Annotated in this window: 50 protein-coding genes (2 of these 50 running past the window's edge); 27 read left to right on the forward strand and 23 right to left on the reverse strand. The window is 70.9% G+C overall.

Annotation, left to right across the window (positions count from 1 at the left end; translation table 11 throughout):
- Positions 1 to 33, reverse strand: the beginning of a protein-coding gene (locus L3Q67_RS43435; protein WP_499187208.1) for an ABC transporter permease. It extends 750 nt beyond the left edge of the window; 33 of the gene's 783 nt are visible here — the first part of the coding sequence; it begins with the start codon at positions 31 to 33; the stop codon falls past the left edge of the window.
- Complete coding sequence (locus L3Q67_RS43440; protein WP_499187209.1) at positions 33 to 986, reverse strand: ABC transporter ATP-binding protein; 954 nt, start codon at positions 984 to 986, stop codon at positions 33 to 35. Before L3Q67_RS43440 ends, L3Q67_RS43435 begins: the two co-directional genes overlap by 1 nt.
- Positions 987 to 1115: 129 nt before the next feature.
- On the opposite strand from L3Q67_RS43440, the gene L3Q67_RS43445 reads away from it, so the two are divergent.
- Together L3Q67_RS43445 and L3Q67_RS43450 are read left to right on the forward strand one after the other, a co-directional pair.
- Entirely contained in the window at positions 1116 to 2357 is a 1242-nt protein-coding gene (locus L3Q67_RS43445) for a sensor histidine kinase (RefSeq protein ID WP_499187210.1), read from the forward strand.
- On the forward strand, positions 2332 to 2979 hold the full coding sequence (locus L3Q67_RS43450) for a transcriptional regulator (protein ID WP_499187211.1): 648 nt from the start codon (positions 2332 to 2334) through the stop codon (positions 2977 to 2979). Before L3Q67_RS43445 ends, L3Q67_RS43450 begins: the two co-directional genes overlap by 26 nt.
- A gap of 18 nt (positions 2980 to 2997) precedes the next feature.
- Here the strand turns inward: L3Q67_RS43450 and L3Q67_RS43455 are convergent, their stop codons facing one another.
- A complete protein-coding gene (locus tag L3Q67_RS43455) occupies positions 2998 to 3363 on the reverse strand; it encodes a winged helix-turn-helix transcriptional regulator (protein WP_499187212.1) in 366 nt (121 codons plus the stop codon).
- A gap of 120 nt (positions 3364 to 3483) precedes the next feature.
- Here L3Q67_RS43455 and L3Q67_RS43460 point away from each other — a divergent pair, with 120 nt between their 5' ends.
- Positions 3484 to 4332 (forward strand): SDR family oxidoreductase, encoded by an 849-nt coding sequence (locus tag L3Q67_RS43460; RefSeq protein ID WP_499187213.1) that lies wholly within the window; start codon positions 3484 to 3486, stop codon positions 4330 to 4332.
- On the opposite strand, the gene L3Q67_RS43465 is transcribed toward L3Q67_RS43460, so the two are convergent.
- Positions 4329 to 4760, reverse strand: a complete 432-nt coding sequence (locus tag L3Q67_RS43465) for an SRPBCC family protein (RefSeq protein WP_499187214.1) — start codon at positions 4758 to 4760, stop codon at positions 4329 to 4331. The two genes, L3Q67_RS43460 and L3Q67_RS43465, sit on opposite strands and share 4 nt — an antisense overlap.
- Before the next feature lie 5 nt (positions 4761 to 4765).
- Complete coding sequence (locus tag L3Q67_RS43470; RefSeq protein ID WP_499187215.1) at positions 4766 to 7531, reverse strand: helix-turn-helix transcriptional regulator; 2766 nt, start codon at positions 7529 to 7531, stop codon at positions 4766 to 4768.
- 122 nt (positions 7532 to 7653) lie between these two features.
- Between L3Q67_RS43470 and L3Q67_RS43475 the strand changes: the two genes are divergently transcribed.
- Both L3Q67_RS43475 and mgrA read left to right on the forward strand, forming a co-directional pair.
- Positions 7654 to 9375: an AfsR/SARP family transcriptional regulator gene (locus tag L3Q67_RS43475; protein ID WP_499187216.1), complete on the forward strand. Its 1722-nt coding sequence runs from the start codon at positions 7654 to 7656 to the stop codon at positions 9373 to 9375.
- Between the two features lie 88 nt (positions 9376 to 9463).
- Positions 9464 to 10456, forward strand: coding sequence for an L-glyceraldehyde 3-phosphate reductase (gene mgrA, locus L3Q67_RS43480; protein ID WP_499191789.1), 993 nt, complete (start codon positions 9464 to 9466; stop codon positions 10454 to 10456).
- Here the strand turns inward: mgrA and L3Q67_RS43485 are convergent.
- On the reverse strand, positions 10425 to 11165 hold the full coding sequence (locus L3Q67_RS43485) for a TetR/AcrR family transcriptional regulator (protein ID WP_499187217.1): 741 nt from the start codon (positions 11163 to 11165) through the stop codon (positions 10425 to 10427). The genes mgrA and L3Q67_RS43485 overlap by 32 nt on opposite strands.
- A gap of 100 nt (positions 11166 to 11265) precedes the next feature.
- Here L3Q67_RS43485 and L3Q67_RS43490 point away from each other — a divergent pair, with 100 nt between their 5' ends.
- Both L3Q67_RS43490 and L3Q67_RS43495 read left to right on the forward strand, forming a co-directional pair.
- Positions 11266 to 12183 (forward strand): DrrA family ABC transporter ATP-binding protein, encoded by a 918-nt coding sequence (locus tag L3Q67_RS43490; protein WP_499187218.1) that lies wholly within the window; start codon positions 11266 to 11268, stop codon positions 12181 to 12183.
- Positions 12180 to 12956, forward strand: a complete 777-nt coding sequence (locus tag L3Q67_RS43495) for an ABC transporter permease (protein WP_499187219.1) — start codon at positions 12180 to 12182, stop codon at positions 12954 to 12956. Before L3Q67_RS43490 ends, L3Q67_RS43495 begins: the two co-directional genes overlap by 4 nt.
- 528 nt (positions 12957 to 13484) lie before the next feature.
- On the opposite strand, the gene L3Q67_RS43500 is transcribed toward L3Q67_RS43495, so the two are convergent.
- Both L3Q67_RS43500 and L3Q67_RS43505 read right to left on the reverse strand, forming a co-directional pair.
- Positions 13485 to 14198 carry a beta/alpha barrel domain-containing protein gene (locus L3Q67_RS43500; protein ID WP_499187220.1) on the reverse strand — a complete coding sequence of 238 codons (714 nt, stop codon included), beginning with the start codon at positions 14196 to 14198 and terminating at the stop codon, positions 13485 to 13487.
- Between the two features lie 102 nt (positions 14199 to 14300).
- Positions 14301 to 16109, reverse strand: a complete 1809-nt coding sequence (locus tag L3Q67_RS43505) for a hypothetical protein (protein ID WP_499187221.1) — start codon at positions 16107 to 16109, stop codon at positions 14301 to 14303.
- Positions 16110 to 16311: 202 nt separating this feature from the next.
- On the opposite strand from L3Q67_RS43505, the gene L3Q67_RS43510 reads away from it, so the two are divergent.
- From L3Q67_RS43510 to L3Q67_RS43535, 6 genes are all read left to right on the forward strand, one after another.
- Positions 16312 to 17277 carry a carbohydrate kinase family protein gene (locus L3Q67_RS43510; protein ID WP_499187222.1) on the forward strand — a complete coding sequence of 322 codons (966 nt, stop codon included), beginning with the start codon at positions 16312 to 16314 and terminating at the stop codon, positions 17275 to 17277.
- Complete coding sequence (gene metH / locus L3Q67_RS43515) at positions 17274 to 20762, forward strand: homocysteine S-methyltransferase family protein (RefSeq protein ID WP_499187223.1); 3489 nt, start codon at positions 17274 to 17276, stop codon at positions 20760 to 20762. The genes L3Q67_RS43510 and metH overlap by 4 nt, the downstream gene beginning before the upstream one ends.
- On the forward strand, positions 20759 to 21643 hold the full coding sequence (metF, locus tag L3Q67_RS43520) for a methylenetetrahydrofolate reductase (protein WP_499187224.1): 885 nt from the start codon (positions 20759 to 20761) through the stop codon (positions 21641 to 21643). Before metH ends, metF begins: the two co-directional genes overlap by 4 nt.
- 61 nt (positions 21644 to 21704) lie before the next feature.
- Positions 21705 to 22031, forward strand: a complete 327-nt coding sequence (locus L3Q67_RS43525) for an ArsR/SmtB family transcription factor (protein WP_499187225.1) — start codon at positions 21705 to 21707, stop codon at positions 22029 to 22031.
- Positions 22028 to 22276 (forward strand): hypothetical protein, encoded by a 249-nt coding sequence (locus L3Q67_RS43530; RefSeq protein WP_499187226.1) that lies wholly within the window; start codon positions 22028 to 22030, stop codon positions 22274 to 22276. Before L3Q67_RS43525 ends, L3Q67_RS43530 begins: the two co-directional genes overlap by 4 nt.
- Before the next feature lie 146 nt (positions 22277 to 22422).
- The gene (locus L3Q67_RS43535) at positions 22423 to 24498 is read left to right on the forward strand and encodes an MMPL family transporter (RefSeq protein ID WP_499187227.1); all 2076 of its coding nucleotides are present in this window, start codon (positions 22423 to 22425) and stop codon (positions 24496 to 24498) included.
- 446 nt (positions 24499 to 24944) lie between these two features.
- Here L3Q67_RS43535 and L3Q67_RS43540 read toward each other — a convergent pair whose 3' ends face one another.
- The gene (locus tag L3Q67_RS43540) at positions 24945 to 27767 is read right to left on the reverse strand and encodes an AfsR/SARP family transcriptional regulator (RefSeq protein WP_499187228.1); all 2823 of its coding nucleotides are present in this window, start codon (positions 27765 to 27767) and stop codon (positions 24945 to 24947) included.
- 293 nt (positions 27768 to 28060) lie between these two features.
- On the opposite strand from L3Q67_RS43540, the gene L3Q67_RS43545 reads away from it, so the two are divergent.
- Both L3Q67_RS43545 and L3Q67_RS43550 read left to right on the forward strand, forming a co-directional pair.
- Complete coding sequence (locus L3Q67_RS43545) at positions 28061 to 29275, forward strand: hypothetical protein (protein ID WP_499187229.1); 1215 nt, start codon at positions 28061 to 28063, stop codon at positions 29273 to 29275.
- 19 nt (positions 29276 to 29294) lie between these two features.
- Positions 29295 to 29684 (forward strand): hypothetical protein, encoded by a 390-nt coding sequence (locus L3Q67_RS43550; RefSeq protein WP_499187230.1) that lies wholly within the window; start codon positions 29295 to 29297, stop codon positions 29682 to 29684.
- A gap of 58 nt (positions 29685 to 29742) precedes the next feature.
- Here L3Q67_RS43550 and L3Q67_RS43555 read toward each other — a convergent pair whose 3' ends face one another.
- From L3Q67_RS43555 to L3Q67_RS43570, 4 genes are all read right to left on the reverse strand, one after another.
- Positions 29743 to 31716, reverse strand: coding sequence for a tetratricopeptide repeat protein (locus L3Q67_RS43555; protein ID WP_499187231.1), 1974 nt, complete (start codon positions 31714 to 31716; stop codon positions 29743 to 29745).
- Between the two features lie 228 nt (positions 31717 to 31944).
- Positions 31945 to 32478 carry a GNAT family N-acetyltransferase gene (locus L3Q67_RS43560; protein WP_499187232.1) on the reverse strand — a complete coding sequence of 178 codons (534 nt, stop codon included), beginning with the start codon at positions 32476 to 32478 and terminating at the stop codon, positions 31945 to 31947.
- A 90-nt stretch (positions 32479 to 32568) separates the two neighbouring features.
- Entirely contained in the window at positions 32569 to 32985 is a 417-nt protein-coding gene (locus tag L3Q67_RS43565) for a histone-like nucleoid-structuring protein Lsr2 (RefSeq protein WP_499187233.1), read from the reverse strand.
- A 467-nt stretch (positions 32986 to 33452) separates the two neighbouring features.
- Complete coding sequence (locus tag L3Q67_RS43570; protein WP_209665248.1) at positions 33453 to 33953, reverse strand: Lrp/AsnC family transcriptional regulator; 501 nt, start codon at positions 33951 to 33953, stop codon at positions 33453 to 33455.
- A 59-nt stretch (positions 33954 to 34012) separates the two neighbouring features.
- On the opposite strand from L3Q67_RS43570, the gene L3Q67_RS43575 reads away from it, so the two are divergent.
- From L3Q67_RS43575 to L3Q67_RS43585, 3 genes are all read left to right on the forward strand, one after another.
- Positions 34013 to 35176: a trans-sulfuration enzyme family protein gene (locus L3Q67_RS43575; protein ID WP_499187234.1), complete on the forward strand. Its 1164-nt coding sequence runs from the start codon at positions 34013 to 34015 to the stop codon at positions 35174 to 35176.
- Between the two features lie 159 nt (positions 35177 to 35335).
- Positions 35336 to 35728 carry a PGPGW domain-containing protein gene (locus L3Q67_RS43580; protein ID WP_499187235.1) on the forward strand — a complete coding sequence of 131 codons (393 nt, stop codon included), beginning with the start codon at positions 35336 to 35338 and terminating at the stop codon, positions 35726 to 35728.
- Positions 35729 to 35737: 9 nt separating this feature from the next.
- Positions 35738 to 36700, forward strand: coding sequence for an MBL fold metallo-hydrolase (locus L3Q67_RS43585; protein ID WP_499187236.1), 963 nt, complete (start codon positions 35738 to 35740; stop codon positions 36698 to 36700).
- A 168-nt stretch (positions 36701 to 36868) separates the two neighbouring features.
- On the opposite strand, the gene L3Q67_RS43590 is transcribed toward L3Q67_RS43585, so the two are convergent.
- Genes L3Q67_RS43590 through L3Q67_RS43605 form a run of 4 tightly spaced genes read right to left on the reverse strand, consistent with a single transcriptional unit; the run spans position 36869 to position 41905 of the window.
- On the reverse strand, positions 36869 to 38443 hold the full coding sequence (locus tag L3Q67_RS43590) for a hypothetical protein (RefSeq protein WP_499187237.1): 1575 nt from the start codon (positions 38441 to 38443) through the stop codon (positions 36869 to 36871).
- Positions 38419 to 39189: an ABC transporter ATP-binding protein gene (locus L3Q67_RS43595; protein WP_499187238.1), complete on the reverse strand. Its 771-nt coding sequence runs from the start codon at positions 39187 to 39189 to the stop codon at positions 38419 to 38421. The genes L3Q67_RS43590 and L3Q67_RS43595 overlap by 25 nt, the downstream gene beginning before the upstream one ends.
- The gene (gene pcaB / locus L3Q67_RS43600; protein WP_499187239.1) at positions 39190 to 40527 is read right to left on the reverse strand and encodes a class-II fumarase/aspartase family protein; all 1338 of its coding nucleotides are present in this window, start codon (positions 40525 to 40527) and stop codon (positions 39190 to 39192) included.
- 22 nt (positions 40528 to 40549) lie between these two features.
- Positions 40550 to 41905 (reverse strand): PQQ-dependent sugar dehydrogenase, encoded by a 1356-nt coding sequence (locus L3Q67_RS43605; protein ID WP_499187240.1) that lies wholly within the window; start codon positions 41903 to 41905, stop codon positions 40550 to 40552.
- A 132-nt stretch (positions 41906 to 42037) separates the two neighbouring features.
- Between L3Q67_RS43605 and L3Q67_RS43610 the strand changes: the two genes are divergently transcribed.
- The 4 genes from L3Q67_RS43610 to L3Q67_RS43625 all read left to right on the forward strand — a co-directional run bounded on the left by L3Q67_RS43610 (position 42038) and on the right by L3Q67_RS43625 (position 45292).
- Positions 42038 to 42922, forward strand: coding sequence for an ADP-ribosylglycohydrolase family protein (locus L3Q67_RS43610; protein ID WP_499187241.1), 885 nt, complete (start codon positions 42038 to 42040; stop codon positions 42920 to 42922).
- 222 nt (positions 42923 to 43144) lie between these two features.
- Positions 43145 to 43444 carry a hypothetical protein gene (locus L3Q67_RS43615; protein WP_499187242.1) on the forward strand — a complete coding sequence of 100 codons (300 nt, stop codon included), beginning with the start codon at positions 43145 to 43147 and terminating at the stop codon, positions 43442 to 43444.
- The gene (locus L3Q67_RS43620) at positions 43441 to 44694 is read left to right on the forward strand and encodes a nucleotide sugar dehydrogenase (protein ID WP_499187243.1); all 1254 of its coding nucleotides are present in this window, start codon (positions 43441 to 43443) and stop codon (positions 44692 to 44694) included. The genes L3Q67_RS43615 and L3Q67_RS43620 overlap by 4 nt, the downstream gene beginning before the upstream one ends.
- Before the next feature lie 64 nt (positions 44695 to 44758).
- Positions 44759 to 45292, forward strand: a complete 534-nt coding sequence (locus L3Q67_RS43625) for an EF-hand domain-containing protein (RefSeq protein ID WP_499187244.1) — start codon at positions 44759 to 44761, stop codon at positions 45290 to 45292.
- Between the two features lie 58 nt (positions 45293 to 45350).
- On the opposite strand, the gene L3Q67_RS43630 is transcribed toward L3Q67_RS43625, so the two are convergent.
- The 6 genes from L3Q67_RS43630 to L3Q67_RS43655 are packed head-to-tail and all read right to left on the reverse strand — an operon-like array spanning position 45351 to position 50774.
- On the reverse strand, positions 45351 to 45713 hold the full coding sequence (locus L3Q67_RS43630) for a DUF6917 domain-containing protein (protein WP_499187245.1): 363 nt from the start codon (positions 45711 to 45713) through the stop codon (positions 45351 to 45353).
- Positions 45714 to 45745: 32 nt separating this feature from the next.
- Complete coding sequence (locus L3Q67_RS43635; protein WP_499187246.1) at positions 45746 to 46609, reverse strand: Gfo/Idh/MocA family protein; 864 nt, start codon at positions 46607 to 46609, stop codon at positions 45746 to 45748.
- Between the two features lie 11 nt (positions 46610 to 46620).
- Positions 46621 to 47673 carry an Ldh family oxidoreductase gene (locus L3Q67_RS43640; RefSeq protein ID WP_499187247.1) on the reverse strand — a complete coding sequence of 351 codons (1053 nt, stop codon included), beginning with the start codon at positions 47671 to 47673 and terminating at the stop codon, positions 46621 to 46623.
- Positions 47670 to 48947: a zinc-binding metallopeptidase family protein gene (locus L3Q67_RS43645; RefSeq protein ID WP_499187248.1), complete on the reverse strand. Its 1278-nt coding sequence runs from the start codon at positions 48945 to 48947 to the stop codon at positions 47670 to 47672. The genes L3Q67_RS43640 and L3Q67_RS43645 overlap by 4 nt, the downstream gene beginning before the upstream one ends.
- Positions 48944 to 49780: a sugar phosphate isomerase/epimerase family protein gene (locus tag L3Q67_RS43650; RefSeq protein WP_499187249.1), complete on the reverse strand. Its 837-nt coding sequence runs from the start codon at positions 49778 to 49780 to the stop codon at positions 48944 to 48946. The genes L3Q67_RS43645 and L3Q67_RS43650 overlap by 4 nt, the downstream gene beginning before the upstream one ends.
- The gene (locus L3Q67_RS43655) at positions 49770 to 50774 is read right to left on the reverse strand and encodes a Gfo/Idh/MocA family oxidoreductase (protein ID WP_499187250.1); all 1005 of its coding nucleotides are present in this window, start codon (positions 50772 to 50774) and stop codon (positions 49770 to 49772) included. Before L3Q67_RS43655 ends, L3Q67_RS43650 begins: the two co-directional genes overlap by 11 nt.
- Positions 50775 to 50929: 155 nt before the next feature.
- Here L3Q67_RS43655 and L3Q67_RS43660 point away from each other — a divergent pair, with 155 nt between their 5' ends.
- The 5 genes in view from L3Q67_RS43660 to L3Q67_RS43680 are tightly spaced (at most 11 nt apart) and all read left to right on the forward strand, a layout consistent with a single transcriptional unit that may run on beyond the window.
- Positions 50930 to 52114, forward strand: a complete 1185-nt coding sequence (locus L3Q67_RS43660; protein ID WP_499187251.1) for a DegT/DnrJ/EryC1/StrS family aminotransferase — start codon at positions 50930 to 50932, stop codon at positions 52112 to 52114.
- A complete protein-coding gene (locus L3Q67_RS43665) occupies positions 52111 to 53256 on the forward strand; it encodes a DegT/DnrJ/EryC1/StrS family aminotransferase (protein ID WP_499187252.1) in 1146 nt (381 codons plus the stop codon). The genes L3Q67_RS43660 and L3Q67_RS43665 overlap by 4 nt, the downstream gene beginning before the upstream one ends.
- The gene (locus L3Q67_RS43670) at positions 53253 to 54227 is read left to right on the forward strand and encodes a UbiA family prenyltransferase (RefSeq protein ID WP_499187253.1); all 975 of its coding nucleotides are present in this window, start codon (positions 53253 to 53255) and stop codon (positions 54225 to 54227) included. The genes L3Q67_RS43665 and L3Q67_RS43670 overlap by 4 nt, the downstream gene beginning before the upstream one ends.
- Complete coding sequence (locus L3Q67_RS43675) at positions 54224 to 55558, forward strand: flavin monoamine oxidase family protein (protein WP_499187254.1); 1335 nt, start codon at positions 54224 to 54226, stop codon at positions 55556 to 55558. The genes L3Q67_RS43670 and L3Q67_RS43675 overlap by 4 nt, the downstream gene beginning before the upstream one ends.
- 11 nt (positions 55559 to 55569) lie before the next feature.
- Positions 55570 to 56882 carry the 5' portion of a class I adenylate-forming enzyme family protein gene (locus tag L3Q67_RS43680; RefSeq protein ID WP_499191790.1) on the forward strand. It continues 247 nt past the right edge of the window, so the window shows 1313 of its 1560 coding nt (coding positions 1-1313); its start codon is at positions 55570 to 55572; its stop codon lies off the right edge, out of view.

Here is a 56882-nt window from a genome sequence, read left to right on the forward strand (position 1 = left end):
GGCGATCGTCGAGCGGAGGTCCGGCACCCGCATCATCGGCTCCCTTCTTCGGCCAGTGCCCGCGCGGTTTCGGCGACTTCCTCGCGCCGGGTGGAGTACTGCGCGGCACCGGCGGTGAGTTCGAGGAACGCGGCCTCGAGGCTGGCGCGGACGGTGGTCAGCTCGTGCACGGCGATCCGTTGTGCCAGCGCGAAATCCCCGATCCACGCCGCGTCCAGCCCGGTCACCAGCAGCTCGCCATCGGCCTCCCGCCGGACCTGGCCGCCGTGCTCGGTCAGCAGTCCGCCGAGCCGCGCGGCCTCCGGTGCGCGCACCCGGACGTGGGCGTGCGCGCTGCGCGAGGTCAGTTCGGTGATCGGCAGGTCGGCGATGAGCCGTCCGCGGCCGATGACCAGCACGTGGTCGGCGGTCTCCTCCATCTCGTTCATCAGGTGGCTGGAGACGAACACCGTGCGCCCCTGCGCCGCGAGGTCCCGCATCAGCGTGCGGATCCACTGGATGCCCTCGGGGTCGAGGCCGTTGACCGGTTCGTCGAACAGCAGCGTGGCCGGATCGCCGAGCAGCGCGCCCGCGATGCCGAGGCGCTGGGACATACCGAGTGAGAAGTTCCCGGCCCGCTTGCCCGCCACCGGGGTCAGGCCGACCTGGTCGAGCACCTCGTCCACCCGGCGCACCGGGATCCCGCCCGCCTGCGCCATCCACTTCAGGTGCGCGTGCGCATTGCGTCCACTGTGGACCGCCTTCGCGTCGAGCACCGCGCCGACCTCCTGCGGCGGTGCTGGAAGATCCACATAGGACTTCCCGTTGACGGTCACCGCTCCGCGGGTGGGCCGGTCCAGGCCCAGCGCCATCCGCATGGTGGTGGACTTCCCGGCGCCGTTCGGGCCGAGGAAGCCGGTGACCACCCCGGGTCCGACTTCGAACGACAGCCCGTCCACCGCGACCGTGCCACCGAACTTCTTGACGAGTTCCCTTGCTTCGATCACCCGTCAAGGACACCGCGCGCCCCGGTCGCGGCGATACGGGACTTGGTGGGCAAGGCAATCAACTTTGGTTGATCCCGGACTGGCCGAAGGTGGGCAGCGGAGCCCGCCGCAACTGGTTACCGTGAGCTGGTGAGACCGGTGCCGCCCCTGACCAAAGCCGACGTGGTGTCGCTGACCATCACCTCGTTCCTGTTCGTGTGCCTGGACCTCACGCTGTACCTGGCCGGGCCGAAGACCACCGGCTGGGCGGGGCCGCACGCCGGGCTGGTGCTCCAACTGGTGCTCGACTTGTCGCTGCTGGTGGTGTGGCGGATCCCGCGCACGGTGGTGGGCCTCGGCGTGGCCGGGGCGCTGGCGATGCTGGCCGGTGACCTGTTCGCACCCGGCCTGCTGGCACCGACCGAACCGCTCACCCTGGCCACCGTGCCCACGATCACGCCGATCCTGGTGGGCGCGATGATCCGCGTGCTGGACCGGCGGGTGGCGCTGGCGCTGGTCGCGGTGCTCACGCTGATCGCCACGCGGGCCTGGACACCGAGGTGGGACACCGCCCCGTTCGGCCTGGTCAGCACGGTGCTGCCGGCCATGATCGTGTTGTACGCGGAGGCGCGCAAGCAACTGCTCCAGTCGTTGCGCGACCGCGCCGAGCGCGCCGAACGGGAACAGCACCTGCTGGCCGAGCAGGCGCGGGCGCAGGAACGGCGGCGGCTGGCCTCGGAGATGCACGACGTGGTCACCCACCAGCTGAGCCTGATGGTGCTGCACGCCGGCGCGCTCGGGGTCAGCTCCGCCGACGATTCGGTGCGCTCGGCCGCCGAGGACATCCGCGCCGCGGGCACCCGGGCGCTCGACGAACTGCGGGACCTGGTGGGCGTGCTGCGCACCCCGCAGTCCGAAGTGGACCGTCCGGCGGCCGAGCTGGCCGACGCGGCGGCCGATGTCGCCGCGCTGGAGGCACTGGCCGCCGAATCCGAGTCGGTCGGCATCGCGGTCCGGCTCGATCTCGACGGCGACCCGGCGCAGCTGTCCCCGACGATTTCCCGGACCGCGCACCGGATCGTGCAGGAAGCGCTGACGAACGTGCGCAAGCACGCGCCGGGGTCCACCGTCGACGCCCGCATCCGGTACCGCGCCGACGGGATCCGGATCGCCGTGGCCAGCGGCCCGGCCGGGGAGGCGCCGGATCCGGTGCTCGCGGGCAGCGGATCCGGGACCGGGCTGGCCGGGTTGCGTCAGCGGGTCGAACTGCTCGGCGGCTCGTTCCGGGCGGGTCCGGTCCCGGGCGGCGGCTTCGAGGTCGGTGCGATACTGCCCGCCTACGTCCCCACGGCAGAGAGATCACGGGATGATCCGGGTAGTCGTCGTCGATGACGAGCCGATGGTGTGCGCGCACCTGACCACCATCCTGTCCTCGGCCGCGGACATCGAGGTCGCCGGTTCGGCGGGTGACGGCGCGGAGGCGGTCGAAGCGGTGATCCGCCACCGGCCGCGCGTGGTGCTGATGGACCTGCGCATGCCCGGCGTCGACGGCCTCACCGCGATCGGGCGCATCGCCGAACTGTCGGACCCGCCCGCCGTGGTCGCGCTGACCACCTTCGACGCCGACAGCTACGTGATCCGTGCCCTGCGCGCGGGCGCGGCGGGTTTCCTCGTCAAGTCGACCCCGCCGGAGGACCTGATCAGCCTGGTCCGGGTCGCCGCCGACGGCCACACCGTGCTCTCGCCGGAAGCCGCCCGGCGCCTGGTCGCCGCCTCCGCCGACGACCACCAGCGCACCGAGCGCGCCCGCGAGCGGCTGACGGCCCTGTCGGAACGGGAGGTGCAGGTGCTGACCTGCCTGGGTTCCGGGCTGTCCAACGCGGACATCGCCAGGCGGCTCCACCTCTCGGAGGCGACGGTGAAGAGCTACGTCTCTCGCATGCTGGTGAAACTGGACTGCGGCAACCGCACCCAGGCCGGGCTGCTGGCCCACGAAGCCGGTCTGCTGCCCTGAGCCCTCCGGCCCCGCCGGTCAGGAAGCCCGGTCGTAGGCCTCCCTGGCCTCCTGCACCCGTCCCATGTGCGCCTTCGCCCACTCGGCCAGCATCGACAGCGGTTCGGCCAGGTCACGTCCCAGGTCGGTCAGCTCGTACTCGACCCGCGGCGGGATCTCCGCGTACATGCGCCGCCGCAGGATTCCGTCCCGGACCAGGGCCCGCAGGGTCTGGGTGAGCATCTTCTGCGAGATCCCCTGCACCCGCCGCCCGATCTCGGTGAACCGCAGCGGGCCCCCGCCGAGCGTCCCGACGATCAGCACCGTCCACTGGTCGCCGATGCGGTCGAGCAGCTGCCGGGTCGGGCAGTCGCGGTCGTACGGATCGGGCAGGAAGGAGGTCATGCCAATACTCTCCCACAGAGAGTCACTGACTTCAAAGTCATTACTCTCCGAACGGAATCATTGGCCGCACGCTGCGGTTGACCCCGGCGAACAGGACGATCCAGGACTAGGGAGCACAACATGACGATCGTGGTGACCGGGGCCAACGGCCAGCTCGGACGACTGGTGGTCGAGCACCTGCTCAAGCGGGTCGACAAGAGCGAGGTCGCGGTGAGCGTCCGCGAACCGGCCAAGGCGCAGGACCTGGGCGTGGACGTGCGCCACGGTGACTTCGACCGGCCCGAAACGCTCGACGCGGCGTTCGCGGGCGCGGACAAGCTGCTGCTCATCTCCACCGGCGACGCCTCCGACCACCGCGTCACCCAGCACCGCAACGCCATCGACGCGGCCAAGCGCGCCGGGGTCCGCCACCTCGTCTACACCTCGCTGACCAAGGCGGACACCAGCGGCATGCTGCTCGCCCGCACCCACGCGCCGACCGAGGAGCTCGTCAAGGCCAGCGGCCTGACCTACACGATCCTGCGCAACAACTGGTACCTCGAGAACGACCTCGGCACCATCGCCGCGGCGCTGGCCACGGGCACCGTCGCCAGCTCGGCTGGCGACGGCCGGACCGCGCCGGTGACGCGCTCCGAGTACGCTGAAGCCGCCGCCGCGGTACTGGCAGGCGACGGGCACGAGAACGCGGTCTACGAGTTGGGCGCGCCGGTTTCCTACTCCGCCGCGGACTGGGCGGCGGCGCTGAGCGAGGCCACCGGCCGCGAGATCACCTTCACCGCGATCACCGCCGAGCAGGCCGTCGAGCAGTTCACCGCGGCCGGTCTTCCGGAGCCGCTGATCGAGGTGCTGGTCGACTCCGGCCGCGCGATCGCCGGCGGCGACCTCGACCTGCCGTCGCCGGAGCTGACCAAGCTGATCGGCCGTGAGCCGGTGACCCTGCGCGAGTGGATCGCGACCCAGGTCGCCTAGACGGTCGCGCCGCGGCCCAGCCCGGCGACCACCTTGGCGTGGACGGAGCCGAAGAACCACCGGAAGAACCAGCCGGTACCGGGGATCTTCGGCGTGAACTCGCAGTGCCAGTGCACTTCCGTGCCACCGCCGACCGGCGTCAGGTCCACGTCGACGCGGTAGTCCCGCAGCGGGAAACCCCGCAGCAGGGTGTAGCCGAACCGGCGATCGGGCACCAGCTCGACGATCCGCTCGTAGCTGGCGAACGGCGGTGTCCGGAACAGGCGGACCGCGCCGACGCCTTCGGGCTCGTCTTCACCCGGCCGGTGCAGTTCGAACGAGCCGAGCGGGGTCAGCTCCGGCCACCGGGCCCCGTCACGCAACACCGCGTAGAGCTGCGCGGGCGTGGCGGGGAACTCGGAGCGGATGTCGATCACCTTGCGCGCCATGGCGGTCATAATGCCCGGCCGACGGCGGCGCGGGAGGGGACCCGCAGTTTCCGCAGGATCCGCGACACGTGCGTCTCCACGGTTTTCTCGCTGATCACCAGTTGCGCGGCGATCTCGCGGTTGGTGCGCCCGGCCGCCACCAGGTGCGCGATCTCGTGTTCGCGGTGGCTCAGCGTGGCGCCCGAGCCGGCCGCCGGGCGGGGCACCCGGCGGCCGAACCGGCGCAGCTCACGCACGGCGTGGTCGCGCAGGCGCTGGGCGCCCAGCGCCGCCATGTCGCCCTCGGCCCGCAGCAGTTCGGCCAGGCCGCGATCCCGGTCGCCGTTGGCGGCCAGTGCCCGTCCCGCGGCGATGCGCGCCTGCCCCGCCTGCACCTGGCTGTCCACCGACTCGGCGAAGTCGAGCGCTTCGAAGGCGGCGTCGGCGGCCGCGGGGAACTTCCCCGAATCCAGCAGCACCAACGCCTCCGCGTAACGCACGATCGCCTGGCGCGACGCCAGCGGAATCCCGTCCATGGCCTCGCGGGCGCGCCCGAGCAGGTCTTCGGCCTTCTCCCGGTCGCCCAGCGACAACGCCGCGCGGATCAGCACCAGGTACAGCCGCGACCACCACGGCCGGTCCACCAGCTCGAAGTTCCCGGTCGTCTCCAGCAGCACCGACTCCACGTCGGCGAAACGCCCGGCGGCGTGCAGTGCCTCCGCGTAGCAGACACCCGCGCTCGCCAGCAGTACCGCCGCGCCCGCCTCCCGGCCCATCGCCAGCGCCTCTTCGGCGGACGCGACCGCGGTGCTCACCTGGCCACGCCAGATCTGCACCTGCCCGCTCACGCACAACGCCATGGCCGCGCCGTACCGGCTCCCGTTGGCGCGGCACAGTTCGTAGGCCTCGGTCGCGTCGTCGAGCGCTTCGACGGGACGGCCGCGCAGGGCGTGCGCGGCCGCGCGCGTGGTCGTCAACAGGGGCGTGACCAGCACCTGACCGGACGCACGCGCCAGTTCGATGCCCCGGCCCGCGTGCCGGACCGCGTCCTGCGGCCGGTCCAGTTCGCCTTCGGTGAGCGCCAGCGGCAGGCACACGCCGAGCCGGGACGACAGCACCTCGTCGGTCATGGCGTCGACCCCCGCCGCCGCGCGGTCCAGCGTCGCCGCCGCCTCCGCGATCCGGCCCTGCGCGTACTGACCACGAGCGAGCAACGCGGCCGCGCCGGCGTGCACCGGATCGGTGGCGGCCGTGGTGGCCAAGGCGGCACCCGCGTGCCGTTCCAGTTCCGCGTGGTCGGCGCGGATGAACGCCGTGGCGGCCAGTTCGACCCGCAGCGCGGCCCGGCAGGCGGACAACTCCCGTGGCAGCGCGCGGAGTTCGCGGTCCACCAGCACCCGCGCGCGTTCGTGCCCGCCCGAAGCGCATTCGACGAACGACCGGAAGGCGACGAGTCCGGTTCGCGCGGGTGAGTGCGGCAGCGACGTGAGCAGTTCGTCCGCCGCTTGCCTGCTCTCGTCGAGCCTGCCCGCCATGCCCGCGCAAACGGTCAAGCGGGACAGCAACTCCTGTCGCCGGTGCCGGTGCGCGTCCCCGGTCGGCACGAGTTCGAGCGCGGCACCGAACCAGCGCACCGCTTCGGCGGGCGACGCCGCGTCCCCCACCTCCGCCAGCAGGTCGACCGCCGCGAAATCACCGGCCACGGCACTGCGTTCGACGTGTTCGGCCCTGGCGAGCAGCCCGGCACCCCGGGCGGCGAGGACCTCCGCCGCCCGGGCGTGTGCCGCGCGACGCCAGCCCGGCCCCGCCACCTGGTAGACCGCCCGGCGGACGATCGGGTGCCGGAAGCGGAATCGCGTTTCAGCCGGGCGCACCAGGTCGGCGGCGACCAGTTCGTCGAGCGCGGCCAGGAACTTCCCGGACGGCAACTCGGCGATCTCCCCCGCCAGGCCGGGGTCGAACGGCTCCCCGGCCACCGACGCCGCCCACGCGGCGAGTCGCGCCCGCGACGGCAGGCTCCGCAGTTCCGCCGCCACCGCCGTGCGGATCACCGGCGGCACGTCCGTCCCGTTCCCCTCGGCCAGGGCGCGGAGGTAGAACGGGTTCCCGCCGGATTCCTGGTGCAGCGCGGCCACCGTCGCCGGATCCGCGCCCGGCAGCAGCTCGGCGGCCTCCTCGACGGTCAACGGCGCCAGCGGCAGTTCCTCGAAGGCGCTGTCCGGGCGCGCCAGGTCGAGCAGCAGCCGCAGCCGCTCCGGGCCGCGGGCCGGGTGCATCGCCCCGGCGAGCAGCACCGGCCCGTCCGGCAACCGGCGCACGAGGTGGCCGAACAGATCGATGGACGCGCCGTCGGCCCACTGGAGGTCGTCGAGGACCAGCACCACCGGCCGTTGCCCGGCGAGCCGGGTCAGCAACGCGGATACTGCCCGGTGGGTGCGCGCCCGCCCGGGCGCGCGGCCGGGTGGCGGGCCGAAGGCGGGGAACACCGGCCACAGCTCCGCGGCGGAACCGAGGGCCGAGCGCTCCGCGTCGCCCAGTGAACGGAGGAACGGATCGACGGCGTGCACGAAGACCGCGAACGGCTCGCGCTTCTCGAACTCGGTGGCGGCACCGCGGAGCACCAGCGCCGGACCCGCCCGCACGGCCCGTGCGGCCAGTTCGGTGAGCAGGCCGCTCTTGCCGATCCCGGGTTCGCCGGTGACCACCAGCGCCGCCGGTCTTCGGCTGGCCAGCACCCGGTCCAGTACCGCCAGCTCGGCCGCGCGGCCGGCCGGCGGTGTTCGATCACCCACGGCCTCATGGTCACCCACCGCCCGGTGCCGCGGAAGCCGGATGGGGGAATCCCCCGATACCGGACGAGCCCGCTGATGCAGAAGGTGGAGATCACCCAGCGATCCCGCACGAGGTGCTTCCGATGACGGTAACCGGGCAACCCGTGGCCACCGGTGGTGATCGCCACCGGGTGACCGGGGTGCGTGGCGTGCTCACCGCCGCCGTGGTCCGCCTGAGCCCCGCCGACCGGCAACTCCTGAGCAGGCTGACCGTGTTCCCCGGGCTGTTCACCATCCGCGCGGTGCGGGAGCTGGCCGGTGCCGGGTGCCCGGACCCCACCGCCGCGATGGCCCGGCTGACCGGCGCGGCGCTGGTGGTCCGCTGCCGGACGCGGTTCCGGCTGCTGCGGGTGGTGCGCGAGTACTTCGCCAACGAGACCGTCGCCGCCGGTCTCCCGGTTCCCGGCCCGGATCGCGCCCGCTTGGACCACCTGCTGACGCTCGGGGACACCGCGCGCTTGTCGGGTGCCCACGAGCAGGCAGCCGACGTGCTGACCGAGGCGCTGGCGCTCTGCGCGCGGCACGGTGACGCCCGCAACGCCGGGATCGTGCTCGAAGCGCTCGGCGACGCCGCTCTCGAACTCGGTGACTACGCGGCCGCGTACGCCCGGCACACGCAGAGCAGGCGGCTCGCGATGCGCCTGGCCGACCCGCTCTGGACCGCGGAATCGCTGAACCAGCTCGGCTTGATCTCCTGGTTGCGTGGTGACTTCGGTGCCGCGCGCATGGTGTGCGCCGGCGCGGAAGCCCTGGCGAAGGCGCAGCCCGAGCCGCGGGCGAAGCGCGCGCGGTCGCGGGCCCTGCTCGGCCTGGGCGCGGTCGCGCTCCACCGCGGTAAGCATGGATCGGCCCACGAACTGCTCTCGCGCAGCTTCGCCGAAGCCGATCAAACGGCGTGGCGGGACGGCAAGGCGTGGGCGCTCAGCCAGCTCGGCCTGCTCGCGCTGCACGAGGGCGACGCCACGGCGGCACGCCGGATGCTGCGCACGAGCTTGCGCAACCACCACGCGCTCAACGCCCGTTGGCGGGTCGCCAGCGTGCTGGAGGCGCTCGCCGCTGTCGCTCTGGCGTCGCGAGAGCCCGAGCACGCGATCCGGCTGCTCGGGGCGGCCGCCGAGCTGCGGATGCTGACCGGCGCCCGGGTGCCGCCCGTCGAACGCCCGGCCCGCGAGCGGGCCCTGGCGTCCGCGCGCGCGACCGTGCCACGACCGCGGTTCGCGCAACTGTGGTCCGGTGGCACGGCCGAAGAGGTGATCCGCGCGGAGCTGGACGAGCACGCCGCGCACGCCGTCACGCGGGTGGTCGACCCGCCGCTGCGGGTTTTCGCGCTCGGGCAGGCCGCGGTGTTCCTCGGCACCGAACCGTTGCTGGCCGCCGACTGGACCTTCGCCAAACCCCGTGAGCTGCTGTACTTCCTGCTCACCGAGACCGACTGCACCAAGGAGCGGATCACCCGCGCGCTGTGGCCGTGGTCAACCGCCGCCCAGGTCCGCAACAACTTCCACACCACGCTGCACCACCTGCGCCGGGCGCTGCGGCAGCCGGGCTGGGTGACCTACGCGGACGGGCGGTACCGCTTCAACCGGGAACTCGGCTGCGACTTCGACGTCGACCGGTTCCGGGCCGCCCTGCGCGACGCCGACCTGGCCCCGGCGAAGTGGCTGAGCACCGCGGTCGAGGCCTACGGCGGCGACTTCCTCGACGGCATGCCCGGTGAGGACTGGATCACCGAGCGCCGCACGGCGCTGCGCCAGGAGTACGAACGCGCGGTGAGGACGCTGGAGGTGCTGCGACGGCGGCCGTGAAGTCCATCGTGGACGGTCCACGGGATCGGGGGCGAGGCCGTAGGCTCGGGCGGTGACTTACATCGCGGCTGCCGACAGGTACGACTCCATGGTTTACCGGCGGAGCGGGCGCAGCGGGCTCCACCTGCCCGCGGTCTCGCTCGGCCTGTGGCACAACTTCGGCCACGACCGGCCGTTCGAGACCCAGCGCGCCATCTGCCGCCGGGCCTTCGACCTCGGCATCACCCATTTCGACCTGGCCAACAACTACGGCCCGCCCTACGGCTCCGCGGAGCGCAACTTCGGCAGGCTGCTGGCCGAGGACTTCCGCCCGTACCGGGACGAACTGGTCATCTCCACCAAGGCCGGGTACGACATGTGGCCGGGGCCGTACGGCAACCTCGGCTCGCGCAAGTACCTGCTGGCCTCGCTGGACCAGTCCCTGGAGCGGATGGGGCTGGACTACGTGGACATCTTCTACTCGCACCGGTTCGACCCGGACACCCCGCTGGAGGAAACGGTCGGCGCGCTCGACACCGCCGTGCGCTCCGGGCGCGCGCTGTACGTCGGCATCTCGTCGTACTCCTCGGCCAAGACCGTCGAGGCCGCCCGCATCCTGCGTGACCTCGGCACCCCGCTGCTGATCCACCAGCCGTCCTACTCGATGCTCAACCGGTGGATCGAGGAGCAGGACCTGCTGTCCACTCTGGACTCGGTCGGCGCCGGCTGCATCGCGTTCTCCCCGCTGGCGCAAGGGTTGCTGACCGATCGCTACCTCAACGGCATCCCCGAGGACTCACGCGCGGCCACCGGCGGCGCGCTCAACGAGGGCATGCTCACCGACGAGAACCTCACCCGGGTCCGCGCGCTGAACGAGGTCGCCCAGCGGCGCGGCCAGAGCCTGGCCCAGCTCGCGCTGGCGTGGGCGCTGCGTGACCCGCGCGTCACCTCGGTGCTGATCGGCGCCAGCAGCGTGGCCCAGCTGGAGGCGAACGTCGGCTCGCTGGACAACCTCGTGTTCACCGACGACGAGCTCGCCGAGATCGAGCGCTACGCGGTGGAGGGCGACATCAACCTGTGGGCGCGGTCTTCCGCGCACTGACGTACTGGTCGATGCCTTCGAGCACGCGCCGCAGGCCGAACTCCAGATCGGGCAGGATCTCCTGCGCGAACTCGGTCTGCGGCGCGCCGACGGACTCGAAGGTGCCGTCGGCGAGCATGCCGGCCAGGATCGGGTAACGCCCGGTCCGCGCGCCGAGCGTCAGCGCGGTGGCGAAGTCCTCCATCGGCTTGAGGTCGATCGACAACCGCGCGAGGCTGAACGTGGCGGCGTTGAGGAACATCGTCGCCGAGATCCGCTCACCTGTGTCCAGTCCCGATCCTTCGAGCGCGCGCAACGCCGCTTCGAGCCACGCCAGCCCCTGCGGCCCCGCCGGCGGGCCTTCGATCTTCACCGACAACAGCCACGGGTGCTCGCGGTAGCCGACCCACATCGCGCGGACCCACGCCTCGATCTCCGCGCGCCAGTCACCGTCCCCCGGTTCGGGCGGCGGGCCGATCGCGCTGTCGGACATCAGCGCGACCAGCTGGTCCTTCCCGGAGACGTACCGGTAGAGCGACATCGTGGTGTAGCCGAGTTCGCCGGCGACGCGCTGCATGGACAGCGCGTCCAGCCCCTCCGCGTCGGCCACCCGCACACCCGCGCGCACGATCTCGTCGAGCGTGAGCCCGGGCCGGGGTCCCCTGGCCGTGCGTTTGGGGCTCCCCCACATCAGCTCGAGGTTGCTCGGCCTGGCCTGGTCCTTCGGCATCTCCCACCCATCGTCCCGCGATCGCGCTTGACGGCCATCCTAGAACTGTGTATCACTTACACCATTGAGTGTACGAGATACACAGTTCGAGGGGACGGACATGATCGAAGTGCAGGGGCTGGTGAAGTCGTTCGCCGGCAACCGCGTGCTCACCGGGGTTGACCTGCGGGTCGAGCCCGGGCGGATGCTCGCGTTGCTCGGCCCGAACGGCGCGGGCAAGACCACCGTGGTGCGGATATTGAGCACGCTGCTGCCCGCCGACGCCGGGCGCGCCACGGTGCTGGGCCTGGACGTGGCGCGGCAGGCGGCGCAGGTCCGGCGGTCGATCGGGCTGACCGGGCAGTTCTCCGCGGTGGACAAACTGCTCACCGGCCGCGAGAACCTGATCATGATGGGCAAGCTGCAGCACCTCGGGCGTGGCGCGAAGGCTCGCGCCGGCGAGCTGCTCGAGCAGTTCTCGTTGACCGAGGCGGCGGACCGCCCGGCGAAGACCTACTCCGGGGGCATGTTCCGGCGGCTCGACCTCGCGGCCAGCCTGATCACCTCACCGCCGGTGCTGTTCCTCGACGAGCCGACCACCGGGCTCGACCCGCGCAGCCGCACCACCATGTGGGAGGCGATCCGGCAGCTGCTCACCGGCGGCACCACGATCCTGCTCACCACGCAGTACCTGGAGGAGGCCGACCAGCTGGCCGACCGGATCGCCGTGCTCGACGACGGGCACGTGATCGCCGAAGGCTCGGCCGACGAGCTGAAAGCCAAGGTCGGCGACGAACGGGCCGAGCTGGCCTTCGATGATCCGGCGGACACCGCCCGCGCCTGCGCGGTACTGGCCGTGCCGCAGGCGGAGGTGCTTTCGGTGCGGATCTCCAGCGTGCGGGAGCTGCGGCTGCTGCTGGAACGACTGGACGGCGCCGGACTGGAACCGGCGAGCCTGCGGGTGAAGAAACCGACGCTGGACGACGTGTTCCTCAGCGTGACCGGCCGCCGCGGCGGCGAGAAGGCGAGTGCGGCATGACCACGGTGCGTGCGGGCTGGGCGCTGGGCGATTCCTGGACGATGATCGGCCGCTCGATCCGGCACATCGGGCGGAACCCCGAGCAGGTGGTGGTCGCGGTCCTGCTGCCGGCGATGATCCTGCTGGTCTTCCGGTACATGTTCGGCGGCGCGATCGACACCGGTTCCACCGGTTACGCGGACTACCTGATCGCGGGCATGATCGTGCTGAGCGTGTCGATGAACTCGACCTCCACCGCCACGGCCGTGCGGTCCGACCTGTCGGAGGGCTTCGTCGACCGGCTGCGGTCGATGCCGGTGTACAGCTCGGCGGTGATCATCGGCCACGTGGCGGCGGCGGTGGTGCGCAACGGGATCTCCACGCTGGTGATGCTCGGCGTCGGCATGCTGGTCGGCTTCACCCCGCGCGCCGACCTCGACGGCTGGCTCGCGGTGGCCGGGCTGATGCTGGTGTTCTCGGTGGCGATGGCGTTCCTGGCGGCGATCCTCGGCATGGTGGCGAAGACGGTGGAGGGTGCGAGCGGGCTGAGCGTGATGCTGGTCTTCGCGCCGTACGTCTCCAGCGCCTTCGCGCCGACGGACACCCTGCCGGGCTGGCTGCGGGTGGTGGCCGAGAACCAGCCGATCACCCTGGTCATGGACACCGTGCGCCCCCTCCTGCTCGGCCACCCCACCACCGGCGACGGCTGGCTCGCCGTCCTCTGGTGGACCGGCATCCTCCTCGTCGCCGTCCCCCTAGCCGGCCACCTCTTCCGCCACCGCACCCCCCACTAACCCCGAACCCCACGTTCAGGCAGCCGAACCCCACGTTCGCGGCCGAGTTCCACACTCGCGCCACCGAGTTCCACGTTCCCGCAGCCGAGTCCCACGTTCAGGCAGCCGAGTTCCACACTCAGGCACTCGAGCTCCACATTCGCGGGCCCGAGATCCACATTCGGCGCGGGCGGCCACTGGCGAGCGCGGCCACGGCCCTGGCTCCGAATGCGGGATTCGGCTGCCTGGACGCAGCACTCAGGCACACGAATGTGCAACTCGGCTGCACGAGCGCGGGTTTCGGCTTCCTGAATGCAGGACTCGACTGCGCGAGTGTGGGCTCGGCCCCCACCAGTGGGGCTCGGCGGCGCCGAACGTGGGACTCGGCTGTCCCAACGGGGGGTTCGGCTGCCTGAACGTGGGACTCGGCGGCGCGAGTGTGGGATTCAGCTTCCCCAACGTGGGACTCGGCGGCGCGAGTGTGGGACTCGGGTGCCTGAACGTGGGGTTCGGGTGCCTGAACGTGGAACTCGGGTGCGCGGGGGTGGGTTAGCGGGCGGTGGCGGAGAGGCGGCCGGCTTGGACGGCGTGGCGCATGGCGGCGGCGAGGCCTGCCGGGTCGCGGGCGGTGGCGACGGCGGTGTTGACCAGGACGGCGTCGGCGCCGAGTTCGAGGGCTCGGGCGGCGTGCGCGACCGAACCGATGCCGCATTCGACCACGATCGGCACGGTCGCGACCTCCAGTACCGAGAGCAACGCGTGTTCGTCGACGATGCCGCGCCCACTCCCGACCGGCGAAGCCACCACCCGGACCGCCGCGCAGCCCGCGTCGGCGAGCCGGGTGACCAGGCCCGGATCGGCGTCGACCAGCGGCAGCACGGCGAACCCGTCGGCGAGCAGTTGCTCGGCGACGGTCACCGTGGCCGGGCCGTCCGGCAGGTTCGCCACGTCACGGACGTCGAGTTTGACGATCTCGATGCCGAACGACTCGTGCAGCAGCCGCGCGGTCTTCAGCGCCTCCGCCCCACTGCGCGCGAACGACGTGGTGCCGACCCAGGTGAACGTGTCCACGTCGACGAACCGGGACAGCTCCGACAACGCCACCCCCGCCCGCCCCGACCCGAGGTCGAGCGTGGTGATGAAGACGTCGCACCCGCCGGCCTCCAGCACTTCCCCGATCAGTTTCGCCGAATCGTAGAGTTCCGCGCCGAGCAGCAACCGCGACCGGAACTCCCTGCCCTTGACCCGCAACCAGGCGTGCATTCACCCGAGTCTAGTCCCATTTCCGCGAATGCGAACGCCATTGCACAATGCGCAATGCGCGGAATCCGCGAATTCCATTGCAAAGGGCGCAACAAAAGACATTCAGCGCGCCGGAGACCATTTGCCGACGAAGCTGCCGCAGGTGATGGGCTGACCGGTGAGGATGGCTCTGATGTCGTTCTCCAGGTCCGCGTGGTCGAAGATCGGGGCGTCCGGGGTGACCCAGCGCGGTACGTTCCCGCCCGCCGCCAGTGTCTCCGGCTTCACGGTCTGGAACAGCACGAGGTAGTCCCCTTCGCGGTTCAGCTCCTCGGTGCGCATGATCATCCGCATCGGCCCGTCGCCGACCAGTTCCAGTGGCAGCGGCCATTCCAGCGGATACGGGTTGCGCAGGCTGAACGCCGGATAGGCGAACGGATTGTCCGGCAGCACGGCCACCTTCGACGCCGGGAACTGCCGCAGGCAGGAATTGAGCTGGGAAACGTACCGGTGCGTCGCCGGATTCGTCATGACGCCGCGCATTTCGGGGTTGACCGTGCCCAGGTCCTCGGTGAGCGCGGCGCGCGGCAGGTCGAGGTACGGGGCGCGGTCGTGGCGCTGCACCACGGCGGTACCGGCGGCCGCGAACACCACCACCCCGGCCAGCGCGGTGAGCTCGCGACCCGGCGACGGCACCGGTGGCATGCCTTCGACCAGGCACAGGACGGCGGTCAGCCCGAGACTGCCCGCCAGCAGCGACGGCGTGTCCACGCCCCACGACAAGCTGATCATGTACCCGAGCGCGACCACCAACAGCGCCGCGGGCGGCAGGCGCCGACGGGAGATCGTGGCGACCACCAGCGCGGCGGCCGCCGACCACCACAGCACATCCGCCCAGCGCGGCTCCGACCCGAACAGGCCCTGCCACACCGCCGCCGTCACCGCCGCGGTGCCCGCGAGCACCAACGCCCGGTCCACCATCGGCCACCGCTTCACCAGGCGCACCACGACCAGCAGGCCGGCGATCCCCGCGAACAGGAAGATCAACAAGACCGGCGTGTGCGGCAGCGGAACACCGTGCGGGGTGAAGAAGAACTCGTCCACCCAGAACGCGACCAGCCGCTCCCCGTACGCCGGGACCCCGGTCGCCACCTGCGCGTACATCGACTCGTACCCGTCGGCCAGCCACACCACCGCGACGTAGGCGAGCGGGAAGGCGCCGAGCACCAGCAGGTCGACCACCGTCCGCCACCACCACCGCCAGGTCCGCAGCGCACCCGCCCGGCTCGCCGGGTGCAGCAGCAACCACGCCGCCGCCAGCACGATCCCGGCCAGGAACCCCTGCTTGACGAACCCGGCGACGCCGAACAGGAACAACCCCAGCCGCCGCGGCCACACCCGGCCCGAGCGCAGGCCCGCGTCCAGCGCCCACGCGCCGCACGCGATCAGCGCGATGCCGTCGATGGTGTGCCAGGCCATCATCGGGAAGCCGTTCAGGTTCATCAGCGCGGCCCCGGCCACCAGCGCGGTGAAGCCGGGCCCCCAGGTCAGCACCGGGCGCCGGGTGACCAGCGCGGCGAGCGCCACCGTGGCCAGGGTCAGCTCCAGCATCGACAGCACACCCGAGACCACGAACAACGGCCCCGGCACGAGGAAGTCGACGGTGTGCAGCAGCGCCGAAGCCAGCGGCCGCGCCGAGACGATGTCCGCGTGCGGGATCTCCCCGTGCAGGATCCGCCAGCTCTGCGCGAGGATGAACCCCTGGTCGGACGGGTGGAAGCCGAACCGGCCGACGCGCAGTTCGGCCACCACGGCGAGCGCGGTGATCCAGGTGGCGTGCAGCAGCATCCGGAGCCGCCTGCCGGGCCACGGCGGCGCGGCGGCGGGCAGTACGGGCGGCAGCAGCTGACGAACCGGAGCAACAACAGCCACGCGCGCAAACCCCCGACGGGTGGACGGACGACCTCGGACCGCGGTCGCTGGATCGGTGAAGTTCCCACGGCCGCACTGGGTCTTTTGCCAGGCAGCGCCCGGATGTTTCAGAAGAGTGACTCAGATCACATGTGATTGTCGAAAAGAAGGCCCGCGTCAGCCGCCCCCGAAACTGGGGCCTCCAGGCTGAGGGAGGACCGCCGTGCGCATCACCGTGGCTGGCTCGATCGCCACCGACCACCTGATGACCTTCCCGGGGAAGTTCAGTGAACTGTTCCTCGCCGACCGGCTCGACCGCGTCTCGCTGTCGTTCCTGGCCGACCGGCTGGAGGTCCGCCGCGGCGGGGTGGCCGCCAACATCGCCTTCGGCCTCGGCAGGCTCGGGCTGGCGCCGCGGCTGGCCGGCGCGGTCGGCCCCGACTTCGGCGACTACGGCGACTGGCTGCGCGACCACGGCGTCGACACCAGCGCGGTCCGCGTCAGCCAGGACCGGCACACCGCCCGGTTCACCTGCACCACCGATCTCGTGCAGAACCAGATCGCCACCTTCTACCCCGGCGCGATGGTGGAGGCCAAGGAGATCGACCTGAGCCGTGTCGGCCCGATCGACCTGGCGGTGCTCGCGCCCGATGACCCCGAGGCGATGCTCCGGCACACCGCGCAGTGCCGCGAGCTGAACGTGCCGTTCGCCGCCGATCCGTCGCAGCAGCTGGCCACCCTGGACCGCGAGCAGACCCGGCAGCTGATCACCGGCGCGCAGTTCCTGTTCACCAACGAGTACGAAGCCGCCCTGCTGCAGGAACGCAGCGGCTGGACGCGGCGCCAGGTGCTCGAGCGCGTGCGGACCTGGATCACCACCTACGGCGAGGAGGGCGTGGCCATCGACGGCCCGCGTTCGTTGCGCGTGCCCGCGGTGCCCGCGCACGACATCGCCGACCCGACCGGTGTCGGTGACGCCTTCCGCGCCGGGTACCTGGCCGGCTTCGCCTGGGGCTGGCCGGACGAACGCGCCGCGCAGCTCGGCTGCGCGCTGGCCACGGCCGTGCTGGAGACGGTCGGGCCGCAGGAGTACAAGCTGGTCGCCTCCGACCTGGCCGCGCGGGCGGCCGAGAGCTACGGGCAGGCGGCCGCCGACCGGATCGAAGCGGGATTGGCGGAGGTCGCATGACGGACCGGGTGAAGGCGCTGCGGGAAGCACTCGCGAGCCGGGTGGTGGTCGCGGACGGCGCGATGGGCACCATGCTCCAGGAGCAGAACCCGACCATGGAGGACTTCGAACAGCTCGAAGGCTGCAACGAGGTGCTCAACGTGACGCGCCCCGACATCGTGCGCTCGGTGCACGAGGCGTACTTCGCCGTCGGCGTGGACTGCGTGGAGACCAACACCTTCGGCACGAACCTGGCCGCGCTCGGCGAGTACGACATCGCGCACCGGGTCTTCGAACTGGCCGAAGCGGGCGCGAGGATCGCCAGGGAGGTCGCCGACGAGTTCGCCGCCGACGGCCGTCCGCGCTGGGTGCTCGGCTCGATGGGGCCGGGCACCAAACTGCCCACGCTCGGGCACGCGCCCTACGCCGCGTTGCGCGACGCCTACCGCGACAACGCCGCCGGCCTGATCGCCGGTGGCGCCGACGCGTTGCTGGTCGAGACCACCCAGGACCTGCTGCAGACCAAGGCCGCGGTGGTCGGCGCCCGGCGGGCGCTCGCCGAATCCGGGGCGAACCTGCCGCTGCTGGTGCAGGTCACCGTGGAGACCACCGGCACGATGCTGCTCGGGTCGGAGATCGGGGCCGCGCTCACCGCGCTGGAACCGCTGGGCATCGACATGATCGGGCTCAACTGCGCCACCGGTCCGGCCGAGATGAGCGAGCACCTGCGCTACCTCGCCCGGCACGCGCGGACCCGGGTCTCGGCGATGCCGAACGCCGGTCTGCCGGTCCTCGGCGCCAATGGCGCGCACTACCCGCTGAGCCCGGAAGAACTCGCCGACGCGCACGAGACCTTCATCCGCGACTACGGGATTTCCCTGGTCGGCGGCTGCTGCGGCACCACGCCGGAACACCTGCGCCAGGTGGTCGAGCGGGTTCGCGACCTCCAGCCGACGCCGCGCGACCCCCGGCCCGAACCGGGCGCCGCGTCGCTGTACCAGACCGTGCCGTTCCGGCAGGACACCGCGTACCTGGCCATCGGTGAACGCACGAACGCCAATGGTTCCAAGAAGTTCCGCGAAGCCATGCTCGAAGGGCGCTGGGACGACTGCGTGGAGGTGGCCCGCGCGCAGATCCGCGAAGGCGCGCACCTGCTCGACCTCTGCGTGGACTACGTGGGCCGCGACGGCGTCGCCGACATGGCCGAGCTCGCCGGGCGGTTCGCGACCAGCTCCACGCTGCCGATCGTGCTCGACTCCACCGAGCCCGCGGTGCTCCAGGCCGGGCTGGAAAAGCTCGGCGGGCGCGCGGTGCTCAACTCGGTGAACTACGAGGACGGCGACGGCCCGGACTCGCGGTTCGCCCAGATCACCCGGCTCGCGGTGGAGCACGGCGCCGCGCTGATCGCGCTGACCATCGACGAAGAGGGCCAGGCACGCACCCCCGAGCACAAGGTCGCGGTGGCCGAGCGGCTGATCGCCGACCTCACCGGCAACTGGGGTGTCCGCGAGTGCGACATCATCGTCGACTGCCTCACCTTCACCATCGCCACCGGGCAGGAGGAGTCGCGGAAGGACGGTATCGCCACCATCGAGGCGATCCGCGAGCTGAAGCGGCGGCACCCGGAGGTCCAGACCACGCTCGGGCTGTCCAACATCTCCTTCGGCCTCAACCCCGCCGCCCGCATGGTGCTGAATTCGGTGTTCCTCAACGAATGCGTGGAAGCCGGGCTGGATTCGGCGATCGTGCACGCGGCGAAGATCCTGCCCATCGCCCGGCTGGCCGACGAGCAACGGAACGTGGCGCTGGACCTGATCTACGACCGGCGGCGTGATGGCTATGACCCGCTGCAGGAGTTCCTCGCTTTGTTCGAGGGCGTGGACAGCAAGTCGATGCAGGCGAGCAAAACCCAGGAACTGCTCGGGCTGCCGCTGGACGAACGGCTGCAACGGCGCATCATCGACGGTGAGCGCAAGGGGCTCGAAGCCGATCTCGACGCGGCGCTGGAGACCAAGCCCGCCCTGGACATCGTCAACCACACCCTGCTCGAAGGCATGAAGGTGGTCGGCGAGCTGTTCGGTTCGGGGCAGATGCAGTTGCCGTTCGTGCTGCAGTCGGCCGAGGTGATGAAGACCGCGGTGGCCTACCTCGAGCCGCACATGGAGAAGTCGGACGCCGCGGGCAAGGGCACCATCGTGCTGGCCACCGTGCGCGGGGACGTGCACGACATCGGCAAGAACCTGGTCGACATCATCCTGTCCAACAACGGCTACACCGTGGTGAACCTGGGCATCAAACAGCCGGTGTCGGCGATCCTGGAGGCCGCCGTCGAGCACAAGGCGGACGTGATCGGCATGTCCGGGCTGCTGGTGAAGTCCACGGTGATCATGAAGGAGAACCTGCAGGAGCTGAACCAGCGCAAGCTGGCGGCGGACTACCCGGTCATCCTCGGCGGGGCCGCGCTCACCCGCGCCTACGTGGAGCAGGACCTGCACGAGATCTACGAGGGCGAGGTCCGGTACGCGCGCGACGCCTTCGAGGGCCTGCGGCTGATGGACGCGCTGATCGCGGTCAAGCGCGGCGTCCCCGGCGCGAAACTGCCCGAGCTGAAACCGCGGCGGGTGGCGAAGACCACCACCGCCGAGGTGCTCGAGCCGCCGCCGGACGAGGGTTCGGTGCGATCCGATGTCGCGATCGACAACCCGGTGCCGGAGCCGCCGTTCTGGGGAACGCGGGTGGTCAAGGGCATCCCGCTCAAGGACTACGCGTCCTGGTTGGACGAAGACGCGTTGTTCAAGGGGCAGTGGGGGCTCAAGCAGGCACGCGGGAACGGACCGTCCTATGCGGAACTCGCGGAGACCGAGGGCAAGCCGCGCCTGCGTGGCTGGCTGGACGAACTGCACACGGCGAACCTGCTCGAAGCCGCCGTCGTCTACGGCTACTTCCCCTGCGTGTCCAAAGGGGACGATCTGATCCTGCTGTCGGAAACCGGGTCCGAGCGCACGAGGTTCACCTTCCCGCGACAGCCGCGTGGACGCAGGCTGTGCCTGGCCGACTTCTTCCGGCCCGAGGAATCCGGCGAGATCGACGTGGTCGGCCTGCAGATCGTCACGGTCGGCTCGCGGATCGGGCAGCGGACGGCCGAGCTGTTCGCCGCCGACGCCTACCGCGACTACCTGGAGTTGCACGGGTTGTCGGTACAACTGGCGGAAGCGCTCGCCGAGTACTGGCACGCCAGGGTGCGTGCGGAACTCGGCTACGCGAACGAGGACCCGGCTGCCGTCGAGGACATGTTCGCGCTGAAGTACCGCGGTGCCCGGTTCTCGCTGGGTTACGGGGCGTGCCCGGACCTGGAGGACCGCGCGAAGATCGCCGCGTTGCTCGACCCGTCGCGCATCGGCGTGGAGCTGTCGGAGGAGTACCAGTTGCACCCCGAGCAGTCGACCGACGCGATCGTGCTGCACCACCCGGAGGCGAAGTACTTCAACACGGGAGCCCGGCGATGACCACGCTGCGCGAGGAACTGGCCTCCGGCCGTCCCAGCTTCTCCTTCGAGTTCTTCCCGCCGAAGACCGACGTCGGCGAACGGCGGTTCTGGGATTCGGTGCGGCGGGTGGAGTCGCTGGCGCCGACGTTCGTCTCGGTGACCTACGGCGCCGGCGGGTCGTCGCGGGAACGCACGGTGAACATGACCGAGGCGATCGTCGCCGAAACGACGTTGCGGGCGGTCGCGCACCTGACCGCGGTGGGGCACTCGGTCGCCGAACTGCGGCAGATCATCGGCCAGTACGCGGGCGCGGGCATCCGGGACGTGCTGGTGCTGCGCGGCGATCCGCCCGGCGACCCGCGGGCCCAGTGGATCCCGCACCCGCAGGGCTTCACCTACGCGACCGAGCTGGTGGCGCTGGTCAAGGACATCGGCGACTTCTCGATCGGCGTGGCCGCCTACCCCGAGCTGCACCCGCGATCGTCCGATGTGGAGAGTGATACCCGGTACTTCGTGGACAAGTGCCGGGCGGGCGCGGACTACGCGGTGACGCAGATGTTCTTCGACGTGACGCACTACCTGCGCCTGCGGGACCGCGTCGAAGCGGCGGGCTGCACCACGCCGATCATCCCGGAGATCATGCCGGCCACCGACTTCAAGCAGATCCACCGGTTCGCCGAGCTCAGCGACGCCTCTTTCCCGGCGCGGCTGGCGCAGGCACTGGAGCGGGCCACGCCGGAGGACGCCTACCGGATCGGCGTCGACCACGCGACCGCGATGGCCGAACGCCTGCTCGCGGAGGGCGCGCCCGGCCTGCACTACATCACCCTGAACAAGTCGGACGCCGCACTGGACATCCACCGCCGCGTCCTCGGCTCCGCCACCCCGAAAGCCGCCTGAACAGGCTAGCCAACCCGAACCTGCACCTGCTAACTTTTGTTGGCATGTGCAGGTTCGCGTTGTGAGCCCGACCGGGGACGAGCTGGTGCGCGTGCTGGCGACGCTGGCGAACCCGCACCGCGTGCGCGTGGTGGCCACGCTCGCGCGGCAGCGGTACTACGTCAGCGAACTGGCGCGCGAGCTGGGCATCAGCCGTGCGCTCCTGCAGGTGCACCTGCGCAAGCTCGAAGCGGCCGGGCTGGTCACCGCGCGGCTGGAGCTGTCCGGCGACGGCAAGGCGATGAAGTTCTACGAGGTGACCCCGTTCGCCTACGAGCTGACCCCGCGGTCCATCGCGGCGGCGGCCGAGACGCTGAGCGAGCCCGGGCAGAAGGGATCAGGGGAATGAGCGACAACGACTGGCAGGAGCTGGCCGGGGTGATCGGGATCTTCGTCCTGATCACCACCGTGCTGACCGTGGCGATCTGGCAGCTCGCCGTGACCTGGCGCGCGAAGGCCGCGCTGGCCAGGGAAGACACCTATCGCAGGCTGGCCGAGCGGGCGGTGACGAGCCAGGAGGACACCCAGCGGCAACTCGCCGAGCTGCGGAGCCGCATGGACGGGATGGAAAGGATTCTCAAGGAAGTCGAGTAGGAGACCCTGGGCCGCCGAGTTGCAGCTCGACGGCCCAGGCGGAAGAAGCACCACCTCGCCCGAGGGCGAGTCCTTCGTGTCGTACCCCTTCAGGGAAAGGACATCAGTTCATGCTGCCCGATGGCAAATCGGCAGGCCGTCGTCCGGTGACCGAGAGGATCGCCGGCTGGTCGGCCGAGCACCGCGGCAAGGCGATCGCCGGGTGGTTCGCGCTGGTCGCGCTCACCCTCGCGATCAGCTTCCTGGCCTCCGGACCGGACGCACCCAACACCGATCCCGGCGAATCCGGCGAGGCCCAAACGGCTCTGCGGGCGGAAACCGCCTACGAGCCGGTCCACGAATACGTACTGGTGCAAGCGATTGCGCCGGTGGATCCGGCGGCGGCGGTGGCGGATCTGGCTTCGTCGCTGCGCGACCGTGGCGAAGTGACCGCGGTCCGCTCCCCCACCGATCCGGACGGCGCGAACCTGATCTCCGCCGACGGCCGGTCGTTCCTGGTCACCTTCCACCTCAGCGGCCCGGGCCCGCAGACCCCGGCGCAGGCACGGGCCGCGACCGAGGTGATCGAAGCGGTCGCGGCCCGGCACCCGGGTGTCCGCGTGGCGCAGGCGGGCGATCGCAGCCTGACCGCCGCGGTGGACGAGGCGATCAAGAACGATCTGAGCCGGTCACACCTGCTCTCGTTGCCGATCACCTTGCTGATCCTGGTGGTGGTCTTCGGCTCGCTCGTGGCCGCCGGGCTGCCCCTGCTGCTGACGCTGACGGTGGTCGCCGCGACCTTCTCGCTGCTCGCGGTGATCGGCAAGGTGGTGCCGTTCAACAGCGCGGGCTCGGCGCTGGTGCTGCTGATCGGGGTCGCGGTCGGGGTGGACTATTCGCTGTTCATCCTGCGGCGCCACCGCGAAGAACGCCACGCCGGGCGGCCGACCGCGGACGTGTTGCGCGTCACCGCCCGCACTTCCGGCCGGGTGGTGGTGGTTTCCGGGCTGACCGTGGTGCTGTGCCTGACCGGCCTGCTGTTCACCGGGCTCGGGGTGTTCCGCGGCCTGACCATCGGCACCGCGCTGGTGGTCGGCTTGGCGATGCTCGGCGCGGTGACCGTGCTGCCCGCGTTGCTTTCGCTGCTGGGCGATCGGATCGACGCACTGCGGCTGCCGTGGTTCGGGCGCGGGCGGACCGCCGCGCGGGAATCACGGGCGTGGGCGTCCATCGCCGCCGCCGTGGTGAAGCGGCCGCTCGCCTGGGGTGGCCTGGCCACGCTGGCGCTGCTGCTGACCGCCGCTCCGGCGCTCGGCATGCGACTGCAGGACGCCGCGATCACGCAGAGCCTGCCGCGTGACGTACCCGCCGTCGACGCGGCGATCCGGATGGGCGAGGCCTTTCCCGGAATGCCGATCCCGGCGCGCGTGGTGGTGTGGAACCAGAGCGCGGAACTGGGTCCGGCGATCGGTGAATTGCGGGAACGGGTGGCGGCCAGCGGGGGCAGGCTGTTCGAACCGGTGGCGGTCTCGGAGGTCGGGGAAACCCTGGTGATCCGGGTGCCGCTGGCCGGTACGGGCACCGACCCGCGCTCGACCGCGGCGCTCGAATACCTGCGGCACGAGGTGCTGCCGGACGTCTTCGACGGCAAGGCGGAATACGCGGTCGGGGGCCGGACCGCGACCCCGTACGACTTCACCGCCCGAATAGCCGAACGCGGGCCGTTCGTTTTCGCCTTCGTGCTGGTGCTGGCGTTCGCGCTGCTGCTGGTGGCGTTCCGCTCGATCGCCATCCCGCTCGTCTCGATCGTGCTGAACCTGCTCTCGATCGGCGCCGCCTACGGGGTGCTGACCTGGGTTTTCCAGTTCGGCAATCTCAGCGGGCCGCTCGGGTTCACCGCGTACGGCGGTGTGGTGGGCTGGCTGCCGCTGTTCATCTTCGTCCTGCTTTTCGGGCTCAGCATGGACTACCACATCTTCATCCTCAGCCGCATTCGCGAACGCTTCACCCCCGGCGACGCCCGTGGTGCGATCGTCCGCGGAATCGGCGCCAGTTCCGGCGTGGTCACCAGCGCCGCGGTGATCATGATCGCGGTATTCGCGGTTTTCCTCACGCTGACCGCCATCGAGTACAAAATGCTCGGCCTGGGAATGGCGGCCGCCGTCTTCATCGACGCCACCGTGGTCCGCGGCGTCCTACTGCCCGCCGCCCTCTCCCTGCTGGGCGATCGGGCCTGGAAATAACGTCGACCAACCAGATTACCGGATGCCCGGCGACCGCGGTCGCCGGGCATCCCCTACTCACGAGTATCTACTTGCTACTCGCGTCAGCATTTCCACCACAGGTCCGTCACCATTGCGACGAAGGCGTGGATGTCCATAAGAAGAAGACTGGTCAAGTTTTTGATTACTTTCTGCTGAGTCGACCTAGGCCGATCGTTGGCGACAGATGATGATCTACACCAAAGAGGAAGACTAAGTCAACCGAGTGCCGCGTCGACACTTAGAGTTGGCTGAGCTGATCGAGCCGCCTTACTCTCGAACACGCATTCTACCTGCGTAGTTACCAGCTGTTATCCGGCAACTCCCCGCAGCGAGGCCCGAGCGTCACACTGAGGAGTGACATCGGGTTCACCAACGTGGGAGAGATCTCTCGTCTCAGTACGCCTACCCGCACCTGCGGACCGCGCCTAGTCGACCCGCCCGATCTCCAGCAACCGGCGGTCGAGCCGCTCGGCGCGCGCCTGCATGCCGCAGCGGCGGTAGATGGCCACGGCCCGCCACCAAGCGTCCCAAGCCATGGGGAGGTCACCGGTGGCGTGCGCGACCCGGCCGAGCACCTCGAGGGCGTGCGCTTCCGGGCGCACGTACCCACTGCGCTCGGCTATGTCCACCGCGACCTGCGCGTCCCGGAGGGCGCCAGCGAACTCCCGCCGCGCCAGGCGCAGTTCCGCCCGCCGCGCATGCGCCCTGGCCAGCACCTCCACGTCGGAGGACCGCCGCAACAGGACGAAGGCCCGGTCGCAGTAGGCTTCCCCCTCGTCGAGCCGGCCGGCTTGGGCCGCCAGCCAGGCGAGCTCCACGAGCGTCGCGGCCTGTCCGGCCACGTCCCCGGTGCGCTCCCGGGCAGCCAGGGCACGCCGGAACTCCTCCTCGGCCTGGCGGTAGCGGACCTGCCCGGAATACAGCATGCCGAGCAGCTGGGCGATCTTGCTCTCCCGGTCGACGTCTCCGAGTTCGCGCGCCATCTCCTGGCACCGCATGGCGAGTTCGACAGCTTCGTCTTCCAGTTCCTGCTGCCACTTCAACCGCGCCAGGTTCAGCAATATGGTGAGCACTCCCGTCGCATTGCCGTCCAGCAAGACGAGCGCACGTTCGAACTGACGCTGGGCTTCGTCATGTTCGCCCAAATGCAGCAAGAGGTACCCGAGGTCATTCGCCGAACTCGCCTCGGCTTCCGGGTTTCCCTCAGCGGCGGAAGAAGCACACGCCACCGTGAGCACGATTCGGTTCTCTTCTTGAAAACCATTCCGGTCGAGGAACTCGGTCACGGCGTGCGCCAACTGCCAGGAATATGTGAATTCTTCGACGGAAGCTGCCGCACGCACCGAAGATTTTAGATTGACCCTCTCAATAGAGAACCAATTTTTGGCCGAATTCGGTTCGGAAAAAGTTAATGGACCCGCACCTTCTTCCGGCTCCGCACAGGGCGGTAATTCCTGATTGACGTACGCCACCATATGCGCATTGCGCGCCGAATGGAGGTAGAAGCTCAACATGCGCCCGATCGCCGAGCGGCGCTCGATTTCCGAGCGGGGCAGGGAGTTCGAGTAGCTGTACAACAGGTCGTGCATTTGATAGCGGTCCACCGACCCCGGTTGATCCACGAGGTGGGCGCCCACCAGCGCGTCCAGCCCACGCCTGGCCCGTGCGGGTGGGACGCCGAGCAACGCCGCGGCGGCTTCGATGCCGAACTCGACGCCGGGATGTAGTCCCAGACAACGAAAAAGCCGGGCTGTCTCCGCGTCCAGCGACTGGTAGGACAAGGAAAAGATCGAGCTGAGGCTTTCATCGTGCCCGTCACCGTCCGGGCCGATGGACAGGAGGGTCTCGGGATCACGCAGTTGCTCGGCGACGGCACGCAAGGCCGCACCCCTGCGGTCGGCGACCCGCTGTGCCACCAGGTTCAGCGCAAGTGGTACCCCTCCGCACGAATGCGTGAGCTCTCGGACCGCCGCCGGTTCGGCCACCGCTCGCGGCCCGATCCGCCCCGCGAGCAGCGCGGAGGCGGACTCGGCTTCGAGTGGTTCGACCACCAGCCGCGGCAGGTGGTGGCTGATCCCGAGCGACCCGAGCCGGTGCCTACTGGTGATGAGCACCACCGACCCGACGAGCAACGGCAGCAAATGCCTGATGTGCGCGGAATCGGCGGCGTTGTCGAGCACGATCAGCATCGGGTTGGCGGCCAGGTGGGCGCGCAACCGCTCGGCTCGACCGGCCAGGCTGACCGACTCGATGGCACGGCCCGACGCGGCGAGGAACCAATCGATCACCTCCGCGGCGTCGACCCGTGGCCGCGGGGAGAACCCGCCCAGGTCGACAAAGAGGATGCCGTTCGGGAAGTGCTCGGCTCGGCGGTGGGCCCAGTGCACAGCCGTGGCTGTCTTGCCCACACCACCGAACCCGGTCAACACGACCACCGCGGAGCGGAGCTGCCCCGCCGCGATTCCGGTCTCCTCGTCCAACTGGTCGAGCAGATCCTTCCGCCCGGTGAAATCCGGGACGTCCTGCGGAAGCTGCCGGGGAGCCGGATGCGCATCCCCGTAGGCGCGGAGCGCACGCGGCAAGTGCCCGCCGGACTTCGCACCCTGCCTGAGTTCCTCGTTGCACCGGTACAGCTCGGCAGCGGCCTGCTCGTCACCTTCGGCCAAAAGCCGCCGTCGCACGGAGAAGTAGTAGTCCGTCATCTCGTCCGACCACACCAGACCGGCGAGCACCCGCATCCGCCGTTTGGCCAATCCGACGTCCATTTCGTGGTCGCGCTGGAGTTCGTCCAAGCGCCGCAAGGCTTCCGCGAAATGGCCGAGCGCCAGCTGCTCGTCCAGGACGAGGTAGTTCGCGGGCAGCCACTCGTTCCGGATCGCCACCCGGCGCCAGCTCTCGGCCCGCTCGGTGCCGAGATCGGCAAGGGGGTAGTCCCGCCACAGTGCGGTCGCCGCACAGGCATTTGCACATGCTTTTTCATGGTCGCCGCGACGGCTTCGCTCCCGGGCCTTGTCGATCAGATCGCGGAAGACGAAATAGTCGATCTGGTGGCGCTCCACGGTGAGCAAACAAGTGCCATCGTTGATCTTCAGCGTTGCTTCGGGAGCTGCCGCGGTCAACGCCGGTCTAATCCTTTTGGCGTAGGTGTGCACGGTGGACGCTCGACTCTCGACATCGCCCCACATCCAGTCGATGAGCTGCTCAATGGGTATGCGGCGCCCTGGGTGTGCCAGAAGAACGCCGAGCATGGCACGTAATTTGGGCGTACCCCACTTGTCGGTCGTACGTCCCTGCAAACGCATAGTCGTCCGACCGAGAATGCCGAACACTGGCTCCACGAGCGGGCCAACCCCCTCCCCGGGGAAACACCGTGCGATGCGGTGGGTCGAGTTTCTCATCTTGCCGATGGATTGACCAGGCACAACCACGGGAAACGGCCTTGTCCCAACATTGTCAGGCGTTTGTCCCCTGCGCTGACAGTGGTTGGTCCGGTGTCCCGGCACACCCTCGAGGCGTACCACCAACGCCACGGGGAGGAACCATGAACGGCGCACTCTGGATAAGAGGATCTTTCGGGCTGGGCGCACCGGCCAGGGTCACCATGACGGGATGCCGGACGGTGCTGGTCGTCGTCCCGACGATGACGGCGGGCACCCGGCTGTTCGACCTCGTCCCGCTGCTGGAAGCCGACCACCGCGTACAGCTCGTCTTCACCGTGCCACGCTCCACCGAGATCTGGCACGGAGTCGACGAGTACGTCAGCGCACAAGGGGGATTGGTGGTGCCGTGGCACCAGGCGACGCGGCACACGTGGGACCTGATCCTGTGCGCCAGCCACCGGCACCTCGCCGATCTGCACGGCAGGATCCTGCTGGTTTCACACGGAGCCGGAACGCTGAAGTCGGTGCAGTACAGCCGCAAAGCCAACGGCGCCACGCAGCCGACCACCGGCTTGGACCGCGAGTTGCTCACCTTTCGCGGTCGCGTGCTCCCGGCCGCGCTGGCACTGGCCACCGAAGCCGAACTGGACGCACTGCGAACCCTGTGCCCGGAAGCGGTACCGCAGGCTTTCGTCGCCGGCGACATCTGCTGGGACCGCCTGCACAGCAGCTTGCCGATGCGCCCGCTGTACCGGCGCGCACTCGGGATCGACCACGACGACCTGCTGGTGACGGTCAGCTCGACCTGGTCCGCCGACTCCGCCTTCGGCAAGCTCCCCGGCCTGTGCCAGCGACTGCTGGACGAGCGTCCATCCAGGAGGGTGCGGGTCGCCGCCGTGTTGCACCCCAATGTGTGGGCCGTGCACGGCAGCCGCCAGGTGCGGGGCTGGTTGTCGGGAAGCCTCCGGCACGGACTGTTGCTGATCCCGCCGGACGAAGGCTGGCGGGCCACCGTGGTGGCGTCGGACTGGGTCATCGGCGACCACGGCTCGACCACCTTGTACGCGGCGTCCGCCGGGTGCCCGGTCAGTGTCGCGACCTGCTCGCCGGACACCATCCGGCCCGGCAGTCCGGCGGATGTCCTCCGGCAGCACGCGCCCGGCCTGAACCCGGACCTTCCGCTGCTGCCCCAGGCCGCGGCGGCGGAAGCACAGCAGCCGTCGTTGCGGCGGACCGTCACCGAGTTGGTCACTTCACGGCCGGGTGGCGCCTCGGAAGCGCTGCGCTCCAGGATGTACCGATTGCTCGACCTCCCCGAGCCGGGCGGCCGGGCGGCCGTGACCGCTGTACCGGATCCGGCTCCCATCGCGGCTTGACGCAGAAGGAGGGACCTCCGTGACTGCGAGCTTCGTCTTGACGGAACGGCGTGAGGCACCGGGCGTGGCTCACCTCCGATTGCGGGGCACCTGCCCCCACCGCGGCCGGTTCGACAGCGAATGCCTGGTGGTGGATCTGACCTCGGCACCGTGGCCGTGGCATCGTTGCGGGGACGTCCTGGTGGCTGCCACGGCCGCCGATCGGCGTCGCGCCGGGATGGCCGGAACGGGTTTGCTTGCCGAGTTCAGCGGCGCCGGGGTGGTCGGCTGCCCCCACCCCGGTGGAACCGTGGTGGTCATCAGAGCCGGCGCGGCCTTCGACGTGGGCAGCGACTCACGCGAAGTCGTGCTGGCATTCCTGGCGGACGCCTTCAGCCGGTGGTCCTGCGGGCTAGGCGCTGTCCTGTGAGTCAAGGTCGCGCTCTCCGCGCCCAGGCGGCCCATCGACCAGACCCACCGGACAGCACCTAGTCCCGCCCGTGGCTTAAGCGGTCGAGGCGAGCGGCGATCCCGGCTGCCTTCGGGTCTCCGGTAGCCAGGTAGTGCTCCCTCGCCTCGGTCAAGCAACCGCGGGCCGACTCGAGATCGCCCCGGGCCTCCGCGAGATCACCGAGCGCGGAGAGCACCTCGGCGAGGTAGAAGGGCGAAGCGAGATCGCGGACGACCGACAATGCTTTTTCCAGCGTGTCCGCGCTCTCGCCCAGCTCACCACGCTGCTGCTGGGTCGTCCCCAGCACCATCAACGCCCTCGCGTACTGGTTGAGGTCGCCCAGCTCCCCCATCAGGCCGGCCGCGGCCCGAAGCTCCACTTCGGCCTCGTCGTACCGGCCCAGCTTCGCCAGTACGTCCCCCGCGCGACGCCGGCAGAGCGCGACACCGCGCGTGATCCCGAGCCGCTCCTGCAACCCGGCAGCGCGGCGGTAGTAGTCCAGGGCTCCCGGCAGATCGCCTTTGCCCCGCGCGCACCTGCCCAGCTGCGCGAGTGCGGTCGCCACGCTCGGCTGGTGGCCGTGTTCGGTCGCGAGGTTCAGCGCCACCTCGTTCTCCGCGATCGACTCGTCATAGCGGTGGAGGTGAGCCAGTGCGAAACCCAGCTGTGACCGCAGCCTCGCTTCAACCAGGGGTTCGGCACATTCGCGCGCTGCGGAGATCCCGCGGTGCTGGGCCTCGATGAAGTCGTCGTACTGCCGGTAGTGCAGGAAGAACCCCCAGAACGCCTCGCAGTACTGCCAGACCAGCTCGGACCAGCCGTTGCGGTCCGCTTCGGCGAAGGCGGCTCGGACGGTCTCCCGTTCGTCACGCAGCCAGCGGAAGGCCTGCTCCCGCTCGGTGAACCGCCCACGGGAGGGGAAGTCGTCCGCGTAGCGTGGCCCCCACATCGCCCGGTGCGGGTGGATCACCGAATCGGCTTCGACGAGCGTGTCGAGGTACCACTCCACGACGGCACGCACCACGCCGTCCTCCGCGCGTGCCCGGGCGTGCAACTGGACCAGTTCGTGGAACCGGACACGGCCCCCGGCGACGTCGATCAGCAGGTTGCGGTCGACCAGTTCGTCGATGCCGTCCTCGACTCGATCATCGTCCAAGCCGGACACGTCGGCGATCACTTCGAGGGTGAAGGTGATGCCGGGATGGGCACCGCAGACGTGGAACAATCCGGCAGCCAGTGGGCTGAGGCTTTCGTAGGAAGCCGCGAACACGGCGTCGATCGACGGCCCGTCCTCCGGTGTCAGCTGCAGCAGGCGACCTCGCTCGGCGAGGGTGGACGCTTCGCGAGCCAGCCGGCGGCGTTGGTGCCGTCGCAATCGCCCGGCCACCAGCGTCAAGGCGATCGGCAGCCCGGCGCAGGCCGCGGCCAGTTCGTCGGCGGCTTCGGGTTCCGCCCGGACGCGATCGGCACCCACCAGCTCGGCCAGCACGTCCACCGACTCGCTCGGGTTGAGGAAGCCGACGTCGACGATCGTCGCCCCGTCGATCTCGAGTCCGGTCAGCCTGTGCCTGCTGGTGACCAGCACGACACCGCGCTCGGTGACCGGGAGCAGCGGACGGACCTGCGCGGCGGAAATGGCGTTGTCGAGGAGGAAAGCCAGCGATTTGTCCGCGGTCATCGTCCGGTAGAGCGCTTCTCGCTGACTACGCTCCGCTGGGATTTCTTCGGCGGCTACCCCCAGGGCGAGGAGAAACCAATGGAGAACGGTATCGGGTTGCACCGGGCCGCCGGGGCTGAACGCGCCGAGATCGACGTAGAGTTGACCGTCGGCATAAGCGTCACGGACATTGTGCAGCCATCGCAGGGCCAACGCGGTCTTGCCGACGCCGCCGGGCCCGCTCAGCACCGCGAAGGGCAATCGGCCCGCGCTCTCACGCACGAGGTCCAGCTCAGCCAGCTCGCGCTGCCGGTGGGTGAAGCGGGCCGCGGGCGCGGGCAACTGAGCCGGCACCCGGGTCCCCGACTGGTACGGCGGTCTTCGCCCGCTCCCCCGGCCCGGTGACGCCCCCGTTTCCTCCATCAGGATTACCCCACACCCCTGGCGCATTCACGGCAGAATTTCTCTCTCTACCGCACGTCGCCCGGCCCGCCTACGTCAATGTGACCAAATCCTCCCCATGGTACGCCCAAGATCGATTGAGCGTCGCCATTCGGCCCAGCGACACTGGTACGTAAGTAGTTAACGTGCGGCGCCGGTGAAAATCAGGTCGTGACCGTCGTGGCCTGGGCCGTCCAGGTGGGCGGCTCTGGCCAGGCCGGCGCGGGCGGCGACCTTCGCCGAGGCGTGGTTGGCCGGGCGGACCCTGGCGATCACCGAATAGGACGGCTGGTGCGCGGCGGCCCATTCCACCACCGCGGTGGCGGCTTCGGTGGCCAGGCCTGCTCCCCAGTGCGCCGGGTCGAAACGGTAGAAGAGGTTGAGCACCATGCGCTCGTCGAAGCGCATCACCTTCACGCCGCAGAAACCGGCGGGCTCGGGCTCGGGCTCGGCTGCGGTGCGCACGGCCCAATAGCCGAAGCCGTAACCGGACCAATGCGCGTCCCAGCGGTGGAACAGTTCTTCGGCTTCGTCACGCGCTGTGAGCCGATCGGACGGATTGTGCGCACAGGCGCGTGGATCGCGGTGAATGGCGAGGATGGCGTCGATATCGGCGGCCGCCGGCCGGCGCAGGCTCAACCGCCCGGTCGCCAGTTCCTCGTGGGCCGCCCCCATGGCCCGCAGCCTAACCAGGGCGGACCACCCGGCGCCACCGGTCCGGAGTGGATGGTCCACCCAGATCCGTGGCGCCGGGCCCGTGCGGCACTACTTCGCAGCCGCTGCCGCCTTCTTGCGCGGAGCGCGCTTGCGCGGAGCGGCCTTGACCACCGCGGCGGGCTTGCGCTGCGCCTCTTCGAAGGCCTCGGTGATCTCGGCCGAAATGCGGCCGCGCTCGGAAACCTGGTAGCCGTTCTCCCTGGCCCATTCGCGGATCTGCCGGGCGCGCTCGCGGTCGGCACCGCTGGAGGAGGAAGCCGATTCCCCGGTGGCCAGGCGCACCTTGCGCCCACCCGTGCGCCGGCCGGCCGCGATGAACCGGGCGAGCTCGTCACGGAGGTTGGCGGCGTTGTCGTCCGACAGGTCGATCTCGTAGGACACACCGTCCAAACCGAACGGCACGGTCTGCGTGGCGATCTCGCCGTCGATGTCGTCGATCATCTCGACCAGAACCTTCTGCGCCATAATTTGCTCTCTTCCCGCTTCGTTGATCAGCAAGCCGCACCATAACCGGCGCGGCAGTCGCGGCGTGCGAGGCCCCGCCGTGAACAGTTTCTCATTCTCGGCGCCAAGTGCAAAAGCCGGATCACGAACGACGCGTCAATCCGGTTGCACGCCGGACAAGAAACAGGCCGTCCACACAGGACGCTGCAGTTCAGGGGCTCGCGGCGGGACCGGCCGAAGAACGGGTGCGGAAATGTCGCGCAGCGTGAGGGGCCGCCACCACCGGCATGAACGCTTGTTATGGTGGCCCGATCGGCGTAGCGCACACCCGGCGGGCGGGCATCACCACCCCCGGATGTGCCCCCAGGCCAGTTCCGCCATTTGCCGGATCCGTTCGACGGCGACCCGGGAGTCCGGATGGCGGAATTCCCGTCGAAGCATTTTCGATCGAGGTCGCCGCCAAAGACATGATACCGATCGGTCACCTGTCATGGGACGTCCTTTGTGGAGGTCCGCCCCGGGTACGGGGTGAGCGGGCCGCCCGGCCAGGTGGAGAAGATGAGGTGCGTCTGCAGCCGCGCCACCTCCGGGCGCGCGGTGAATTCGTCGAGCACCAGGCGCTGGAGGTCCTGGCTGTTGCCGCAGGCGACGTGCACGATGAAATCGTCCGGCCCGGTCACGTGGTGCACCGCGCGGGTTTCCGGCAGGCCGAGCACGTGGGTGATGAACGGGTCGACCAGCGGGCGGGCGTGCGGCTGGACCTGCACGGCGAGCAGCGCCTCGATCGGACGGCCGACCGCCGCCGGATCGACCTGCGCGGTGTAACCGGTGATCGCCCCGGCCCGGCGCAGCCGCGCGACGCGGTCCAGGCAGGTCGACGGCGCGATGCCGACCGCCGCCGCCAGCTCCTTGTTCGCCATCCGGCCGTCGTTCTGCAAGCGCCGCAGGATCTCGGCGTCCACCGAATCCAGGCGCACATTCTGCTCCATGGGCCGAACATAGTCCGGAACTCGTGGCCACCTCCCGGCTCGCCTGCCAGATTCAGCGCATGACCACACTGAACACCCGTGCCGTGCACGCCGGCCGCGACGACCTGGTGGAACTCGGCGTGCACGCGGTCCCCCTGGACCTGTCCACCACCTATCCCTCACGGGACAGCCGCACCGAGGCCGACCGCCTCGACGTGCTCTGCACCGGCGCCCAGGTGGACGGCCCGCCGGTGTACGCCCGGGTCGGCAACCCGACCGTCGCCCGGTTCGAGACGGCGATGGCCGAACTCGAGGGCTGCGAGGCGGCCGTGGCCTTCGCCAGCGGGATGGCCGCGTTGTCGGCCTGCCTGCTCGCCGGGGTCTCGTCCGGCAGGCCGCACGTGGTGGCGGTCCGGCCGCTGTACGGCAGCAGCGACCACCTGATCGGCTCCGGCCTGCTCGGCACCCGGGTCACCTGGGCCAGGCCGGACGAGGTGGCAGGCGCGATCCGCGAGGACACCGGGCTGGTCATCGTGGAGACCCCGGCGAACCCGACGCTCTCCGAGACGAACCTGCGCCGCCTCTCCGACGCGTGCGGCCCGGTCCCGCTGCTCGCGGACAACACCTTCGCCACCCCGGCGTTGCAGCGCCCCGCCGAGCACGGCGCGCGGATCGTCCTGCACAGCGCGACGAAGTTCCTCGGCGGACACGGGGACGTGCTCGGCGGCGTCGTGACCTGCGACGAGGAGTACGCGCGCCAGTTGCGCCAGTTGCGCTTCCTCACCGGCGCGACCCTGCACCCGCTGGCCGGGTACCTGCTGCTGCGCGGGCTTTCCACGCTGCCGCTGCGGATGCGGGCCGCGTCCGAGACGGCCGCCGAGCTGGCCGCGCGACTGGCCGACCACCCGCAGATCGCGAAGGTGCACTACCCCGGACACAACCAGAACCGGCCGGAGAAGCAGATGACCGGCGGCGGGCCGATGCTCGCGGTGGAGGTCCACGGCGACCCGCACGCGGTGATCGGGGCCGTCCGGCTGTTCACCCCCGCGGTCAGCCTGGGCAGCGTGGACAGCCTCATCCAGCACCCCGGTTCGCTCAGCCACCACATCATGGACCCGGCCGACCGCGCCGAGGGCGGCATCAGCGAGCAGCTGCTGCGGATCTCGGTCGGCCTAGAAGACGTCGAGGACCTGTGGGCCGACCTCGACCAGGCACTGGCGGCCAGTGGATCATCGGTGGGGTGAGCCTGGGCCCGCGGCCGTTCGTCCCGCGTCCGGACCGCGAAACCTGAGCGCCCGGCTGGCCGCCGCGCAGCAGAGACCGAAGCCGCGATCTGGACGGATCGTTCACCGAGTACGCCGCTCGCCCGGCCGAGCCGGGCACGCTCGGTTAACGTGGAGCCGATGAAGCGCGTGCTGATGACCGTGGCGGGCGTGCTGATCCTGGTGATCGGCGTCGCACTGCTCGTGCTGCCCGGACCCGGCCTGCTGCTGGTGCTGGCCGGGCTGCTGATCCTCGCCTCGGTGTTCCCGAAGCTGGAGCGCTACGTCGACCCGGTGCAGGACCGGGCGATGAAGGCCGCCGAGGACAGCGTCTCTTCGCCGCTGCGGATCACCGGCTCGGTGCTGGCCGGGCTGGCGCTGATCGCGGCCGGGATCGTCTGGGGCCTGGTCCCCGGCCTGCCGCTGGCCGGTTGGAGCACCGGCACGAGCCTGATCCTGTCCGGCATTGTCCTGCTGGTGCTGCTCGGCTACAGCTACCGGCGAGTACGGTCCCGGCGCGCCGAGCGGCGTTAGCATCGGGGCATGACGGAGAAGGCGTTCGCATCCTCGGCCGATCTGGAAGAGAAGCAGCGCACCCTGGAGGTGCTCGCCGACGGCGTCTACGCGCTGACCGCGCAGGGCGATCCGAACATCGGGGCGATCGAGGGCGAGGACTTCCTGGTCTGCTTCGAAGCGCTCGCCACCCCGGTCGCGGCCCGCGAATGGCTGGCCGAGTTGCGCAAGCACACCGGCAAACCGGTGCGCTACCTGGTGCTTTCGCACTACCACGCGGTGCGCGTGCTGGGCGCGTCCGCCTTCGACGCCGAAGTGATCGTGGCGCACGAGAACACGCGCGCGCTGATCGCCGAACGCGGGATCGCCGACTGGGAGAGCGAGTTCGGCCGGATGCCGCGCCTGGCCAAGGGCGCCGAGTCGGTGCCGGGGCTGACCTGGCCCACGCTGACCTTCTCCGACCGGCTGACCATCGAACTCGGCGGTGAGCGCGGCGAGCTGGAGCTGCACTACTGCGGGCGCGGCCACACCGAGGGCGATCTAGTGGCCTGGTTGCCCAAGCAGCGCATCCTCTACGCGGGTGACCTGGTCGAGGCCGAGGCCGCGCTGTACACCGGCGACGCCTTCCACCGCGACTGGTCCTCGTCCACTTTGGACCGCGTGCGGGAGTTCGGCGCGGAGACGCTGATCGGCGGGCGTGGCGGGGTGAGCCGGGGCCGCGAGGCGGTCGACGCGGCGATCGAGCAGACCCGGCACTTCCTCACCGTGATGCTCCGCGAGGTCGGTGCCGTGCGGGACGCAGGCGGGACGCTGAAGGAAGCCTTCGAGCGCACGCACGCCGCGCTGCACGAGCGGTACGGGCACTGGCCGATCTTCGAGCACTGCCTGCCGTTCGACGTCTCCCGGCTGTGGGACGAGCTCTCCGGCATCGAGCGCCCGGTCATCTGGACCGCCGAACGCGACCGCGAGGTCTGGGCCCAGTTGCAGGGATGAGCGTCCGGACGCCGGTCGCGGTGCTCGGCAACGGACCCGTCGGCCAGACCACCGCACGAAGAACAGCGGCGGCACCGGGAGTCGGTGCTGGACGCCTACGTGGCGGCGGTGCTCACCGACCCGGCCGACCTCCCCGCCGCCCTCGACCGCGCGCTGGGCCGGTGCCCCTCAGATCTCCTTGGCGACGGTGTTCAGCAGTTCCGGGCCCCGGTCGGTGAGCCGCCGCAACGCGAGGGCGCCCCACCACCACGCCAGCAGCCCGCCGACGGCCAGGCCGACCGGCACGCCCGCCCACTTGAGCACGGCCGAGTCGTTCAGCTCGCCGAGGAGCACCACGCCGATCACCGGCAGCGCGGCGGCCAGTTGCAGCAGCGTGATCGCGAACATCATCAGCACCCGTGCGCAGCCCGGCCGTCCACCCGACGACCACGGGCTGGTGTTCCGGCGCGGATCGGGCAGCGGGTAGGCCACGTAGACCGACTGCAGCAGCACCACGCCGGCCCCGGCGCCGAGCAGCGCGGGCAGCGCGCCGAGCACCCACGGGTACAGGTCCAGGCGTCCGCTCACCCCGGGTGTGACCAGGCCGAGCACCAGGGCGAGCGGCGCCACCAGCAGCACCCAGGCGAGCTGGCGCCCGCGCACGTCGGCTCGCGGTGCCCCCGGGGTGACCAGCGTGTGCCACAGCGCGCTGCCGTCGAAGCCGTACAGGTTGCCCGCCTGCAGGCAGCCGAACACGGCGACGAACACACCCAGCAGGGCCAGTGGCGCGGACGAGTCGCCGGAGAACGACGGCACCACGCAGACCACCACGCCCATGATCAGCGTGCCCATCAGCGCGACCCGCCGCCGCGCGTCCCGCCACCAGGTGCGGAGTTCCTTGCGCACCACCGCGCCGACCGGCGACACCGCCACCGAGGACGACTGGCCCGCCGAGGCCCGGACCCGCGCGGCACCGCGGAACGACGGCGAGGTCACGCTCCTGGACAGCAGCGCACCCCAGATCGTGAGCAGTACGCCGAGCAGGACCACCAGGCCGCCCAGCAGCAACACGACCAGGCCCCACGAGCCGGTACCGGCCGCGTGCACCGCGACCGCACCCCAGCCCGACGGCAGCACCCGCGTCACGGCCACGAGTTCGGGCGCCTGCCCCTGGATGATCGCCGGGCCCACGCTGTTCAGCGCGTAGTTGAGCCCGATGCCGGACAGCCCGGTCAGCGCGACCAGCAGGATGCCGAGTTCCTTGCCCTTGCGCGAGCTCAGCAGCGCGCCGAGCGCGGCCATCACCACCCGGTAGACCAGCGCCACCAGCAACAGTTGCAGCACCGCGAACAGCAGGCCGACCAGCGCCGGAGCCGGGCCGAACCGCAGCCCGTAGAAGTACAGCCCGCTGAACGCCACCAGGCTGACCAGCGTGGTCACCCCGACCAGGCCCGCCGCCAGCAGGCCGGTCGCCACCTGCCGGTTCGACAGCGGCAGCAGCGCGAAGTGTTCCGGGCGCAGCGTTTCGTCCCCGCCCCCGGTGGCCACCGGCGCCAGCACCCAGCCGAGCAGCCAGACCGCGTAGATCGAGGCCAGCAGGTCGACCGAGGTTTCCGGGCGCTCGAACGGCACGAAGCCGACGAGCAGCGTGCCCACCGCGGCCAGCAGGCCGATCAGCCCGCCGAAGACCCAGCCGACGATCCGGCTGCCGCGCAGCGAATTACGCAGGACGAGCAGCTTCAGTCGGACGAAGACGCCAACCACGACAGTCCTTCCCCGCCGCCGGTGCGCCCGCCGACCAGGCGCACGAACGCCTCTTCGAGCGTGCCCTCGCCGCGCACCTCGGCCGCCGAGCCCACCGCCACCACCCGTCCCCTGGTGATCACCGCGACGTGGCTGCACAGCTGCTCCACCAGCGCCATCACGTGACTGGAGAGCACCACGGCACCGCCGGAGGCGACGAACCGGTTGAGGATGGTGCGGATCGTCGACGCGGACACCGGGTCCACCGCTTCGAACGGCTCGTCCAGCACCAGCAGGCGCGGCGCGTGCAGCAGCGCCATGGCCAGCCCGATCTTCTTGCGCATCCCGGCGGAGTAGTCGATCACCAGGGTGCGTTCGGCTTCGAGCAGTTCCAGCACGCCGAGCAGTTCGTGGGTGCGTTCGGCCACCGCCGCCGGTTCGAGGCCGCGCAGCTGTCCCATGTAGGTCAGCAGTTCGCGCCCGGTCAGCCGCTCCGGAACGGACAGTCCATCCGGGAGCACGCCGACCAGCGCCTTGGCCCGGTCCGGCTCGGCCCACATGTCGGTGCCGAAGATCCGCACCGTGCCCGAATCCGGGCGCAGCAGGCCGACCGCCATGGACAGCGAGGTGGTCTTGCCCGCGCCGTTCGGCCCGACCAGGCCGAAGAACGAGCCGCGCGGCACCTTCAGGCTCACCCGGTCCGCCGCGATCGTCGGGCCGAACCGCTTGCTCAGGCCGTGCAAGCCCATGGCGGGTTCCTCTGCCATCTACTCCCCCAAGGTTTCCGTGGCCCGCGCGAGCACGCGGTCCACCAGTTCGCCCGAAGCGCCCAGGTATTCCTCCGGGGCACTGACGTCCGGCGCGTCCGGCAGTTCCTCGGCCAGCACGTCGGCGAGCGACCGGCCCTCGGCCGTTGCCTGGCGGTTCAACCGCGCCAGCAGGTCCTTCGCCGCGGCCTTGCCCATGGTGGACGCCAGCGCGATGGTGAGCCGTTCGGAGACGATGCCGCCGCCGGTGAGTTCCAGGTTCTTCCGCATCTGCGCGGGATGTGCTTCCAGCCCGCCCGCCAGTTCCGCCGCGGTGCGCGCGGCTCCGGCGGTGAGCCGCAGGCTTTCCCGCAGCGGCTGCCATTCCGAATGCCAGCCACCACCGGCGCGTTCGTCCTCGGCGACCAGGCTCTGCACCAGGATCAGCGCCTGCGCCGGCACCTGTTTGGCCGCCGAGATCAGCAGGGTGGCCAGCACCGGGTTGCGCTTCTGCGGCATGGCCGAGGAAACACCGCGACCTTCGGCGGCCGGTTCGGTGACCTCGCCCATTTCCGTGCGGGACAACACTTGTACGTCCACGGCCAGCTTGCCCAGCGCGCCCGCGGTGAACGCCAGCGCGGAACCGAGATCGGCGATCGGCGTGCGTGCGGTGTGCCACGGCAGTACCGGCTCGGCCAGTCCGAGCTGCCGCGCGAACGCCGCCGCCAGCTCCGGGCCGATCGGCCGGCGTCCGGCGTATTCCTGGTACGAGGCAAGGGTTCCGGCCGCGCCGCCGAGTTGCGCGGGCAGCACCACCGACCGGACGCGGTCGAGCGCGTCCAGCACCAGCTGGAGCCAGGTCGCCGCCTTGAGGCCGAAGGAGATCGGCACGGCGTGCTGGGTGAGCGTGCGCCCGGCCATCGGGGTGTGGCGGTGCTCGGCGGCCAGTCCGGCGAGCGAACCGGCCGTGCGCCGCAGATCCTCTTCGATCGCTTCCAGTGCCCGTTTCGCCACGAGCATCGAAGCGGAGTCGAGGATGTCCTGACTGGTCCCGCCCCGGTGCACGTACTCGGCGGTGGCCGGGTCGACCGCCGAGGTGAGCTGCTTGACCAGCGCGACCACCGGATTCGCCGCGCCCCTGGCCTGCTCGGCGAGCGCGGCCAGGTCGAACTGTCCTTTTCCGGCACCCGCGGCGATCCGCTCGGCGGCGTCCGCCGGGATCAGCCCCAGCTCCGCCTGCGCCCGGGCGAGCGCGACCTCCGCGTCGAGCATCGCGCGCAACCACGCGTCGTCGGAAACCAGGGCGGCCAGTCCGGTGCCCGCCCACACCGGGGCGAGCAAGCCGGAGTCGATGTCCATGCCGTCATGCTATTCCGGCACGTCACCCCGCCGCCACGCGCCACACGGTGTGCCCGGCGTCGTCCGCGACGAGCAACTCGCCCGCCTTCGTGCCGAGCACCCCGACCGGGCGGCCATAGGTGTCGGCCTTGTCCGGATCGGGCTTGAACCCGGTGAGGAACTCCTCCGGCGGACCGCTCGGCATCCCGTCGCGGAAGGGCACGAAGTCGACGGTGAAGCCGACCGACCGGCCGCGGTTCCACGATCCGTGCTCACCGATGAACGCGCCACCGCGGTAGCGTTCGGTGAAAGCGCTGCCGCGGTAGAAGGCCAGGCCGAGCGGCGCGGTGTGCGCGCCGAGCGAATAGTCCGGCACCAGGGACTTCGACACCAGGTCCGGCCGCTGGGGCTCGACCCGCTCGTCCACCCGCTGCCCCCAGTAGCTCCACGGCCAGCCGTAGAAGTCGCCGTCGCGCACGCGGGTGAGGTAGTCCGGCGGCACGTCGTCACCGAGCATGTCCCGCTCGTTCACGACCGTCCACAATGTACCTGTCTGCGGTTCGAAGTCGAGTCCGTTGGGGTTGCGCATGCCCGAGGCGAGTACCCGCTCACCGGTGCCGTCCGGGTTGATTTCGAGCACCATCGCCCGCCGGATCTCGTTGTCCAGCCCGTTTTCCGCGACGTTGCTGCCGGAACCGACGGTCACGTACAGCTTCGAGCCGTCGGGCGCGGCGACGACGTTGCGCGTCCAGTGGTTGTTGTAGCCACCCGCGGGCAGGTCGAGGATCTTCCGCCCCGGGTCGCTGATCCGGGTTTCGCCGTCGCGATACGGGAAACGCCAGACGCTGTCGGTGTTCCCGACGTACAGCGCGTCGCCGATCAGCGTCATGCCGAACGGCTGGTTGAGGTTCTCCAGGAACGGCGTGCGGAACTCGGCGATCCCGTCCCCGTCGGCGTCGCGCAGCAGCGTGATGCGGTTCGCGCTCTTCCCGCGCGAGCCGTCGTTGCCGCGTATGAGGTCGAACAGCGAGGCGAACAACCCGCCGCCCGGCGCGGTGACCGACTCCGCGGCGAGCACGTCGCCGTTGGGCAACTGGTACAGCCAGCGCGGGTGGTCCAGCCCGGCCGCGAACCGCGTGACGGTGAACCCCGGTGGCGCGGTCGGTGCCTTGTCGGCGGGCCAGCCGATCACGTTCGCGCCGTTGACCGTCGGAATGGTCTGCTCGTCGGGCGCGCCCACCTGCGGGTTCGCGCCCAGACCGGCCGGATCCGGCGGATCGCCGCCCGGGTCGAGCGCGTACGCCCCCACCGCGGCCAGCAGCGCGACCACCAGCACGAAGCCGAGTGCCACCCAGCCGAGCCGTCGTCGGAGCCGCCTGGGTTTGCGGGTTTCCGGCATGACCGCCTCCTCGTTGAATTTTGCCCGGACCCCAGCTTGGCCGAAGCGGCGGCGGCCGGCATCCGTCAAACCGACTGGCCATTACCGCGATCCCGCACACCCGGGCGGGCCGGCTTTGGCATATTGGCGGTCATGGCACCCCTGAACCCCGCGTACGCCAGCCTCCACGGCCTGAGGATCGGTGACGCCTTCGGCGCCCGGATCACCTTGCCGGGCGATCACCCCGACGTCGTCGGGCGGGTGCTGCCGCCGGGGCCGTGGGCCTGGACCGACGACACCGAGATGGCCTGCTCGGTGGTCAGCGTGCTCGACCGGCACGGTCACCTCGACCAGGACGACCTCGCCGACCACTTCCAGCGCCACTTCGACCCGGACCGGGGCTACGGCCCTGGCGCCGAACGGGTGCTGCTGCGGTACCGCCGCGGCGAGTCGTGGCGGGACATCGCACGGGCGGTCTTCGGCGGCGGGTCGTGGGGCAACGGTGCCGCGATGCGGGTCGCCCCGCTCGGCGCCTGGTTCGCCCCGGATCTGGACCGGGTGGTCACCGAGGCCGCCAAGTCGGCCGAAGTCACCCACGCGCACCCGGAGGGCATCGCGGGCGCGGTGGCGGTGGCCGTCGCGGCCGCGCTCGCGTGCACCAGCCCGCTCGACGGCGGTGATCTGCTCCGGGCGGTGGCCGCTCGGGTGGCGCCCGGCGAAGTCCGGCGCCGGATCGAAGTGGCCGCCGAGTTCCGCGGTACCGCCGAAGAAGCCGCGCGCGAACTGGGCAACGGCCGCGAAGTGAGCGCGATGGATTCCGTGCCGCTCTCGCTTTGGCTGGCGGCGCACCACTTCGGTGATTTCGAGGACGCGCTGTGGACGGCGGCCCGGGTCGCCGAGGACGTGGACACGGTGTGCGCCATGACCGGCGGGATCATCGCGGCCCGCACCGGCTACGACGGTATTCCCGTGCGGTGGCGCGATTCCGGCGAACCGCTGCCGCACTGGCTCGTCCCGTCCGCCGTGTACGACGCGTGAGAAAGCTCTGAACTGGAAACAGTTTCACGCCTTCGACCGGCTTCCTCGGTCCCACGCGGTGAACGCTCGGTGATCCCGCCCCACTGACGAGTTCCGGCCGCGTCGCGCCGTCACTCCTCCGGTGCTCCTTGCGCGCGACCTCTTACCGTCACTGTGGGCTGCTGCTACGTTACGTTTCGCAACGGTTCGCCATTCCACGTTTCTGCGATCGAGGGGATCACCATGCGCAAAACCTGCTCCATGGCCGCGGTTCTCGCGGCTTTGACCACGCTGATGGTCACCGCACCGGCGTCGGCCGCGACCGGCCGGGTCGTGGTGTTCGAAACGGAAGTCACCGAACTGACCGTTTACCAGAATCCGAAGGGCTGCAAGAAATTGCCGGTGGCCGCGCACGTACTGGTCAACGAAACGAACGACACCGTGCGCATCCACGGCGACCCGTTCTGCCTCACCCCGGCGCTCGAAGTCGCCCCGGACCACGGCTCGCACGTGGCCCCGGGCAGCGGAAGCTTCTCCGCTTGACCACCACCGGCCTGGTGGTCGTCGGGCTCGGTTACGTCGGCCTCCCGCTCGCGCGGCGGGCCTGCCGCGCCGGGCTGCCCACCGTCGGCCTCGACATCGACGAACCGCTGGTGAACAGCCTGAACGCGGGCCGGTCGCCGGTGCACGGGGTGACCGGGGACGACCTCGCCGGAATGGTCGCCACCGGGTTCCGGGCCACTTCGGACGACGCCGTGCTGGCCACCGCCGAGACCGTGGTGATCTGCGTGCCGACCGGGCTGACCCCGCAGGGCAAACCGGACCTGCGGGCGGTCCGCTCGGCGGCGCGCACCGTCGCCGGGCGACTGCGGCCCGGCACGCTGGTGGTACTGGAATCGACGAGTTTTCCCGGCACGACCGAGGAGGTGGTGCGCCCCATTCTGGAAAGCGGCAGCGGGCTCACCGCCGGCGAGGATTTCCACCTGGTCTATTCACCGGAACGAATCGATCCCGGAAATACGCGCTACGGCATCGCCAACACCCCCAAGGTGGTCGGCGGCCTCACCCCGCTCTGCGCGAAACACGGCGTCGCCTTCTACGGCGACCTGGTGGACACCGTGGTGGTCGCCAGGGGAACACGGGAAGCGGAAATGTCGAAACTGCTGGAGAACACCTATCGGTTCGTCAACATCGCGCTGGTGAACGAGATGGCCGTGTTCTGCGATCGGATGAACATCGACGTGTGGGACGTGCTGGACTGCGCCGCGACCAAACCGTTCGGGTTCGCGCCGTTCCGGCCCGGCCCCGGCATCGGCGGGCACTGCATCCCGGTCGACCCGCTGTACCTGACCAGCAAGGCCCAGCGCGAAGGCTTCTCCTTCAGCCTGGTTTCCGCGGCCAGGCAGGTCAACGACGGCATGCCGGAATACGTGGCCCGGCGAGCCGACGCCATTCTCGCCGGCGGCCTGAACGGTGCCGAGGTGCTGCTGCTCGGCGTGACCTACAAGCCCGATGTGCCGGACGTGCGGGAGTCACCGGCGATCGCGGTGGCCGAGGCGTTCGCCGAGCGCGGGGCGAAGGTGCGGTACCACGACCCGTACATCGATCGGTTCGAAGTGGACTCGGTGGCGCTGGACCGGGCGGAGGACCTGCCCGCCGCGCTCGCCGCCGCGGACCTGACCGTGCTGCTGCAGGACCACGAATGCTACGAGAGCGCACTGCTGGCGCGGGAAGCCCGCTGCCTGCTCGACACCCGCGGCCGGGTCGCCGGGCACCACGTGCGCCTGCTCTGAAATCTTCCGCCGGACGGCCGGCGGGGGCTAGTTCGCATCAACCCGTGCAGGGAAAGGACATTTCATGACCACCGCTGTTGCTCAGGATCGGCTCACCCAGCGTTTCGAGAAGTGGGACACCAACGGGGACGGCACGCTCGAACTCGCCGACTTCCAGGAGGAGGCCCGCCGGATCTGCGAGGCCTTCGGCAAGGACTCCTCGTCGGCCGAAGGGCGGAACCTGGAGAACGCGCTCACCGGGATGTTCGAGTACCTCGCCAACCAGGCGGGCGTGGGCCGCAACGGTTCGCTCTCGAAGGAGCAGTTCCGCGTGGTGACCGAGCGGCTCATCTTCGAAGAGGGCGAGGCCAGCTTCAACCGCGTGATGCGCCCGGTGATCAAGGGCGTGATCGGCATGTGCGACAAGAACCGGGACGGCCAGATCAACGCTGACGAGTTCGCCACCTGGCTGAGCGCGGTGGGCGTGGACCGGAGCGAAGCCCGCTCGGCCTTCGCGGAGGTCGACACCTCGGGTGACGGCCAGCTCTCCACCGAGGAACTGCTCGCCGCCGTGCGCAGCTTCCACTTCGGCAAGCTGAGCGTGCCCCTGCTGGGCTGACCCCGCGATACGAATGTGGCTTTCGGGGCGGATTCCGCCCCGAAAGCCACATTCGTGTTCAGGCCGGGCGGAAGGACACCGGGAGTTCCGGGGTCAGGCCGAGGTCGGCGCCGGTCACCACGTCGGCGCGGGTGATCAGGATGTTGTAGTGGTTGGGGAAGTGGCACGCGTCGAAGCCGAGCACGGTCCCGACGAGGGTGTCGCCGAGCCAGAACTCGTCACCGCGGTCGAGCACGCCCGCACAGAAGATCTCGGCGAAACCGAGGAACCCGACCCGGTCGATCCGGGCGCCCGCCTCGGTTTCGCGGTGATCGGTGGTGACCAGCTCGTGCACCTCCCCCCGGCGGACGCAGCGGCTGGCGTGGGGCTCGAGGCTCATCCCGCGTTCGTCCCGCCGGTGCAGCAGGACTTTCACCAGCACGCCGTCCACCTCACGTTTGGGCCCGTTCTCCTTCACCGGAGCACCGGTTCACGGCGGTAGGTGGCGGCCACCAGTTCCAGCGCGGGCATCCCGTGGTCCGGTCCGCCGCCGAGGAAAGCCGCCAGCACGCCTTCGTATTCGTGCCACAGGGAGTTCTTGAACCCGGTGAAGCCGTCGAGCAGGTCGGCCGTTCGGGTGGTCCCGTCGGCCAGCTCGACGGCGACGTCCTTGGTCTCCCCCGGGTGCGACCAGTCCAGCTCGACCCGGGCCGGTGTGCCGTCGGCCGCGCGCAACCGGACCACCGCGAGGCGGTCGACCCCGGCGGCGTCCCGGGTGACCACGGCGTCCTCGACGCTGACCTCGCCGAGGAACAGCCGCACGAGGTCGAACGCGTTGGGCCCGTTGTCGGCGACGCACCCGCCACCGCACCGGTCGAGATCCAGGTACCACGCGTCGTCGCCCACGTGCTCCTCGATCTGCTCCAGGTACCGCACCCGCAAGCCGGTGATCTCCGGGGAGTCACCGAGGGATTCCTTCAGTGCCAGCACGTTGCGGTTGTACCGCCGGTGGAACGCGGTGAACAGGCGACCGCCGAGCCTGGTGAGCCGCCGCCCAGCTTCCACATCGATGGCCAGCGGCTTCTCCACGCAGACCGGGAGCCCCGCACCCAGCGCGTCCCGGCACAGCTGTTCGTGGGTGTCGTTCGGCGTGGTCACCACCACCGCGTCGACGCGATCGAACATGGCCGTGTGGTCGGTGAAGCACTCCACGCCACCGGCGAAGGGCGCCAGCGCCTCCGGCCGCAGATCGCAGACCCCGGCCAGCTCGGTCCCGGGATGGGCGGAGATCGCCGCCAGGTAGTACTTCGAGATGACGCCGAGCCCCGCCACGCCCATCCGGACCGGCCTCACGGCGTGGCCAAGCCGAGCCCGGCGTGCAGGTGCGCGGGCAGGGGCACCCCGTCCCGCAGGTTCACCGCGGCCTGCTCGGCTTCCACCCAGCCCGGGTACCGGACCGTGCCGGGGCAGTCGAGCACGGCGCCGAACATCGACCGCACGTCAGCCGCGAAATCCGCGGCCTGGGGCGCGATGGCCAGCACGAAGAAGCCGATGTCGTCGTCCTGGCCGCGGTCACCGGTCAGGGCCGCCGCGGCCGGGCCGTGACCGGCGCCCGACAGCGATGCCGCCAGCAGTTCGACCACCAGTCCCAGCCCGAAGCCCTTGAAGGCACCCGTTTCCGGCGCGCCACCCAGCCACTGCAGGTGCGCGCGGCCCTCGTCGAACGCACGGGGATCGGTGACCGGCCGGCCCTGGTCGTCGACCAGCCAGCCGGGCGGGATCGGCATGCCCTCCCGCGCCGCCGCGCGGATCCGGCCGGTGGGCACCACCGTGGTGCTCATGTCCAGGACGAACGGGTGCTCCGGCAACGCGGGCGCGGCCACGCTCAGCGGGTTCGTGCCGAGCAGCGGCAGGCGGCCGCCGGGCGGGCGCGCGATGCGCTGGTTGCCGCAGTTGCTCATCACCACGCCGACCAGGCCGTTGCGCGCCGCCCGCCGCGCGTGGAAGCCCGCGCTCCCGAAGTGCGTGGCGCCGCGCACCGAGACCAGGCCGATCCCGTGCCACTCCGCGCGTTCGATGGCCGAGTCCATCGCCTCCGCGGCCGCCCAGAGCCCGAGTGCCCGGTGCGCGTCGAACACCGCGCACGGGCCGAGATCACTGACCGCCTCGGGTTCAGCGTCCGCGGCGATGCGTTTCTGCTCGAACTGCTTGAGGTACAACGGATTCAGGTTGGCGACCCCATGCGAGCCGAACCCGTGCAGGTCGGCGTAACACAGCGCCTCGGCCGCCAGCCTGGCCCGGTGCGCAGGCACCCCGCGCCGGGCGAACGCCTGCCTCACGTGGTCCAGCAGGTCGGCGTAGGGCACGCGGACGGTCGGCGGGGCCACCACTTCAGCGGTCATCGGATTCCTTTCAACGCGGGGGTTCGGGCGAAGGCGAGCAGGATGCGGGCGACGGCGGCGGCGAATTCCTCCAGTTCGGCGAGGTCGGCGTATTCACCGGCGGCGTGCGCGTTGTTCTCGGCCAGCGAGCCGGGCCCGAAGACCGCGGTGAACGCGCCGGGCACCCCGTCCATCCAGATCGCGTCGCAGGTGAAGGCCGGTTCGTCGGCGGCGTGCGGGGTCAGTCCGGCGTGTGCGGTGAGCAGGTTCTCCGCCCACCGGTCTCCGCCGTTGAGGCAGGGCAGACCGCGTTTGAGCCAGTCCAGTGTGGTGATCTCGGCGGCGTCGGCGGCGGTCCGGCCGAACACCGGGCTGTCGCCGAACTTCCCGGCGAACTCCGCCAGCCCGTCCCGGAAGGCCGTTTCGACGCGCGCCCCCAGGTCCTCGCCCTCGGCGGAGGATTCGTACGGCAGGTTCAGCAGCAGCTCACCGGTGCCGTACACCCGGTTGTGCTGGTCGCCGGTGTGCAACCCGGCCACGCAGAAGCTGCCGGCGAGGTTCGCGGCGAAGTGCTGCGCGAGGAAGCCCAGCAGCACGGTGGCGTTGTGCCCGGCTTCCGGCCGGTCGTCGATCGCGCCCTGGCCGGTGACCCGGACGCGCGCGGTCATCGCGGCGGTCGCCCTGGTCAGGTACCGCAGGCCGGTGGGCTCGCAGAAGATGTTGACGCGGCCGTGGAACCCGGCCGCGACCAGCCGCCGGGTGCCGAGCGTGCCCAGCCCGCCGCCCTCCTCGCCGGACACCACCTGCAGGATCACCCCGATGTCGCGGCCGATCGCCGCGCCGGCCTGGATCGCGTGCCGGATCCCGGCCAGCAGCGCCACCGCCGGGCCCTTCGCGTCGATCGCGCCGCGGCCGGTGAACCGGCGGCCGTCGAAGCTCACCGGTTCCAGCCCGGCGACCGTGTCCAGGTGCACGTTGAACATGACCGTCGAACCGAGCGGCAGGGCGCGTCCCAGGCGCAGCACGAGGCTGGGCTGCCCGGCGAGGAACCCGGGTGTGCCCGCGGCCTCCCGGACGGCGGCGGGCACGTCGTCGCGCAAGGCGTCCGCCGGCCGCGCGCAGTCGTGGCGGGCCAGCCGGAACCCGATGGCCTGCGCGGCCTCGGCGTAGTCGGCCTGCGCCTGCCACAGCTGCGCGACGGGTTCTCCCCCACCGGCTTCGAGCGGGCTGACCGTCGGGGTCCGCAGCAGCCGCAGCAGCAGTTCGTGGTCGGACGGCAGCAGCAGCCCGGTCACCGCGGGATCTCCACGGCCAGCCGTTCCAGCGCGCGCCCGGCCGCGACGAACGAGCCGGCCGCGTTGTCCCCGGCGACCTTGCCCTGGTGCGGCACCGCGGTCAGGTGGGGTTCGAGCGAAAACGTGCCGCGGTACCCGTGGGCGAGCAGCAGCCGCAGCGAATCGGCCACGCGTGCCTCACCCCCGCCGGGAAGGCAGTAGCGGGCTTCGCCGTCGACCAGCACCGCGTCCTTGACGTGCACATGGGCGACGTGTTCGACGATCTCGGCGAGCAGGTCGTGGCCGGAGTACCCGTGCGCGACCCCGTTGCCGGTGTCGTACAGCAGCCGCAGGTTGCCCACGGCCGCGAGCAGTTCGAGCATCCGGTCCGCGCTCGCACCCGCCCAGCCGGAACAGTTCTCGTGCAGCAGCACCACCTCCGCCTCGGCGGCGCGCTCGGCCAGCCGCCGGATCCGGTCGAGCACCCGGTGGCGCCATTCATCCTCGGGCAGCCCGGCGTTCGGGTAGGACATGATCCGGACGAACCGGGTGCCCAGCGCCTCGCACCACTCGAGCAGCTCGTCGAGTTCGTGCAGCTCGCGGGCGAACGGCTCGGTGATCGGCCGCGCCCAGTTCCCGATCCGCGAATCGAGGCAGACGACCTCGACCCCGGCGTCGCGGATCGCCGACTCCACCCGCCGCAGTCCGTCGTGGCCCAGGTCCGCCAGCGCCCGGCCGTCCACGCTGCGCAGCTCCAGCTGCCGCCAGCCCAGCCGCCGGATCGCCGCGACCTGGGCCGGGAGTCTGGTGCCGGCTTCGTCGCCGATCCCGGCGAAGGACAGCTCACGGCGCATGCGTCGCCACCAGCACCCGCCGGGCGCACCGCTCCTTCGCCTCGATCAGCAGCCGCGCGGCCCGCTCGTGCACCTCGAGGTCCACCGGCAGCCCATCGCGGAAGGCCCGGTAGGTCCGCAGGAAGAAGGTGGTCAGCGCGTCGTCGCGGAAGACCTCGCGCTCGATCCGGTCCGGCGCCACCACCTCCAGCTGCGCGTGGTCGTCCTCGGCGCTGAGCGGGTAGTGACCGGTGACGATGCCGTGGTCCAGGCTGAGCGTGACGCTGCGCTCGCGGATCGGCGAGGTGAGGTCGGACCGCAGCCTGCTCGTCACCCCGCCCTCGTGCCGCAGGGTCAGCTGCGCGCTCCCGAGCCGCGGGATCGACCGGACGCCGCAGGCCATGTCCGTCCACTCCGCGTCGACCAGTTCGGCCGGGCCGCCGAGCCGCAGCGCCACCGGGACCGCGTGCGGCAGCTCGACCTCGCAGGCGTTGGTGTGCCCGGAATTGGTCAGCGAGCGGTGGAACCGCGGTTTGTGCTGGTTCACCGTCAGCGAGCGCAACGCCCCGAACTCGCCCGAGCGCACCAGCTGCGCCAGGCGCTCGGTCAGCCCGGCCACCAGCCAGGGCGCCACCACCGCCAGGTGCAGCCCGTACCGGCGGCGCAGCACCCCGATCCGGTCGAGCTCGTGGCGGCCGGCGCCGAGCGGCTTCTCCACGATGAACCGGCGGAAACCGTTGCGCGCCAGTTCTTCGAGCACGGTGAGCCGGGAACCCGGCGGGGTGCACAGGTGGGCGACCGTCTTCGCGGGATCCACCCGGCCCATCGCTTCGGTGAGGCTGGTGGCCACCCGGACCCGCGGCAGGTGCCGGAGGTCGACCGGCCGGGGGTCGTAGGCGATCAGGGGGTGTTCGGCGAACACCCCGGGCAGTCCGGACTCGCCGATCCGGGAAAGGACCGGCAGGTGCAGCGCGGCGCCGGCCCGGCCGAGCCCGAGCACCAGAGTTTGCAGCATGATTCTCCGTCGATCAGGGGAGCTGATGACGGTAATATCCGCCGGGGCGGGGCCCGCAGTCGAGAAGTGCCGGGAAACCGACCGCAAAGAGTGAAAACCGGGCCGGTCCCCATTCATCTCTTTTCGCCACCCGCCCGCTCCGCTACTTTCGGTGCGTGACTGTGCAGCGGAGAGTGACCGCCGATGCGGGCGAGGAAAACCAGCGTGACGTGCGGTTCTTCGCGCAAAACACCACGTTCGAGCGACTCTGGCCCGATCTCCGCACCCGGGTCGGTGAAGTTTTCGTCAACGGGAAGTTCTCCCACGGCAAGCAGGTGGCTCAATTGGAGCAACGGCTCCGCGAATACACCGGGGCCCAATACGTGGTGGGCGTGAACAGCGGTACCGACGCGCTGGTTCTTTTGCTGCGGGCGGCCGGGCTGAAAGCGGGCGACGGGGTGATCGTGCCCGCTTTCTCCTTCGTCGCCACCGCCTCCGCCGTGGTGCTCGCCGGTGGCGTCCCGCAGTTCGCCGACATCGATCCCGGCGACTACGCCCTGGCCCCCGGGGCGATCGAAGCCGCCGTCACCCCGGACAGCCGCTTCGTGCTGCCCGCGCACCTGTTCACCGGCATGGCCGACATGACCGCGATCGGCGAGGTCGCCGCCCGGCACGGGCTGGTGGTGCTGGAAGACAGCGCCGAAGGCATCGGGATGCGCCGGCGCGGGATCCACGCCGGACTGCACGGCCGGGGCGGGGTGCTGTCCTTCTTCCCGAGCAAGACCCTCGGCGCGCTCGGCGACGCGGGCGCGGTGCTCACCGACGACCCGGACATCGCCGGGCGCGTGGCCGCGCTGCGCCACCACGGCCGCGGCGGGCGCACCCTCGACCACTTCCCCGGCATCGCCACCGAGTCCGGGCTGATCGGCACCAACAGCAAGATGGACGACATCCAGGCCGCCGTCCTGCTGGCCAAGCTGGCCTGCCTGGACGACGACATCGCGCGGCGGCGGGCGCTGGCCCTGGAATACGAAACCGGGCTCGCCGGTATCCCGGGCATCCGGCGGCGGCCGGTGCTCGGTCCCGGCGACATCTGTTACGTCTACCTCGTCGAAGCCGACCGCCGCGACGAACTGGCCAAGTACCTGGCCGCCGCGGGCATCGGCACCGAGGTCTACTACCCCATCCCGCTGCACCGGCAGCCGTGCTTCGCCTCTTTCGGCCCCCACCCCGAGTTACCGCACGCCGAGCAGGCCTGCACCCGCGCGCTGGCGCTCCCGCTCTACCCGGACCTCGAAGCGCGGGACGTGCACACCGTCTGCGCGCGGATCCGCCGGTTCTACGCCGAGGCGGGCGCATGAGCATCCCGTTCTTCCCGCCGGACCTGTTCGAGCGGGACCGCGAGGTGCTGCTGGACCTGCTCCACCGGATCGGCACGGCCGCCGACCAGCGGTTCATCCTCGGCGAGTACACCGCCCGCTTCGAACACCTCCTGCGCACCGAGTTGTCCGCCGAGGACGTGATCACCTGCGCGACCGGCACCTCGGCGCTCACGCTCACCCTGCGCGCGATGGACGTCGGCCCCGGCGACGAGGTGGTGGTGCCCGCGTTCGGCTGCGCGCCGCTCGCCTCCACCGTCGCCGAGCTGGGCGCCACGCCGGTGTTCACCGACATCCGGCCGCACACCATGGTCATCGACCCGGACCTGGCGGAAGCGGCGATCACCCCGCGCACCAAGGTGCTCATGCCCGCCCACCTGTTCTCGATCATGGCCGACATGCCGCGGTTCGCCGGCCTCGGCCGTCGGCACGGCCTCCGCGTGCTGGAGGATTCGGCGGTCGCGCAGGGCGCCACACTCGGCGGCAAGCAGGCGGGCACCTGGGGCGACGCCGGGGTGTTCTCCTTCGTGCAGGTCAAGTCCTTCGGCATGCCGGGTGAAGGTGGCGCCGTGGTCACCGACGACGCCGGGCTCGCGCGGACCGTGCGGATGCTGCGCAACCACGGGCAGGACGGGCAGACCCGGTTCCTGCACCACCGCATCGGCTACAACAGCCGGTTCGACGAGATCCAGGCCGCCTTCCAGCTGCACCGGTTCGACGGGCTGGCCGCGCGCCTGGAACGCCGGGCCCAGATCGCCGACTACTACACCGCACGCTTCGAATCCCTGGTGGACGCGGGCATCCAGCCACCACCCGCCGGGCGCGACGGCCGCTGCTTCTACGTCTACACCCTGCGGGCCGACCGCCGGGACGAACTGCGGGCACACCTGCGGGCGCGCGGCATCGAGACGCACGTCTACTACCCGCTCCCCCTGCCGCACCAGCCCGCCTTCGCCCGGTTCGCGCCACCGGGGCGGCGCTGGCCGCAGGCGGAGTCGGCCGCCGCGCGCATCCTCTCGCTGCCGGTCCACCCGCAGCTCAGCGACACCGAGGTCGAACTGATCGCCGACGCGGTCCACGCCTTCGTCCCGTCCCGCCCGCTCGTCCGCCAGGAGGCACGATGACCAGGAGCCAGGACCGGTTGCTCGCCCAGTGGCGGGCCGAGCCGATCCGGAGGAGCAAGCTGCGCAGTTACGCGCGGCTCGCCAAGCTCGACGTCTACGACTACTACCTGAGCGGGTTCGTGGTGTTCACCGCGATCCTGGCCACCACCACGCAGTTCAGCGTCAGCGTGTTCCCGATGCTGCTGTGCTTCGTGGCCGGTGAGGTGTGCGTGCTGGCCTCGCTGGTCGCGTTCGACGACTACACCGGCTACACCGACGGCAGCGACATCGCCAACTACGGACCGGACGCGCCGCTGCGGCGCAAGCTGCGCAAGCCGCTGGTCGCGGGCACGCTGACGCCCGCGGAGGCGCTGCGGTTCGCCTGGGGCGCGGCGGCCGGGGCGGCGATCCTGTGGACCGCGGCCGTGCTGGCCGGCCCGTACAGTCCGCTGTGGACGATCGGGCTGATGGTGGTCACCTTCGTCGTGTCGATCCAGTACTCCTACGGCGTCAAGCTGAGCTACCACGGCTTCCAGGAGCTGTTCCTGGCCGCGCTCGGCTGGGTGCTGGTGCTCGCGCCCTACGCGCTGGCCACCGGCGGGCTGGATTCGTTCGTCCTGGTGCAGGCGCTGATCTTCGGCCTCGGGCCGCTGCTGTTCGGCGTCTACTCCAACACCAACGACATCGACGGCGACCGGAGCGTCGGCCGGATCACCGTCGCGTCCACCGTTTCCCCGCGCGCCAACGCCATGTTCGTCGGGGCGCTTTCGCTGGCCGAGTTCGCGATCGGCGCGATCGGCTCGCTGACCGGCGCGGCGCCGTGGTGGTTCGTGCTGGCGATGGCACCGGCGTCGGTGTTCCGCGCGATGCAGTTCCACCGCGGGTTCCGCGCGGGCGACATCATGACCGCCCGCCGCATGGGCTTCCGCGTGCACCGCCTTTCGGTACTGCTCATGGTGCTGGCGAACCTCATCGTGCTGGCGACCGCGTGAGCGCCGCACCGGACGTGGCCGTGGTCGGCGCGGGGATCGCCGGGCTGACCGTGGCGCACGAACTACGGCGGGCCGGGCTGTCGGTGCGCGTCTTCGAGGCCTCCGGCGAGGTCGGCGGGCGGATGAAGAGCGTGCGCCGGGGCGGGTACACCATCGACACGGGCGCCGAGCAGATCTCCGCCGAGGGCTATCGCGCGACCTGGGAACTCCTGCGCCGGGCGGGCATTCCGGCGGCGGACGTGCCGTCGATCCGGCGGGCGGTCGGCGTCTGGCGCGACGGCCGCACGCACCTCGCGCTCTCGCCCGAAAGTTCGGCGCTCTGCCTGCGTGCCCGCTGGGAACTGAGCCGATTCCTGCTGCAGGCCAAGCGGCGGCGGCGGTCCTACGACACGGATCGCCCGGAGGCGACACCGCTCGGGTCCGCCACGGTCGCCGAAGTCGCCCGCGGTCTCCACCGCGACCTGCACGACTACCTCTTCCAGCCGCTGAGCGCGAACTTCTTCGGCTGGCAGGCGGACAGATCCGCGATGGCCCCGCTGGCCTGCCTGATGCTGGCGGTCGGCCCGGCCACCGCGTGGCGCACCTACGCCGACGGGATGGACGCGCTCGCCCGGAGCCTGGCCGCCCGGCTCGACGTCGAGACCGGGCACCCGGTCGAACGGGTCACGACCGACGGCACGCGGGCCAGGGTGACCACGGCGGCCGGGACCTTCCACGCGCGGGCGGCGGTGTTGTGCGTGCCCGCGCCGATCGCCGCGAAATTGCACGCCGATCCCGATCCGGCGGCGGCGCCGTTCCTCGGCGCGTGCTCGTTCACCCCGATGCTCAAGCTCAGCTGCCTGCTGGACCGGCCGCTCGGGCTGAAGGCGAGCCGCCCGACGTACGCGCTGCTCACCCCCGCCGCCGAGGAGTCCGTGTTGTCCGGGGTGATCGTCGACCACGAGAAGCACGCCTCGCGGGCGCCCAGCGGCCGTGGCCTGGTGAGCCTGTGCGCGGCGCCCTCGGTGGCCGCCGAGCTGATCGACGCACCGGAGGACGACATCGTGCCGCGCCTGCTCGGTGCCGGTGAACGGTTCCTGCCGGGACTCGGCGAAGCCACCGGGGACACGCTGGTGCACCGGTTCCGGTACGGCCTGCCCGAGGCGACGCCCGCCGCGCTGGCGCTGCGCGCCGGGTTCGAAGCACGCCCGATCGGCCCGGTGGACTACGCGGGCGACTGGATTTCCCTGCGGCCGAGCAGCGAAGGCGCGATCCGTGCCGGAGCGCTGGCCGCGTCGAGGGTGCTGAGGCACTTGGGCCACAGCCGCGCCGGAATGAAGGAGGCGGCGTGAGGCCGTACGACATGGGTGTGCTCTTCGACGAGTGCGCCGACCGGGGTTCCGGCACGCGGGTGCGGCTCGACCGGCCGTTCGACATCGCGCCGGACGACGGCACCGACTACGGCGTCGGCGACCTCGCCGCGCTGGTCACGGCGGCGTCGGGCTGGCTGGCGGCGATCGGCACCCAGCCAGGTGACCGGGTGGCGATCCTGAAACCCAACCACTGGGACTACGACCTGCTCGCCTGCGCGGCGATCCGGCTCGGCGCGGTGCCCGCGCAGCTCTCCGCGCACCTGCCCGCCGAGTCGCTGGCCGCCCTGCTGCACCGGCTGAACCCGGCGGTGCTGGTGACCACCACCGAATTCGCGACGCTCGGCAAGGCCTTCGCCGGCCGGGTGGTCACCCTGGACGGTCCGGAACGCGGCGTGGTCCACCTGGACCTGCTTCGCGGCCATCGCGCGCCCCCACCTCGCCGTCCACGCGAACACGAGCCGCTGGTGATCAACCACACCTCCGGCACCACCGGCGTGCCCAAGCTCGTGGTGCACTCGACCTCGACGATCATCCGCAAGCTCGCCGGGCTGGAGTCGTTCCGGCTGCCCGCCATCGGCGTCCGCCGCGACGACTCGCTCGCCAACGCCAGTTCCTACGCGCACGGCCGGACGTTCTGCTGGACGGCCAGCGTCTTCTGCCTGGCGCCCCAGCGGATCGTCATCCTCTCCGGCCAGGAGCCCGACGAGGCGGACGTGCTGCTGCGCCGGTACCCGCCGACGTTCGTCGAAGCGCTGCCCGCCACCTTCGTCCGGTGGCGGCCGCTACTGTCGCGATTGGACAATCCGTTCCGCGACGTCCGCTTCTTCCTGAGCACCTACGACGCCATGCACCCGCCGGTCATCCGCGACTACCTGCACGCGTCCCAGCGACGCCGTCCACTGTGGATGCAGGGCTGGGGGCAGACCGAGACCGGCCCGATCACCTTCCGCTTCTTCACCAGGAAGTCACTGGCCGCCGAGCGGGAACGGCATCCGTCCACGAGGGACCTCGGCCGGGCGATCCCGGTCCGCACCCGGCTCAAGGTGGTCGATCCCGACACCTTCGACCCGGTACCCCGCGGCGAGGCCGGGCTGGTGCTCGCGCGCACCCCCGCGCGCTGCCTCGGCTACATCGGGGAAAACCAGCGCTGGCAGGAGAAACACACCCGCGGCTGGTGGAACACCGGCGACATCGCGGTCCGCCGGCGTGACGGCCGGGTGCTCCTGCTCGACCGCGAGGTCGACGCCACCCCCGGCCTCAGCTGCCTCGAACTGGAGGACGTGCTGGAGGATCGGCTGCCCGC

The organism is Saccharothrix sp. AJ9571, assembly GCF_021725495.1.
Classification (GTDB): Bacteria; Actinomycetota; Actinomycetes; order Mycobacteriales; family Pseudonocardiaceae; genus Amycolatopsis; species Amycolatopsis magusensis.

Excerpts from the sequence above, each read along its gene's own strand:
- L3Q67_RS43450 (WP_499187211.1), top strand. The coding sequence starts at position 2,332 with ATGATCCGGGTAGTCGTCGTCGATGACGAGCCGATGGTGTGCGCGCAC.
- L3Q67_RS43455 (WP_499187212.1), bottom strand. The coding sequence starts at position 3,363 with ATGACCTCCTTCCTGCCCGATCCGTACGACCGCGACTGCCCGACCCGG.
- L3Q67_RS43460 (WP_499187213.1), top strand. The coding sequence starts at position 3,484 with ATGACGATCGTGGTGACCGGGGCCAACGGCCAGCTCGGACGACTGGTG.
- L3Q67_RS43465 (WP_499187214.1), bottom strand. The coding sequence starts at position 4,760 with ATGGCGCGCAAGGTGATCGACATCCGCTCCGAGTTCCCCGCCACGCCC.
- L3Q67_RS43475 (WP_499187216.1), top strand. The coding sequence starts at position 7,654 with ATGACGGTAACCGGGCAACCCGTGGCCACCGGTGGTGATCGCCACCGG.
- mgrA (WP_499191789.1), top strand. The coding sequence starts at position 9,464 with ATGGTTTACCGGCGGAGCGGGCGCAGCGGGCTCCACCTGCCCGCGGTC.
- L3Q67_RS43485 (WP_499187217.1), bottom strand. The coding sequence starts at position 11,165 with ATGCCGAAGGACCAGGCCAGGCCGAGCAACCTCGAGCTGATGTGGGGG.
- L3Q67_RS43490 (WP_499187218.1), top strand. The coding sequence starts at position 11,266 with ATGATCGAAGTGCAGGGGCTGGTGAAGTCGTTCGCCGGCAACCGCGTG.
- L3Q67_RS43495 (WP_499187219.1), top strand. The coding sequence starts at position 12,180 with ATGACCACGGTGCGTGCGGGCTGGGCGCTGGGCGATTCCTGGACGATG.
- L3Q67_RS43500 (WP_499187220.1), bottom strand. The coding sequence starts at position 14,198 with ATGCACGCCTGGTTGCGGGTCAAGGGCAGGGAGTTCCGGTCGCGGTTG.
- metH (WP_499187223.1), top strand. The coding sequence starts at position 17,274 with ATGACGGACCGGGTGAAGGCGCTGCGGGAAGCACTCGCGAGCCGGGTG.
- metF (WP_499187224.1), top strand. The coding sequence starts at position 20,759 with ATGACCACGCTGCGCGAGGAACTGGCCTCCGGCCGTCCCAGCTTCTCC.
- L3Q67_RS43530 (WP_499187226.1), top strand. The coding sequence starts at position 22,028 with ATGAGCGACAACGACTGGCAGGAGCTGGCCGGGGTGATCGGGATCTTC.
- L3Q67_RS43540 (WP_499187228.1), bottom strand. The coding sequence starts at position 27,767 with ATGCTCGGCGTTCTTCTGGCACACCCAGGGCGCCGCATACCCATTGAG.
- L3Q67_RS43545 (WP_499187229.1), top strand. The coding sequence starts at position 28,061 with ATGAACGGCGCACTCTGGATAAGAGGATCTTTCGGGCTGGGCGCACCG.
- L3Q67_RS43560 (WP_499187232.1), bottom strand. The coding sequence starts at position 32,478 with ATGGGGGCGGCCCACGAGGAACTGGCGACCGGGCGGTTGAGCCTGCGC.
- L3Q67_RS43565 (WP_499187233.1), bottom strand. The coding sequence starts at position 32,985 with ATGGCGCAGAAGGTTCTGGTCGAGATGATCGACGACATCGACGGCGAG.
- L3Q67_RS43570 (WP_209665248.1), bottom strand. The coding sequence starts at position 33,953 with ATGGAGCAGAATGTGCGCCTGGATTCGGTGGACGCCGAGATCCTGCGG.
- L3Q67_RS43575 (WP_499187234.1), top strand. The coding sequence starts at position 34,013 with ATGACCACACTGAACACCCGTGCCGTGCACGCCGGCCGCGACGACCTG.
- L3Q67_RS43580 (WP_499187235.1), top strand. The coding sequence starts at position 35,336 with ATGAAGCGCGTGCTGATGACCGTGGCGGGCGTGCTGATCCTGGTGATC.
- L3Q67_RS43585 (WP_499187236.1), top strand. The coding sequence starts at position 35,738 with ATGACGGAGAAGGCGTTCGCATCCTCGGCCGATCTGGAAGAGAAGCAG.
- L3Q67_RS43595 (WP_499187238.1), bottom strand. The coding sequence starts at position 39,189 with ATGGCAGAGGAACCCGCCATGGGCTTGCACGGCCTGAGCAAGCGGTTC.
- pcaB (WP_499187239.1), bottom strand. The coding sequence starts at position 40,527 with ATGGACATCGACTCCGGCTTGCTCGCCCCGGTGTGGGCGGGCACCGGA.
- L3Q67_RS43605 (WP_499187240.1), bottom strand. The coding sequence starts at position 41,905 with ATGCCGGAAACCCGCAAACCCAGGCGGCTCCGACGACGGCTCGGCTGG.
- L3Q67_RS43610 (WP_499187241.1), top strand. The coding sequence starts at position 42,038 with ATGGCACCCCTGAACCCCGCGTACGCCAGCCTCCACGGCCTGAGGATC.
- L3Q67_RS43615 (WP_499187242.1), top strand. The coding sequence starts at position 43,145 with ATGCGCAAAACCTGCTCCATGGCCGCGGTTCTCGCGGCTTTGACCACG.
- L3Q67_RS43625 (WP_499187244.1), top strand. The coding sequence starts at position 44,759 with ATGACCACCGCTGTTGCTCAGGATCGGCTCACCCAGCGTTTCGAGAAG.
- L3Q67_RS43635 (WP_499187246.1), bottom strand. The coding sequence starts at position 46,609 with ATGGGCGTGGCGGGGCTCGGCGTCATCTCGAAGTACTACCTGGCGGCG.
- L3Q67_RS43640 (WP_499187247.1), bottom strand. The coding sequence starts at position 47,673 with ATGACCGCTGAAGTGGTGGCCCCGCCGACCGTCCGCGTGCCCTACGCC.
- L3Q67_RS43650 (WP_499187249.1), bottom strand. The coding sequence starts at position 49,780 with ATGCGCCGTGAGCTGTCCTTCGCCGGGATCGGCGACGAAGCCGGCACC.
- L3Q67_RS43655 (WP_499187250.1), bottom strand. The coding sequence starts at position 50,774 with ATGCTGCAAACTCTGGTGCTCGGGCTCGGCCGGGCCGGCGCCGCGCTG.
- L3Q67_RS43665 (WP_499187252.1), top strand. The coding sequence starts at position 52,111 with ATGAGCATCCCGTTCTTCCCGCCGGACCTGTTCGAGCGGGACCGCGAG.
- L3Q67_RS43670 (WP_499187253.1), top strand. The coding sequence starts at position 53,253 with ATGACCAGGAGCCAGGACCGGTTGCTCGCCCAGTGGCGGGCCGAGCCG.